This window comes from Acetobacter ascendens, assembly GCF_001766235.1.
GTDB classification, from domain to species: Bacteria; Pseudomonadota; Alphaproteobacteria; order Acetobacterales; family Acetobacteraceae; genus Acetobacter; species Acetobacter ascendens.
Genome location: NZ_CP015165.1, coordinates 1 through 49380, shown reverse-complemented (window position 1 = coordinate 49380; position 49380 = coordinate 1). Strand labels below are relative to the sequence as shown.

The following is a 49380-nucleotide window of genomic DNA, read 5'->3' as shown; positions in this document are numbered from 1 at the left end:
TTTGCCGCAAGCGGCTGGTCTGGATCAAACGTAAGTTTAACGGGAATACGCTGCACCACCTTGGTGAAGTTACCCGTCGCGTTATCTGGCTGAATAGGTGCAAAAGCTACACCAGTGGCTGGTGCCAATGAATCCACATGCGCTTTGAGGGGATGACCGGGGAATGTATCTACCCAGATAGTCGCGCTCTGGCCGGTTTGCACTTTTGTAAGCTGTGTTTCCTGAAAATTGGCCAGCACATAAGCTTCATGAACAGGTACAACAGCCAAAATACCCGTGCCGGGGTGCACATAATTCCCTACACGCACACCACGCTCACCCACCACACCATCCATTGGGGCTGGAATGGTGCAGTAAGATAAGTTCAGTTCTGCCTGTTTTTCATCACCCTGCATGCGCAGCAAAACACCACGGGCACGCTGAAGTTGAGCTTTTAAAACAGCAACTTGCCGAATAGCCGCATCCACCCCAGCCTGATCTCGGGCTATAGCTGCAGCAGCTTCTTTTTCCTGTGCTTCAGAAGATTGCTTTTGCTCAATTGTGCCCGCACCGCCAGAAGAAAGATTGCGATACCGAGTGGCGTTCTGCCGGGCAAACATTAGTGCCGCCTGATCTGCCAATACAGCTGCACGTGCTTGCGCAATAACGGCATCCTGCCGACCAAGTTCGGCTTCCAGATTGGCAACATCGCCTTGGGCGGCCAGCACATTGCCTTTTGCTACATCCAAGGCTGCACGGTAATCATCATCTTCAATATGCGCCAGTTCCTCACCAGCATGAACAAGCTGGTTATCCTGCGCAATAACCCGATCAATACGGCCTGAAACCTTGGGGGCAACTGTGGGGAAATCTGCCGTTACGTACGCATCATTGGTATATTGGTTGATACCATCACCATTGATCAGCCGCGCACCACCCCATGCAACAAGGGCAAGCACAGCAGCGACACAGCCAGCGTAAAGCAGCGGTTTTTTGTAGATCATAATCTGTATTCCGGATTAGCGGGCTGGAGTATTGGGGGAAGGCGGCGCGGCGGATACACACGGCGCGGCAGAATAAGATTCATGCAGGCATAACCAAGGCAAACCCAAATCAGCACATAATAGATATCGTTCAGTGCCAGAACGAGTGCCTGCTCATGCACATAAGTATGGAAAACCTGCAGTGAATTACGAGCAACATGCACACTATCGGGCGATGTAACAGAAAGCTGCTGCGTAATAGGGTTGCCCATACCCTGTAGGGCCAAACCATGCGTGCCATGATGATCGAGCAACATTGTGGAATGATATTGTTCCCGACGGCGGGTTAATGCCGCAAACAGTGCATACGCAACTGCATTGGCCAACCCTTTAAGCATATTGACCATACCAGAAATAAACGGGCCATCGGCTGGCCCCATGGCAAGGGTTGCCAGCATAAGGGTGGGAATAACCGTCATGGGTTGGCCAAAAACCTGAAGAATTTGCAGCGGATAAAAATTATCCCGCACCCAATCCACAGTCAGCCATGTACCCAACCATGCAGAAGCAGCCAGACACAACATGCCACCCGCCAGCACAAAGCGGCAATCCACCTTACGACTGTTACAAAAAGCAGCAATCAACGGCAGCATGATAAGCTGCGGCAACGCCACAACCAAAGATACCGGAGCTGTTTGAATAGGCCGATACCCACGCACAGCAGACAGATAGGTGGCAGGAATATCCCCCATAATCGCACAAATGGCGAGAATACCCACCAAGGAAAGCAGAGCCGCCTGAATATTACGGGATCGCCAGTACTGAATGCGAAAATAAGGGCTGGGATGAAATGCCTCATTAATCACAAAGACAATAAATGCTGCCCCACCCCAGAATGTCAGATCCGTAATTACGGGGGAGCGGAACCAGTCCAACCTATCTCCCTGATACAGTACAACCACTAAGGAACAGATGGCCGGCAGCCCTACCAACAAGCCAAGCCAGTTAAACTTTTCAAATCTTTCAAAGTGCATTGGGTCTTTCGGCAACCCATAAGCCATCATTGCAATAGCCAATGCTGCTGTTGGAATAATTTCCCAATACAGCCAATGCCAACCCATGCACTCGAACCAGAATGCTTCCAACGGTAAACCCAGATTAGACCCAAAGGTAGCACTCATGGCATATCCACCAATACCAAATACCCGTATTTCTGGAGGAAGGTATTTCAGCATCACAGTCATCAGCACAGGCGGCAGACAACCTGCTGTTAACCCCTGAAAGGCACGCAGAATACAAAGTGAAGTCACATCTGGCATAAAGGGCGCGGGAATAGAAAGCAGCGCCATGATGGCCGTCATGAAAATAGAAAAGCGATAGATTGAGAACGTCATATAAAACCACGGCGTAAACGCCATGGCTGCAATATTGAATGCCTCATAAATCGCAATCACCCACGTGCCTTCATCGTGGCCAATGTGCATGGCACCCCGAATATCGGAGAGACCGATCTCGGTCACATGCTCATTAAACCCTGCAACATGCACAGCAAGCAGCATGCCCAAACAGCCAATAACAGTACGCAGGCCAAAGGGTGGAATGTAGGAAGGGCGTGGTGGTGCGGCGTGAATAACTGGTGCACCAACCCCTTGTGCAGAAGCAGCGTTGTTCATACACGCACTTCAAGCGGTCTGCTGCATCTCCGACAACCCCCATTTCTGATAAGTGACGAATTCGATTTTCGGAATAGAAAATTCTGGTCATTCCATAAATCAACATCTATTTCTGGAGGGATGAAAGGTTATGATCTCGACCTGCTACGCTACCTTCAGGTGCTTATCGAAGAAGAAAGCGTCTCTCTCGCTGCACGCCGGCTAAAAGTCAGTGAACCGGCCATGAGCCGCCAGCTTGCCAAATTACGCAAAGCGTTTGCTGACCCCATTCTTGTGCAATCTGGCCGACGCATGACCCCATCGGCCTTTGCGGCTGGCATACTCAACCGTGTGCAGGATGTTGTTGTAGCCGCAGACAGCCTGATAGAAACACGCGAGCTCGCCAATCTGGCAAACATGGCGCCTACTTTTACCCTTCGGGCGAATGATCTGGTTGTGGCAGCCCTGGCGCTTCCACTTTTAGAAGCATTGAAAACGGATTGCCCACGCTGTGAAGTTATCTGGGCGCCCGAACTTGATGCTGCTGCATCTGATCCACTGCGTGATGGCAGTGTAGATTTGTACATCGGCGCAACAGAAATGATGAAGCCCGAAATACGCCGCCAAACTATTTTCCGAGACTATATGCGGGGCCTTGTGCGTAAAGGGCACCCTATTCTGGCAGAACCCATCACACCTCAAAGCATGGTACGCTACGATTATATCAGTGTTTCACGCAGGGGCCGGGCACAAGGCCCTATTGATTGGATGCTGCGTAATCAACATGGACTCACACGCAAGATTGCGATGGTGGTGCCCAATTATCATGCAATGATAGAAAGCATGAAAAATACAGATCTCATTCTGCCATTACCGGGCATTGTGATTGATCATATCTCTCAAGATGCCCTTGGGCTAACATCTTTTGAATTTCCGCTCTCACTTCCATCTGTAGAAGCTTTTCAGGCGTGGCATCCTCGCCGTGACATGGACCCAGTACATCGCTGGCTAAGAGAAACGCTTTTCCGTGTTTCCCGACAGGTATTAGGAAAATTTCCTCCTTGATGTGATTAGAGGATGAGAAACTCTGGAAAGCATACCCAGCTTTCCAGAACATTCCCTATACCCATGCAAACTCTCATAAATATAGAATATTACTTTCTATACCTATGCAGTTCAGGAAGATTAAGGCCGGGGTTAATTTCAAAGTTAACCATTAAGCCAACCTGCGCAGCATATTTAACATTAGGCAGCACTCTGGAAGATGCAAGCTGATCGGGGTTCCAAATATATTCAAAATAAGGCGTTGCCATAACACCTGGCGCAACATTCAAGCCATAGTTCAGTTCCATCATTGTTTCCGAACTATTCCATTGATTGCGATAACCTTCGTCTTGCAAAGAAGCATTCATGGAATGCACGACTTTACGATTCCACAAATAACTCTGGAACACGAGGCCTACATAATCCCTCGGTCGTGAACGGAAAGGTCCCCAGTCAAACAGACCTGCCACAAAGCCATTTCTTACGGTGCCATCTCCCGATGTCAGAAAGTTTGCAGACCCAAAAACAATAAGCCCTCGTGTATCATTCGGGTCGGGCTTCCAGATCATCTGCTGGGCTTGCGCGTATACAGTTGTACGCCCACGGCGTGGTTGTGCCTTGCCGCCCGCTAATGCGTAAACTTGATGCTCGGTGTTATAAAGTGGATCACTGTAAATAGAGGTATCATACGTAAAGCCAAGGCTGTAAGCGCGAGGATACTTATCTGTTGTAAAGTCTGTATGATATCCGGCTTCAACGGGTATGAATTCGCCCTCTGCTTTATCAAATCCCCAGTCTGGTCCAGGCCAACCATTATGGTTTTTGGCGCGCACCCAAGGTTCTACTTCCCAGATACCGCCTTTAATATACGTAGAAGCTGTGGGCTTGATCAGCACACGTGCACTCCATGATGAAACCGTAAATGATGGTGATGAGCCATCAATTGTAAATGTTGTTGGTGATGAACACAGGAAGGTTGCAAACTGACAATACAGTTCCGAGCCTTCAAACTCACCACCTTTCGGGTTTGACGCGGATTTCTCACACTTGAGGCAATTTCGGGTCATTTTGTAGAATTCAGTCATCCCACAGGAGCCCGATCTGGAATATTGACGATATTCTGCTTCTGGCGGCGGGTTCTGAACGCAGTGAGGGTGTCACGGCCTGAGAAGGCAGTGTTGGTGGAAGCTATGTGGTCTGTGCACTGTCTGTTTCTTCAGATGGCCTGCCGGAGCCTTCGCAATCGTGCATGAGCGAGGGCGAATTCATGCTGACAGGGGAACATGTCCGGCATGGACAGGACAATCCGACGGACGCTGAGCGTTACACGTGTCGCGATTTTGAGCAGTCGTGCGCGTATGGTGCCACAGGTCGCCGTCTCCAGGCTGGTCTGGCCAAGGGCCAGTCTTTGCAGAGCGGTCAGCAGGACATAGGCTGCGGCCGAGAACCACAGCCGGAGCTGGTTGGCCCGGATGGTGTGGGACGAGGTCCTGTCTGAGAACAGATCCATCTGGCATTCCTTGATGCGGTTTTCCATATCCCCGCGTGCGCAGTAAATCTGTTCGTAGAGATGGCGGGGGTCGGACATTCCCTGCGGTAGCGTGGTGACAATAAAGCGATGATAGCGGTTGCCGTGGCGCCATTCGGCCTTGGCCACGACCCGCCTGCGGCGCGTCCAGCTGTCCTTTGTGATCCAGTCAAAGGAGGCGAAACCGCGCGCAGCTCTGCCTGTCGTGGCGGCTTCGTCACGAACCTCAGCGGACAAAGAGGCAATCCGGTCATACAGGCGGGTGTTGCCTGCAAGCCCGAACAGGAAGTCAACGTGGTTGTCTTCGCACCATGTCATCAGACTGTCCCGGGCGAAACCGCTGTCCCCACGCACCAGGATACGCACCCGGGGCCAGCGGCTCCTGATCTGCTCCACGATCCGGCGGATGTCTGCCAGTGCTTCCTTCCCCGGGTCCCTGTCTGCCGTGCGCAGGGTAGCGCTGAGGAGATGGTCCCCGCAGAAGATGTATAACGGCAGATAGCAGTTATGGCCGTAATATCCATGAAAGGCCCGGCCTTCCTGATGGCCATGGATACGGTCATCGGTGGCATCCACATCCAGAACGATCCGGGCGGGTGCGCGCTCATGCTGGTCCATGAAAAGCGTCACGAACAGGGTAGCCAGGGCCTCATGATCAGCAATGATGCGGCAGTAACGATCTGCCTGCTGCCCACTGCGCTCTAGCCGGTTCAGCGTGGATTTTCCTGCCAGTGCCGCACAGTTGGCCCGGCTTCCTGACAGACGTCCCGATACCAGACCCATGACAGGATCATGACGTAAAGCGTCATGGTCATTAAGGTCTTCATAGCCCAGTGCCAGGCCCATGATCCGCTGACGGACAAGGTCTTCAACCCGGTATTCCACAAAGCCGGGATGCCGCTTATCGCGAAAACAGGCAGCAAAGCGGCGGCTGAGACCCAGAATGTCATCAGCCTGCTTCACCAGAATGACGCCCCCATCCGAACTCATGCGACCCCCGTCAAAACGGGCCACAACACGCCGTCCACAGGAGGCTGGAAACTCATACGCGCCTGCGCTACACTCTGTCTGCATCGGGTTTTCTTATAGCTTACGAAAATTTCTTTTACACAAAATAGACTTTTTCATAATCTAACCCGATGTACAACCCTTCCGTGAGATTTCCGCGACGACAGCGTTACAGCGCGCTATTGCCTTGCGTCAGCCACCACCAGGCTGCGTCCATCATGCGGATCGTGGCAGTCAGTATTGTTCAGAGGATTACCGCAAACTCCTTTCTACCCATGGTTTTATCGTGTCCATGAGCAGAAAGGGAAACTGCTGGGACAATGCGGTCACGGAAAGCTTCTTCAAGACCGTGAAAGCTGAACTTCTGTGGCGGCACGCATGGATGACGCGTCAGGAGGTCGAGCAGGCTATGACATCCTACATCAATGATTTCTATAATCCTCAGAGGCTGCATTCCGCAATTCAATGGAAAAGCCCTCTGGATTATGAGCGCAACGCCGCTTAACAGATAACCCAAGGTCCAGAACTAAACCGGGACACGTCCAGTTGATACGTCAGACAGGTCAAGCCGTGTCAGTTATCTGCTGATGTCTGTCATTGCTCAAAATGAGCGTGAGACGATTAATGAGCGCATCAGGAGTGGCATAGACCATGCCCAGAAATATGGAACGAAAACAGGTCGTCCCATAGGCAGACCCAAAGCCAGTTCTGCAAAGGTGCAACATGCCCCTGACCTTTTAGCCTCTGGAAAAAGCTACAGACATGCCTCTTCCATTGCTGGTGTGTCTTTAGCCACATTGGTCAGACGTGTTCAGGCCGAGACAACGAACCTTTAGAAAAGTCCGATTACTGATTGTATGCTCGCATTGATACCCGCTTAGACTTATGTTGCAAGGAAATTTAACGAATATCGACACGCATATTTATTTCTCGTACATCGCAAATGCAATCGAAAAAAATACACATTTTTTGATTTCATGAAACTTTAACTTAAGTGTCACGAAACTCTCGCACGCAATTTTTTTATATCTCCTATTAGGACTGAGCGTCACTTTCTGAAGCTTAGAGGTTGAAATGTTGTTCCGTCCTTCTCGTTCAACGATCGGACTTTTTCTGTCTACATCTGTATTTTCTTACTCAATGGTTGGGTTAGATTCTGCCTCGGCTGCATCAGCGCAAATTGATATGATGGAAAAGCAAATTAAATTGATGCAAGGGCAGCTGCAGCAGATGAAGGCGCATCAGATGCAACGCGACCAAGAAATTACGAAATTAAAGAAACTGTCTGCCGAACATATGCATCGTGTTGGTCAGAAAGCTATGGATGGCTCTGTTCGTTTTGGAGAGGGCGAGGAATTATCTAAGAGACCTTTTCTGACTGTAGGGCCGTCAGATGCTAAAAACGCTCCAACAACATATGCAAAACTTACTGGTATCCCTGTGCCGATGTCGCTAGATGCACCTTCAAGAGGATTTCGTAAAGGACAATTTAATGTAAGTCGTATCTCGATCACATTGGGTGGTTTTGTGGAAATGGCCGGAATGTTCCGTTCTCGCAACGAAACAGCTGACATCAGTTCAAATTTTGGTGCTATCCCGTGGGGCAATAGTCCTAATGCTCATATAAATGAGTTTCATCAGTCTGAGCGTCAGAGTCGTTTTGCAGCATTAGTTGGTGCAGATATTACATCGAATCTTAGTGTTTCTGGATACACAGAGTTAGATTTTCAGGGAGCAGGTTCCTCTTCGAATTCAAGGCAGAGTAACAGTTATGTATTGCGTTCACGTCTCATGTATGGTGAATTAGAGGATCATGCACATGATTTCTACGTCATGGGTGGGCAAGCATGGTCTATGGCGACTATGTTCAAAAAAGGTATGTCTATGCGTAGTGAAGATATACCACTTGTCATAGATGCTCAGTACGTGCCTGGTTTCACGTGGACCCGCAATACTGGCGTGCGATTTGTTAAAGGATTTCATAATCACGAATATCATATAGGGCTTTCTATTGAAAATCCCCAATCTATATGGGGTGGGAATTTTTATACTGCTAACGGTGAAAAGCTTACTTATAACAATTCCGGTGGACAGGTTGAAAATAGTACAACTACATATTCAACAGATGTAGCTCCAGATATCATTTTAAAAGGCACAGCCGACCCGAGTTTTGGTCATTTTGAAGCGTATGGCTTAATGCGTTTCATGCATGATCGCTTGAGTTACAATGGAGGCGGAAAAAGCCATACTGCCGTTGCTGGTGGAGGTGGCGGTGGAATGATCATTCCAATTGTCAAGAAGAAATTTGATTTCGAAGCTTCGGGGATGATGGGCTACGGTATCGGGCGCTATGGTACGTCCAATTTGCCTGACACGACAACTAATAGGAACGGTTCTCCAGCCCCTCTTCCGGAAGCGCAAACGCTAGTGGGCCTTATCTGGCATCCGAGCAAAGTGATTGATATATATGCCTATGGTGGCATGGAAGAGATACTGAAGCGTAGTTCGTATAGTGTAGGTGGAACTCCTTATGGTTACGGAAACTCTCAATATAACGTTGCCGGTTGCAATATAGAATATAGTTCCTTGGGTTGTAATGCAAATATTAAGCGCGTAGCTCAAGGCACTATTGGTATGTGGTGGCGTTATTCGCAGGGTGATTATGGGACACTTGCACTGGGTGCTCAGTTCTCTCATACGGATGTTATTGGCTTCTCTGGAGTGGGCGGTCCAAAACCGCATACTGATGATAATATGGCTTTCATTTCAATTCGCTATATGCCATTCCAGTAATAGTTGTTACGATAAATGAGTTTGCCCCGATGAAGCTTCGTATTACTATTGATCCTGAACACATAGCTCGTCAGGTAGCTGAACAATGTATTCATCAAAATGATACTTTGGAAGCAATGGGTAATTATCTCATCGGAGCAGCCTATGCCGTTAGTTTTTCTATCAGCCGTACACGGAAGTGGGAAGAAGGCGATTTTGTAAAAATTGGTAAGCATATGATTGAAGTTGGTACAGCGCATTATTTAACTTTAAAAGAGCAATAGGCCCTCAAAGTTGTGATAGCCTTATGATAAACAAAGAAAAGCAAAAAAAGCTTTATAAATCTTTGAAGATGGGGAGTTTCAATGAAGGAGATTTGGCTATAGAGGTCATGGGAAAAGTATCTGATAAATGGATGCTTTTGATTTCTGAAATGATTTTCTCACAATCACCAATACGATATATGCAAATTAGCAGAGGTATACCATCGATCAACTTGAGGATGCTAGGGCCAGTTAGTGCTTGATCCAGTCTGCTGCGGCAGCGATGTGGATGACCGCGAGGAACGACGTTGCTGTTTTTTTCGTATCTGGTTGCGACAGCGCGCCACTCCTTGAGGCGAGCCCAGAGGTTCTCGACAAGATGTCGACACCGATAGGCCCATTTTGGGCAGGCGACCGGCCCATCGCGTCGTTTCGCAGGAATGGCGGGCTGGGCTCCCATGCCCCATATCCGTTCACGAAGGGCATTCGACGCATTGAATTGCCCCGGGTTTTGTGGAGACGTTTTTTATCTGATTTAAGCGGCTAATGCATGTGATTTCTGTTGTGCATAAAAGCGTGCCTCAGCTTCTGCTGGGGGATGTTTCCAATGGAGGACAGGATCCGTCGATGATTGAACCAGTCGACCCATTTAAGTGTTGCTAGTTCAACAGCTTCCCTGTTTTTCCATGGTCCCTGCCGATAGATGAGTTCGGTTTTATAAAGTCCGTTGATGGTCTCCGCCAGGGCGTTATCATAGGAATCTCCAACGCTTCCGACAGAAGCAACAAGGCCCTCTTCAGCCAGTCTTTGCGTGTAGCGAATGGACACATACTGACAGCCGCGGACGCCCTTCTGTTTGTCAAGTAGCAAAACGTGTGGCGTTGATGTCCCGATGTCGGCGTATGATGATCCCGTAGACCTCACGGGCGATATAGCGCTTGAGGATACGGATAACCTCAAGTTTGGAATGTCCTTCTGCCACACGCCTGGCAACATAGGCGCGTGTTTTTTCATCTGTTCGCAGGCGTCCAATCGCGATGATATGCAGGGCGCTGTTAGCCGCCCGATCACCACCTCGGTTCAGACGATGACGAATTGTTTTTCCAGAGGACGCCGGAACAGGCGTGACACCGCAAAGGGCAGCGAAGCTGGCCTCTGATTTCAGGCGGTCTGGATTGTCGCCGGCCGTCAGAAGAAGTTGCGCTGCTCCATTATAGCCTATGGAATTTCTGGCAATGAGGTCAGGTGCCAGTTCCTCAACAATAGCCTTGATCATCAGATCCAGTTCACCAATTTCGTCATGCAGTTCAAGGTAGCGACGCGCAAGAGATTTCAGGCTGATCCGATAAGCTGCCTCGATATCGCGATAAGCCGTGAGATCCGGTCGGGAGGCAGCAAGAGTGCGGATCAACTGCATGCGGGTCATGGAGCGAAGATGCTCACGCAGGGTATCTGGGGCCGCAATGATGGTGTTCTGGATCATCTGCAGGGAAATCCGTCGTGCACTTACGGCAGTTTTGCGGCACGCTCTCAAGACCCGGAGTGCTTCCACCATGCCGTCCCTGCGTCGTGGTGTAACGGTGCGTTGGCCTGCAAAGGCGGCGTGCGCTGCGTTCTGGGCGTCCAGATCATCATTCTTTCCACGCCGACGCCGATCATGTCGATCCGGCGCCGTGACTTCCAGAACTTCAACCTCAGCAGCCTGAAGATAACGCAACAGGCCAGCACCATAGCTGCCGGTTGATTCAACACCCACACGCACGAGATCACCTGCGGCTCGCATCCAGGCCAGCATCTGCCGATACCCCTGTCTTGTCGTGGGGAAACTCTGTGTGCCGATCACATGGTCCTGCTCGTCAACAATGGCTGCAACATGCAGATCCTTGTGGGTGTCGACACCGCCAACAACCTGACGCAGTCTTTCTTCGTTTTTGTCCATGACGGTTCCTCGCGCTTCTCTGTCGTGATGGCTAGGCCAAGGTCCGCTGCATGGACAGGACAGTCATGAGACCTCATCAGGTCAGGCCCTTCTCGGGTCACAGGCAATGGCCAAGGCATAGCCTTTCCGCGAGGTGCTTCCGGACAGTCGACAGGTCCGTGGAAAGACACAACGGTCGATCGGAATACGGGTCAAACCGTTCCGGGCACCTCACAGTGCCAGTCTACCGTGGTCGATCGGAGTGTGAGACAAACCGTCCGGAAGCTAGCGACCATCTTCTGACTATCGGACTGTCGCTCTCGAAAGCATCCCGCTCCCAGGCCAGAGCCGCGTTCACCAGCGCCATGAGCCGGGCCTCCCTGCTCATCGGTTGGCCATCATCATGGGGCACGGTAGACAGGAACGGACCCGCCCAGAAAACTGGGCGCGCACAGGATGAAGAAAACCATGACCACGAAGGCCAGCGCACCGAAGCACAGGGAAAGGAAATCACGCAGGGCGCGCACAAAAGCGCTGTGGGACGTCATCATGAGCCATGTCCTTGTCGGATGGAGGAATGGGAAGGAAGGACGCTCCCGGGGGAGCGTCGGGTTCATGCGGAGATGGCGCTGTCAGTTTCTGACACCGTCAGCCGCACGACGGCCTGACCGGGCTGGGCATAACAGACCCGTCCGGCGAGGCTGTATCGGCGTCGACGGATTTTCACGCAGACCGAAGCGCACGGACTGCTCGCGAAATGAAACCGCTCTCCAATGTCGAGATCAGCAAAAATCAGGGTTCCGGGGCCGTATGTTCGCACCGCTGCCGCGCGCGCGTCCCATGAGAGCCCCTTCTCCGCCTCTCCTTCCGTTTTTCTTTTGTTCAGGACCGTCTGGTCTGGATGCTCGTCCGCGTGGGCTGGTCAGTCCTCATCGAACCAGGGCAGGGCGTCATCCACGGGACCATCCGCATCGATCAGAACATGATCGCAGCCAAGGGCACGGGCGTGGGCAAGAATGGCCGTCAGCGCAGGCGTTCCATCCCACGTGCCTACGGCAGTATCCTCGGGCACGTGCACGAACCAGCCGTACGGGCCGGCCATACAGTTAAAACAAGTCTATCTCTCGTAAATATTTAATATATAATCCATTTATTATTGATGATTTTTCGTAATTTCTTAAAATATTTTTTATATATAGGGAAATTTTATCTATTTTATGAGTCTATAGTTTATATTTGAATGCTTCTACAGATCATCAAAATAAGTAAAGACTGATATTTGATTATCCATCTTTCAGTTTAATAAACATGCTTCATAAGCTAAAAAACAAAAATTTCGCAGGCATCTGGTAAAGAAAAAGGCTCAAGGTAGATATAGGCGGCTTTCAGAGAAAGCTTCAGTTCAACCGAGATCCGTATTGCTGACGCCAAAGGATAGCCGTGCGGATCCGCACGTCATTCACCTCGATATCCCGCCAAGTAAAGCCCGGCAATAAATCGGGAAATTTCCTGATTGCGGTCATGTTTTTACCTGCATTGGTCCAGTGGACACACGGCAAAAAAGCAGAATATCAGGAAACCATTGTTTCCGTGATGAAGACCTGTTGATTATCTCCCTGCCGCGACTGACAACGGCGTCACTGGGTAGATCAGTTGGGACACTCATCAACACGGGCTTCTATCGTGGCTCTTTGGGAAAAAGGGCCGCAGACGCTCCATTTGTTCGTTCGTCAGCCAAAACAGGTCGCTCATCTCCAGTCACTTCACTGAGCCTGAATCAGATTTCCGCAATCAAATCATTAGATCCTGAGCCGAAGCATGACCATCTTGACAAAGTAAGGGAATTTCCTTACTTATAAAGAAAGTTAAAACTGGAGTTAAGCCATGGTCGACTTGCTGAAAGCAGAAAGCACTATCACCGCTAAGGGCCAGACGACTATTCCCAAGAGCGTCCGGAAGGCTTTAGGTGTAGACTATGGTGGGCGTATTGCGTTCGTCGTGGACGATCAGCGCCGTGTTCATGTCGAGAAGGCTACAGAAGAGACAAGCGATCCAGTCGTTGAGCGCTTCCTCGAATTTCTGGAGAAGGACATGCTCGACCATTCCCGTTCACGCCTTGTCAACTTACCTGCCAGTCTGCCTGATCGCGTAGCCGCGCTTGTCGGGAATATGGACGTTGATCTCGATGATGAGATTGAAGGTGATGTGGCGCTCTGACCATGCTGACGATTAATGGCTGGACCATCCTAGCGCATCCGCTCTTTCTCGATCAGTTGGAAAAGCTCATCGGCGCTGTTGAAGAGTTGAAGGAAAAAAAGCCCCACGAATATCAAAAGAAACCGAGCACGAAGTTATTGGCCGCTTTGAACAAGCTGATCTTCCAGTCAATCCCTGCCGATCCGACAGCAACCGTCTATAGACAAGGCGGAACGCTTGGTGAAGCGCACAAGCATTGGTTTAGGGCAAAGTTCGGGAATGGTCGCTTTCGCCTGTTCTTCCGCTATAGTTCAGCCGAGAAAATAATCGTCTTCGCTTGGGTGAACGATGAGACGAAATTGCGCACCTATGGTTCAAGGACTGACGCTTACAAAGTTTTCAAGGCGATGCTACAGAAGGGCAACCCGCCAGACGATTGGGACGCTCTTTGTGCGGCTGCGTCTGATCAGGCTACAGTTGACCGGCTGGGTAAGTCCTCTCCTCCAAATTCGTGACGAATGCAGTTTAACGTTACAGCATTGCATATTGTCCTTTGGATCGGACTGTGGGCTGCGCCTGAACCATGCTAAGGATGCGTTTTCGCCATTAGGCTTAAATCCAATAGCGCAATGGCGGTTGGGGACGCACGAAGCCTCGACCGTAAATCACGTTGGCAGCATGCTAAGAGCCCTTTTGGAAATTCGCTATGATAGGTTTTCAAGAGGTTTTGAGCGTGATTCAAAGGTAGGATGTGGACGCCAGCACAACGAGGCCGCATGGCCGGAATTACACGCAAGACGAAACGCTATCCGTCTGATCTGACAGATGAGGAATGGGAGCGCATAGCGCCTCTGATGCCCCCTGCGAACCGGCGTGGTCGGAAACGGACAACCGATTTCCGTGAGATCATCAATGCTCTGCGCTATCTCGTGCGCTCAGGCTGCGGTTGGGAGATGCTTCCGGTTCATTTTGGCCCATGGCAAACGGTTTACTGGTGGTTCCGCAGGCTGATGCGCCGTTTCCTGTTCCAGACCATTCATGATGTCTGTCTGATGCTCGATCGTGAAGCGACAGGACGCGAAACCAGTCCATCGGGTGGTGTCATTGATAGCCAGAGTATCAAGGCACCCCACGCAAAGACACGTGGTTATGACGCAGGCAAGAAGATCGTCGGTCGGAAACGTCACATCGCAGTTGATACGGATGGCCGCCTTCTCCTGGTCCAGCTGACAACAGCCGATATTTCGGACAGTGCAGGAGGACAGATGATCCTTGATGCCATTCGTAAACGCTGGCCTTGGGTGAAGCACCTGTTTGCCGATGGAGCCTATGACCGTCTCCAGTTGATGGATAAGGCCACGTTTCTCGACTTCACAGTCGAGATCATCCGGCGGTCAGAGACAGCAAAAGGGTTTGAAATCCTGCCGCGTCGGTGGGTTGTGGAACGGACCTTCGGTTGGATGATCCGCTGGCGTCGCCTTGTGAAGGACTACGAACAGCGGATCGACGTCGCAGAGGCCATGATCCACATCGCCATGGGAAGCCTCATGCTACGCCGAAACGCTCATCCGTGAATTTCCAAAAGGGCTCTAACTAGTTTTGACGGTTAGGCATCAAGCGCGATGATAGCAGGACTATATCGCGCTGGTTACTTCGGATATCCATCAGTTTAATCACGCCTGAATGTCATCAGGAAATGGCAAAGCCGGCCATTTGGAGAGTTCTAAAAACCCTCTTTTCCGCCTGTATAAAAATCGTAACCCATTGATATCGCTACTACTGGAAAAATCAAAATAGGGGTTTTTAGAACCCTCCATTTACTTTACTTAAACTTACTTGACTTCAAACTCCGCCCTCTTCCCCATACCTACCTGCGATAATATCAATATCCCGCTAAACCATTATGAAGATGTGCTAAACGAACAGGAATAACGGGATATGCATACATTGATGATGCGGTATTAATCTGTCTGTTTTTGTTTGGAAATCTCGCCAAGGTGCTCAAGAATTGCCAGCAAAATGCGCGGTGCACCACGATAACCTTCATCTCCTTCCGTTTCCTTAATGTTAACCATGGCATCAAACAGGCGATAAGCTGGGCCATCCCTATTTGAGATAACTTCTTCAATCGCATCCAAGTCTAATTCGAGAGTTTTTTGTCCAGCGTTCCGTAGGGCAGTATATTTATCAAGCGCATACACGAAATAAGGATCTGATGACCAATGTCTCGACATTCTGATGTGAGCCTTATTGTTCAAGTTTGAAACCATAGTACATATGCTCTTTTATATCAGCCGAAGTAATCTGTTCGTAAAGATGAGGAAGAACTTTCGCGCGGACAGAAATTCATTGCAAATTGACATTCTAGTGGTCGCTATTTCTATAACAGAATAATTATTTCGCATGTAAAATCGAGATGATGTTTTGATATGTAGAAAATATTTTCGCCAGGTGAGCGTAGAAGAATACACTTGCGTTGCCTTCTGAACGTCATCCAGCGCCAGCCGTATCAAGTAGGGCCAAACTTCGATGCGTCATAATCAGCATGCGTTGCAGATTTGAAGGATGTGTTGCAGGTAAACCCGCGTGTATCTTCCGAAGTATAGCAAGACGAGTAAAGGAATGCTGGATTTCGACTTGGAGGGATCGAAGAACCGTTGGTTGATGCGCTTGGCTCGTGATTTCAGGCTTTTGGCGATTTGATTGACGGTTTTTGGGGTAGCTTTTGATCTGCGTTTTGAGCAGATCGGGGACTGCCGTCCCGCTGGATGACTACGCGCTCGCGTTCAACCTTTCGAGGAAGAGGAAGCGGCGCATGTTGTAGACGATATTGGCCAGCCCGATCCTCATGGTGGCCCGGGTGATACCGACAGTTCGGATGAATAACCCCGTCTGTGATTTCTGGTCGGCAAAGACGTGCTCGACGCGTGATCGGATCACGGACTTTCCAGCATTCGATTTCTGGATATGTCGGGGCATAGGCTTGAGATGCGGCTTTTTTCTGTGAACCTTTGAGACAAAACCCTCTTTGTCCATGAAGTCCTCATTGGCTTTTGAGCGATAGGCTGTATCAGCCCAAACGCTTGAGGCCGTATTGGTTTTATCTAACAGCCCCTCTCTCAATCGCGCACCATCACTGGCGGCGGCATCCGTCGTCTTCCATTTTCGGATGAACCGAAACTTCCGGTCGATGGAGACGTGGGATTTGTAGCCAAAGAACGGGATGGCGAGATCGCTCGACGGTATGGTTCCATCGTCCTGCCGCTTCGCCTTCGTGAACTTAAGTGTCCATCGTGCATGACGATCCTTGTGCGACCTCTTTGCGGGCTTGTCCTGCCAGTCTTCTGGAATACGTCCTGCCCGGAGATCCGCTTTCTCAGCGTTCGTATTGCGCTGCTTTGGAGCAGCCACCAGTGTTGCATCCAGGATCTGGCCGGACATCGGGAGATAACCGGCGTTCCGCAGGGTCGCGTCAAATCGGTCAAACAGCCTTTCAATGGCACCCGCCTGCGTCAAACGCTTTTGACACAGCCAGACCGTTTTGGCATCCGGCACGCGGTCCGACAGCCCCAATCCCAGAAAGCGCATGAACGACAGGCGGTCGTTGATCAGATACTCTGTCCGTTCATCAGACAAATTGTTCAACGTCTGGATGACCAGAATTTTGAACATCAGCACCGGATCAAACGGCGGACGTCCGCCTTTACTTCCGTCTGAATAGGCCAGAGCCAGCTCCAGATCAGGGCGGAACACCTCAAAATCCACAGTCCGGGAAAAGGCCTCCAGCTGATCGCCAAGCCCGCTCAGCCGAGCAAGGCGCTCTTCAACATCAAAGAAACCAGGCTGCTTCATCTTCCACCATCCCCAATCAACGCCGAAGAAATGGAATCACACAGAACAGCTCAGAGCCAAGGGTTTTTCGAACCCTCCACTTTGTTGAAGGGTAGGGAATTCGTGTTAATTCTGTTATCAGCTTCTCATGAGACGACTAGCCTTGATATTTCTCTGCGTCTTTTACGCAGGCTCCCTTCATGCAGAAGAAGATAACTGCAACGATTTTGGGGCGAATAGCCATTTACCAAAGATTATAAATTCCAAGCTAAGCCCAGGCACTCAATTATTGTGCAACAAAGGCTATGCGGCCTTAGCTTCCTCTATTTCGCATGGCCCTCTCTGGTCTGCCGAACATCTCTGGTCGGATGATGTGGAGGCAGCAGAAAGGCTAAAAAGGGCAGGCCATTTTTATGCAGACACTCGGTTTGCGGGCAGCGCGGATTTACAGGACTATTATAACTCCATTTATGATCGTGGACATATGGCACCGAGTGGTGACCAACCTACAGAAGCATCCCAGGCAGAGACTTACGCACTCTCAAATGTGGTGCCTCAGACAGCCAGTCTGAATGAAGGCATCTGGTCACGTGTGGAACGACGTGTGCGTGATATGGCAGATGATGAAGGAGAGCTGTATGTGGTGACAGGCCCTGCTTTTCACTTGCGCCCTATTCAGACTATGGGGCATGACCGCGTGTACGTGCCGTCCTCAACGTGGAAAGCAGTCTATTCTCCCAGCAAGAACAAAGCATCTGCATATGTGTGTAAAAACGCGCAACAGCATCCACACTGCACGCAGGTTACAGTAGCAACGCTCATACGGAATGTCGGGATTGACCCGTTTCCAGGAGTGTCAGCGCAGATTAAGGCGCAAGCATGGAAGTTGCCCGCACCTTAATCGGATTTAAAGCTGCTGGATTTCGTTATGGAATCAACCGTTTCAATCAATGATATTCCAAAGGATCTGAAAATTATGGTACATAATAAACACGAAGATAATTATTTGCATCATTTGACATGTGATATTGTCGTTGCTTATTTGTCTGGAAATACCATACCATTTTCCGATGTACCTTTACTGATACAACAGATCTATCGTGCTCTTGCGGGCGTTGAAATGGACGTAAGTGATGATAAAGAGTTAGTTCCTGCTGTGCCCATTAAGAAATCGGTGTTTCCTGATTATATTATCTGTTTAGAAGATGGGAAAAAGGTGAAAATGCTCAAACGCCATCTGATGTCAGCATTTGGCCTCACCCCTTCAGCTTATCGTAAAAAATGGGGATTGCCGGCTAATTACCCGATGGTCGCGCCAGCTTATTCAGAACAACGATCACGTTTAGCGCGCTCCTCAGGATTGGGGAATAACAAGTCACAAGAGATTACCGAACTACAGCAAGAAAAATCAGAAGAAGATGCCATTGTGACGCGCTTACCTGAGGTCAAAAGGGGACGTAAAAAGAAACTCGGTTGATTAAGGCTTTTTTCCTGCCCCATGACGATCTCGCGTTGCTTCGTCAACTGTCAGTAGATCTTCATGAGGTTGGTGATTGATCGGTTTTCATTGTCTTGACTTAAAAAACGTGACGGTTGAATCTGGCCGGACTGACACTGAGATGGGCCTGCTGGAAAGATATAAAGGGCAAATCCCGTAGACCAATCAAATTCTTATTTTACGATTATATTTCCATAAGTTGATGGGATGAACTGCGGGACTCGAACCCGCTCGCTTTAGTCGCAACCAATCAGGCAACCCATTGAAATATAACGATAATTTCAGACGAAATCATCCTTCGCATGGTGACTGCGGGTTCACTGTGGGAGCAAACCCGTGGGGCAGTCAAGGCAGTGGCGCGGAATTCAATTCAGCGGACTTGGGTTGCTGCATACTGTTTCTGAGAGTGAGTGGGGTTCGCATTCAGGTTCAGGCACCAGAGGTGGTCGAGGTTATGGTGACACTTGCTTCAGGTGGCATGGAAGAGGAAGCATTTGCTGTCTGGTTATGGCAGCATGCTATTATTATGAAAGTTTTCTCTGCACGTTGGGGCCGCAATATTTAGGAAGCCAGCCGTGCAAACCAGCGGACACGTTGTGTCGCGATGGTTTACAAACTGGTCAGGGGGAGAGCATTGCTCTCCCCCGTGAACCCCTTCTTGACGCCAGAATTGGGGGGTTAAACAAAATGTCCGGTGTCGGACGCAAAAGAGAGAAACCGGACATAGTGAATTTAAAAAATAAAGAGATAAAAATTGTGATTGTCCGACCACATACTTAAGCCGCCAAACTTGGTGAAGCAGCGAATTCGATGAAGTCCTGCAGATATCGGATCTCTTCATCGGTTTCGCGGCAACCAAGAAATATCTGCTTTGCAATGCCCTTCTTGCCAAGCTTGACCGGGTAAAGATCAAAGCGGTAGGCATACTCTTCCACAAGCCAGCGTGGAAGTGCTGCAACGCCCCTTCCATGCGCCACCATCACCAGCATGATATCCGTGGTTTCAATCTGTTTCTGCTGTCGTGGGCCAATACCAGCAGGCTGTAGAAACTGCGTATAGATATCCAGCCGCTCGGACGGAACAGGGTAGGTGATCAATGTTTCGCCAGCAAGCTGTTCCGGCAAGATGAACTTCTCATTCCGAAGAGGATGTTCAGGGCCAACGGCCAGAACGAGTTCATAATCGAAGACCGGTGTGAATTTCAGGCCGGGTTTGTAAAGCGGATCAGGGGTGACCACGATGTCAATCTCATTGTTGAACAACGCGCCAATACCGCCAAACTGGAACTTCTGCCGTACATCCACGTCAACTTTGGGCCATCGCTCCAGATACGGGGAGACGACTTTCAGAAGCCACTGATAGCAGGGATGACACTCCATGCCGATGCGGAGTGTACCACGCCCGCCATTTGCGAACTGTTCAAGGCGGCTTTCCGCCAGCTCAAATTGAGGAAGCAGGCGGTTCGCCAAAGCAAGCAGCCATTCGCCTGCCTGATTGAGCACAAGGGAGCGTCCCTCCCGCCGCCATATCTTTACTCCAAGCTGCTGTTCAATCTTGCGGATGGCGTGACTGAGCGCCGACTGGGTTAGGTTCAGACGCATCCCTGCAGCCGTCAATGAGCCTTCTCGCGCGACTTCCCGAATAATTGTCAGATGATTGCGCTCCAGGACACCCATGGCTTACCTCTCGAATGCACAAAATTTATATAATCATAAAAACATATCATTTCAGTTCACTTTCATAAACTTTTATCATGATGGTTTAGGTGATTCATTCGGATAGCTTTCCATGACCCCGACCGATAATCGTGCTCATGTTGCATGGTGCCCTGGTTTCGTTGAGTCGGACGAAATGCGGCTCAGGCTTTGACGCACACCATGCAACAGACCCTTGCCGCAGACATCGTGCTCTATCTTCAGAGGCTCGATCGCCCGGTGCTGTCGAAAGGAGAGCATATTTCCCGTTTTGTGAATTTTCTGTCGGAAAATCACAGAATAATCGACTGGCGACGGGAAGAATGCCGAAAACGACTGCGCCGGTTCGGTCATGTCCTCAGTGCTGCCTGACCCATGACAGGTATGGCAAGAGATGTCGAACACCTGATTACAGCGATGGAGGACATCTGCACACGCCCCCTCACGCCTGCCAAGCTTCAGAATGCGCTGCGCATTTCCAGTCGGGAACGCATCCAATGGACCCGCGAGGGGAAACTCCGACCGATCGCAACCAGGGTCATAAAAGACCTGGGGCACTTCTCGCTGGCGTTGTATAGCGCGGACGATGTTGCGAGACTGTTGATGTCCCCGGAAATTCTGGCGTCATGGAGGACATGAAGCGCCTCTGCGTTTCTCCCTTTCTTGAGGCCAGCTACCGCCGCTTCTCAGGTCGAGAGTTCTCTGCGAACGATTTCCGCCCCCGCGCCTAGAGCATTGAGCTTGCCTCGTGCCACGTGACGCGACAAAGGGGCCATACCGCAGTTGGTGCAGGGATAAAGCTTGTCGGCGTCGACAAACTGAAGCGTCTTTCGCAGAATATCAGCAACTTTTTCAGGCGTCTCAACGGTGTTGGTGGCCACGTCAATGGCGCCGACCATCACCTTTTTCCCACGAATCAACTCGATCAGATCCATCGGCACGCGAGAGTTCTGACACTCCAGGGAAATCAGGTCGATATTGGATTTCTGGAGCCTGGGGAAAATCTCTTCATACTGCCGCCACTCTTCCCCAAGAGCATTTTTCCAGTCGATATTAGCTTTGATGCCATAGCCGTAGCAGATATGGACGGCGGTTTCACACTTAAGGCCTTCGATGGCCTTTTCCAGTGTGGCGATGCCCCAGTCATTCACCTCATCGAAGAAAACATTGAAGGCGGGTTCGTCAAACTGAATGATATCGACGCCAGCGGCTTCAAGCTCCCTCGCTTCCTGATTAAGGATTTTGGCGAATTCCCACGCCAACTTTTCGCGGCTTTTGTAGTGACCATCGTAGAGCGTGTCGATCATGGTCATGGGGCCAGGGAGCGCCCACTTGATCGGCTTCTTCGTCAGTGAGCGTAAAAACTTCGCATCCTCGACAAAGACGGGCTTCTCACGCGTCACGGCGCCGACGACGGACGGCACGCTCGCATCGTAGCGGTTGCGAATTCTAACCGTCTGACGGTTTTCAAAGTCGACACCGCTGAGGTGTTCGATGAACGTCGTGACGAAATGTTGGCGCGTCTGTTCGCCGTCGCTGACGATGTCAATACCGGCCTGGTCCTGATCGTCCAGGTTCAGACGCAACGCATCCTGTTTACCTTCGACGAGTTCTTCGCCCTGCAATTTCCAGGGCGACCAGAGCGTCTCGGGCTTGGCGAGCCAGGACGGTTTTGGCAGGCTACCAGCTGTCGAGGTGGGGAGCAGTGTTTTCATAAAAGATGGCCCTCTATTTCTGATTGATCAGGCGGCGTAACTGACAGACCACTTCTCAAGAACATCGTGGTACGGTTCGATGAATTTCTCTTCCGTATACTTGCCCTGTGCGGTTGCTAACTGGCTCCGCTCTTCGCGGTCATAGACAATGCGGGTATTTGAATAATCCTGATGCTTCAGGCTGGGCTTGTAACAGTCGGCTGCCGCAGCATTGGCGTTGTAGATCTCAGGACGGTAGACCTTCTGGAAGGACTCCATCACACTGATGGTGCTGATAAGTTCAAGCGTGGAGTAATCAAACAGCAGGTCACCGAAGAAATAGAAAGCCAGAGGTGCCTTACTGTTGACAGGCATGAAGTAACGAACCTGCATCCCCATTTTTTTGAAATATTGATCGGTCAGCGAAAATTCGCGCTGTTCAAATTCAACACCCAGAACAGGATGCTGTTTTTCTGTTCGATGATAGGTTCGGTTGGTTGAGACACTGAGGCAGATAACCGGAAGTTTTTTGAAGTTCTTCTTATACACGGTCGAATTCACAACACTCTTGAAGAGATTGCCGTGCAAATCCCCGTAATTGTGGGGAACGCTGAATTCTGCCTTGTCTTTGTTGTAGTTCGGCAGCAACACGCTGAAATCATAATCCCGGACATATGACGAGAAACTGTTTCCGGCGAGGCCTTCTATGCGCTTGTTGTCGTGTTTATCGATAATCGTTGTGTACAGAACTTCAATCAGCGAAAAACTGTCTTTCTTTCCGGCAAAGCCAAGATCCATTTCAACGGAAATGATTTCAAGCTCGACGCGGAAATCTCACAGAAGGGTTGTACATCGGGTTAGATTATGAAAAAGTCTATTTTGTGTAAAAGAAATTTTCGTAAGCTATAAGAAAACCCGATGCAGACAGAGTGTAGCGCAGGCGCGTATGAGTTTCCAGCCTCCTGTGGACGGCGTGTTGTGGCCCGTTTTGACGGGGGTCGCATGAGTTCGGATGGCGGTGTCATCCTGGTAAAGCAGGTCGATGATAGTCTGGGGCTCAGCCGCCGTTTTGCTGCATGTTTTCGCGATGAGCGGCATCCTGCCTTTGTGGAATACCGGGTTGAAGACCTTGTCCGTCAGCGGATCATGGGCCTGGCACTGGGCTATGAAGACCTTAATGACCATGACGCTTTACGTCATGATCCTGTCATGGGTCTGGTATCGGGACGTCTGTCAGGAAGCCGGGCCAACTGTGCGGCACTGGCAGGAAAATCCACGCTGAACCGGCTAGAGCGCAGTGGGCAGCAGGCAGATCGTTACTGCCGCATCATTGCTGATCATGAGGCCCTGGCTACCCTGTTCGTGACGCTTTTCATGGACCAGCATGAGCGCGCACCCGCCCGGATCGTTCTGGATGTGGATGCCACCGATGACCGTATCCATGGCCATCAGGAAGGCCGGGCCTTTCATGGATATTACGGCCATAACTGCTATCTGCCGTTATACATCTTCTGCGGGGACCATCTCCTCAGCGCTACCCTGCGCACGGCAGACAGGGACCCGGGGAAGGAAGCACTGGCAGACATCCGCCGGATCGTGGAGCAGATCAGGAGCCGCTGGCCCCGGGTGCGTATCCTGGTGCGTGGGGACAGCGGTTTCGCCCGGGACAGTCTGATGACATGGTGCGAAGACAACCACGTTGACTTCCTGTTTGGGCTTGCAGGCAACACCCGCCTGTATGACCGGATTGCCTCTTTGTCCGCTGAGGTTCGTGACGAAGCCGCCACGACAGGCAAAGCGGCGCGCGGCTTTGCCTCCTTTGACTGGATCACAAAGGACAGCTGGACGCACCGCAGGCGGGTCGTGGCCAAGGCCGAATGGCGCCACGGCAACCGCTATCATCGCTTTATTGTCACCACGCTACCGCAGGGAATGTCCGACCCCCGCCATCTCTACGAACAGATTTACTGTGCACGCGGGGATATGGAAAACCGCATCAAGGAATGCCAGATGGATCTGTTCTCAGACAGGACCTCGTCCCACACCATCCGGGCCAACCAGCTCCGGCTGTGGTTCTCGGCCGCAGCCTATGTCCTGCTGACCGCTCTGCAAAGACTGGCCCTTGGCCAGACCAGCCTGGAGACGGCGACCTGTGGCACCATACGCGCACGACTGCTCAAAATCGCGACACGTGTAACGCTCAGCGTCCGTCGGATTGTCCTGTCCATGCCGGACATGTTCCCCTGTCAGCATGAATTCGCCCTCGCTCATGCACGATTGCGAAGGCTCCGGCAGGCCATCTGAAGAAACAGACAGTGCACAGACCACATAGCTTCCACCAACACTGCCTTCTCAGGCCGTGACACCCTCACTGCGTTCAGAACCCGCCGCCAGAAGCAGAATATCGTCAATATTCCAGATCGGGCTCCTGTGGGATGACTGAATTCTACAAAATGACCCGAAATTGCCTCAAGTGTGAGAAATCCGCGTCGACGGAATAACGGTCGCCAGTGGCATTGTCCCAATGCGCTAGCTCATTGAAGCGATTGTCAATCATCTGCAGGACGTTGCGTAGGTTTTCCTGACGACTCTCGCCTCTCGCGAGATTGGCGAAATTGGTCGTAAGGCGCGTCCGGTCAGACGGATGATAGGTCTCATCGAAGCGAAGTCGATGAATGCCGAAAGTAGAGTCTGTGATCATTATGGGCCTGCATCCCTTTTACCGCTATACAGTAGAGGTCGGCTAATCGGGCTTCAAAAAAGAGCCCCGATCGCCGGATTTTCCTCTCCGAAGACGGTCTGTCGTCGTAACTTTTGCCGTTAAAAGCAGTGGTCAGATTATGGCCGAGTAACACCGTGAACAAAAATGATTTGATTTCATGAAATCATAAAAATGATTCATGGTAATCTATCAGCAAACATTACGACGCGCCCGTCTGCAGCCAGGACACTTTCAGGTTAAGCTGGCAACGAGAGTCGGCTGGTCATGTCCGCTATCGGGAAACGCCTTAACCACGCGCTATGACTGGCATGAAGGCGTAAGCGGTCATTAAATGGAACCGTATTTTTCTGCTCTTTAGGGGGTCAACGGGGGAAGTATTCCCCCTTGCCAGATGTTGAATGGGTAGCCATTGAGCACTGCTGGCTCCCTTTTAAATCGTCACGTTTGCAAAGGCTGTTTGCGGGTAGCTTATGGTCTCTATGGTTTGACTGAGATTGGCGGTGGTGATGCCAGTCAGATAGGTGGTTGTCCCTTGGCTCTTGTGCGTTGCTTCATGGCCCAGAAGACGGTCAATCCAGACTTCCCGGATATTGGCATCCGCATTTCTGAGCTGGGTCGATACCGTGTGCCGGAAGGAATGGAAGGTGATTTCTGCTGGCAGACCAATGCGGGTCTTGAGCAATGAAAAAGCTCGTCCCAGTGCTGCGCCCCTGACTCCCTGTTTTGAAGTCTCCAGGCCGGGAACGAGGTAAGGGCCGTCGACGCGGAAATCTCACAGAAGGGTTGTACATCGGGTTAGATTATGAAAAAGTCTGTTTTGTACAAAATAATTTTTCATAAGCAATAAACGAACCCGATGCAGACAGAGTGTAGCGCAGGCGCGTATGAGTTTCCAGCCTCCTGTGGACGGCGTGTTGTGGCCCGTTTTGACGGGGGTCGCATGAGTTCGGATGGGGGCGTCATTCTGGTGAAGCAGGCTGATGACATTCTGGGGCTCAGCCGCCGCTTTGCTGCCTGTTTTCGCGATGAACGGCATCCCGGCTTTGTGGAATACCGGGTTGAAGACCTTGTCCGTCAGCGGATCATGGGCCTGGCACTGGGCTATGAAGACCTTAATGACCATGACGCTTTACGTCATGATCCTGTCATGGGTCTGGTATCGGGACGTCTGTCAGGAAGCCGGGCCAACTGTGCGGCACTGGCAGGCAAATCCACGCTGAACCGGTTGGAGCGCAGTGGGCAGCAGGCAGATCGTTACTGCCGCATCATTGCTGATCATGAGGCCCTGGCTACCCTGTTCGTGACGCTTTTCATGGACCAGCATGAGCGCGCACCCGCCCGGATCGTTCTGGATGTGGATGCCACCGATGACCGTATCCATGGCCATCAGGAAGGCCGCGCCTTTCATGGATATTACGGCCATAACTGCTATCTTCCCCTGTATGTCTTCTGCGGGGACCATCTCCTCAGCGCTACCCTGCGCACGGCAGACAGGGACCCGGGGAAGGAAGCACTGGCAGACATCCGCCGGATCGTGGAGCAGATCAGGAGCCGTTGGCCCCGGGTGCGTATCCTGGTGCGTGGGGACAGCGGTTTCGCCCGGGACAGTCTGATGACATGGTGCGAAGACAACCACGTTGACTTCCTGTTCGGGCTTGCAGGCAACACCCGCCTGTATGACCGGATTGCCTCTTTGTCCGCTGAGGTTCGTGACGAAGCCGCCACGACAGGCAGAGCTGCGCGCGGCTTTGCCTCCTTTGACTGGATCACAAAGGACAGCTGGACGCGCCGCAGGCGGGTCGTGGCCAAGGCCGAATGGCGCCATGGCAACCGCTATCATCGCTTTATTGTCACCACGCTACCGCAGGGAATGTCCGACCCCCGCCATCTCTACGAACAGATTTACTGCGCACGCGGGGATATGGAAAACCGCATCAAGGAATGCCAGATGGATCTGTTCTCAGACAGGACCTCGTCCCACACCATCCGGGCCAACCAGCTCCGGCTGTGGTTCTCGGCCGCAGCCTATGTCCTGCTGACCGCTCTGCAAAGACTGGCCCTTGGCCAGACCAGCCTGGAGACGGCGACCTGTGGCACCATACGCGCACGACTGCTCAAAATCGCGACACGTGTAACGCTCAGCGTCCGTCGGATTGTCCTGTCCATGCCGGACATGTTCCCCTGTCAGCATGAATTCGCCCTCGCTCATGCACGATTGCGAAGGCTCCGGCAGGCCATCTGAAGAAACAGACAGTGCACAGACCACATAGCTTCCACCAACACTGCCTTCTCAGGCCGTGACACCCTCACTGCGTTCAGAACCCGCCGCCAGAAGCAGAATATCGTCAATATTCCAGATCGGGCTCCTGTGGGATGACTGAACTCTACAAAATGACCTGAAATTGCCTCAAGTGTGAGAAATCCGCGTCGATGGTATCCTTAAGGGTTAGAATACCGGCTTCAATCAGTTTCGAATGGACTGGCACAATGCGGGTGCCTGCTTCTGTTTTCGGTGCCCAGCCGGTTTCGGTATGGGGGCGGATAAGAAAGCAGGGGATACTATCAACGTTTTGGAGGTCTTCTTTGCGCAAGGCGCAAATCTCGCCCAATCGCATTCCGCTATAAGCAGCAATCAGTGTGATCAGCCTAAAGGTGTGCTCTGGCACCGAAGTGCTGTGCCATGACGCAGAGGCCAAGAGGGCTAATTCGTTAGCTGTCCAGCTTCTCCTGACTGTCTTTTGTCCATTCTTAAAATTCCAGCCAGTCCACGGGTTACGTGTGACCAGTTCCCGCTGGTGTAACTGGTTCCAGAGGGCGGAGAGACGCATCATATGGTTTTTGACGCTTTTCCCACTCAGGGCTGGTAAACCTTCTTCTCTGGCTCTCTGTGCCTCTTCCTCAAGGGTAAGACTGCTTTTGCGTTTACCTAGTGATGCGGGGAGGGAAAACAGGAGGTCACGGAATGCTCCAGCCTTCTCGCCACCGATAATGGACACAGGTGCATCGCCAAAGGCTTGTAGAAAGAGGCCTACTGCTCGCTGGGTTGCTTTCTTGGTATCAGCGCTGGCATGGGGATTATCCAGTACAAAGCGTTTCAGAGCACCAGAAAGCATCAAGGGTTGGGCTTTGGGCGTTTTGGCTGTTTTCTTCACTGTCCGGGGTTTTGGCATCAATGCTGAAACTGGCACGGACCTCGTTTCCTGAGCAGATGAAGGCAGGTTCACGCTCTACAAATCCCGCAGTGAACCCCGCAGTCCTTCAAGCCTGTTTAAGGCGTCTGGTTCAGAGAGGGCCAGATGGGTCTGAGAGAAGAGTTCTGTGGTTCTGGCATGAAGCAGAGACGCGCGTTTGCGGGCTTCATTCTGGTAGCCGGTTTTCAGAGAAACCCAGATTTCCCGCCGGTTTAAGGCTGCTCGCAGGGCAGGGGGAACGATACGGCGGAAGTGGTAGGTGGTGCCTCGGACGCGGAGCATAAAATCTTCCCTCAGTGGGGAAGGACGATGGAGCAAAGACAGCCTTTGCCCCTCATTCAGCCGAAAAATCGTGCTATTTCAGGTGTCTGTGGTGCGAACTGCGGGACTCGAAACTACACAAGTCCACACAACAGCACCTTAAAGCGTTGAAAAACATAAAGATTTTTCAAGCGGTGTAGCGTATGAGTGTAGCAAAATCTGCTACACTTTCAAGTGTCCTGAGGGAGGAAGGGAACAAAGCTCAAAGTCGGATTTTCTTTCACAAATTTTTCAATATGAGATGAGAGAGCAGTATCATGTTTGGCATCTTGGAAAATTGCGTCTAACGCAGTTTGCATGTCATCAAGCATAGTACTGTAATCAAGCTGGCAAACCTCTACCAAGGAACCATTATGGGGGGTTTTACCCATTTTCAGATGGTTTCCTCTATGGGTTAATACTAGTGAAACTTCTCGCCAGTGCCTTTTGTATATGTCTTTATCTTTAACTTTTTTATCTGGGATTAAGCTTAAGGAATGTATTAATCCACATCGCATAACCATATATATTTGTTCGGGGACATCGTTTATTTTTTCAGGGGTATTATAAAACGGCGCTCTATATTTTGGCAATCTTTCATCAAATAGTTTTGATACTTTTTCAAAGGTATTTATTGAATCAACGCAATTAAGTTTTGCTACCAGTTCTACTAAACAACCCATTAAAACGAAATCCCATATGCTACCATTTAGCCTATCGTCTTTCGACTTAATATGTTGAGCAGTTTTTAATTCTAAAATTCTATCATTTAGATAATTTTGATATCGATCAATTAGCATGAGTGAATATCCTAATTTATGATTATTTTAATACATTAGTGATCGACTCATCTAGAAGCAAGCCGAAAAGAGAGGTGGCCCCGTCCGTTCGGACAGTTTTGTGGGCTTGATAAGCTATACCCGGTTGTTGTTATGCCGCCCTTCTGACGGCGTTGCTGTTGGCCATCTGGTCCGGGGTTAACCCCGGACCAGATGGCGTCGGCACGTCATGATACGCCTCATCGGGCGTACGTCCAGCCAGCGCCGTATGCGGACGCCTTTCGTTATAATGGGCGATCCATCTGCCAAGCCCGGCCCGTAGCTCCGATCCGGTTTCGAACGCGTGCAAATAGACGCATTCGTATTTCAGCGACCGCCACAGACGCTCGATGAACACGTTGTCCAGCCAGCGACCGCGCCCATCCATGCTGATGCGAACCTGGCGTCGTTCCAGAACCTCGGTGAACCGGGGCGTCGTGAATTGTGAACCCTGGTCCGTGTTGAAAATCTCCGGGGAGCCGTAGCGCACCAGCGCATCCCGGAGTGCCTCGACGCAGAACTCCGCATCCATTGTGTTCGACAGACGCCAGGACAGGACCTTGCGCGTGAACCAGTCCATGATCGCCACGAGATAGAGAAATCCCCGTTTCATGGGAATATATGTGATATCGGAACACCAGACCTGGTCAGGCCGATTGATGACCAGATCCCGTAGCAGATATGGATATTTCCGATGCTCCGGATGGGGCACGGTCGTGCGCGGCTTCTGGTAGATCGCCCGCAGGCCCATGATCGCCATGAGCCGCCGGACCCGCTTGCGGCCCACTTCATGTCCCTGGCGGCGCAGATGCCATGTCATCTGCCGTGAGCCATAATACGGCGTTTCCAGGAACTGGGCGTCGATCAGCCGCATCAGCTCCAGATTGGCTTCGCTCTGTGGCACAGGCCGATAGTAGACGCCCGACCGGTTGAGTTGCAGCAGCGTGCATTGCCGGATTATCGGCAGGCATGCTCTCTTCGGGTCAATCATCTGCCGCCTCTGATCACGCCCAACCGAGCAGAGGCATCCCGCAAAAAATCCCGTTCCACCAGCAACTGGCCGATCTTGGCGTGCAGTTTCTCTACATCAGCAGGGCTGACCGGGGGCTCAGACACCGTCTTCCCGGAAAAGGTCGCCGCCATCCCCTCGATCGCCTGCCGTTTCCACTGGGCGATCATCGTCTGATGCACCCCATGTTTCGAAGCCAGTTCCGCCAGCGTCAGTTCCCCACGGATCGCCTCCAGGGCAACCCGTGATTTGAACTCCGCCGCATACCGTTTCCGCGTAACCTTGCCCATAAAACCCGTCCTCGTTCAGGCCAGATGATAGCTTATCGCCCTGTCCGAAAAATGGGGACCACCTCTATCAGCTCGTTCGGCATCGCGTTTGATGCCGTTGAGTCTGCGATTGATTTCATCATTCGTTTTTTCGAAGGTCATTGAATGATATATCCCAGGTAGCGTAAGGGAAATAAAATATCCTGAGTCATATGGGGAAGGTGTTAATCCTGCTAATCGTGCGGATGCTTCCAGGCATTCAGAGATAGCCCAGTCTCTTGCTTTATTGTTTTTCTTTTTCCGATTAATGGAATCCTGAACACTAAATCCATCATATTTTATAGACTTATATCGACTGGCCTTATCATCATTAAACTGCTGTTGAACTTCATCATCATCTTTAGAAATGTCTAAAATTTTACGTATGTTGATACGAGCTTTATTGGCTTTGGCTGATAACTTTTGCCCTGTGATTCCGTAGAGTTCTCTAATTTCTTCATGGGAAAAAGATACTAATTCGAACGTATCAACGACGGATTTTTTCAGCCTTGGAAGCATTCTGATGACATTAAGAGCCCATTCACAAGCATCGCAATCATCTGATAAACGGCTGTTTTCTTTGATTTTCTGATATAGCTTATAGCGATAGAATGGATGAAGAGCGTTTAACGTGTCATATGTATCGACACTGTTTTCATGTATGTGTTGCTCTAATTTTTCATAGCTCAAAATACTCCTTACGCCAAAAACTTTTCCAAAACGTCAGGAGTATGTGTTATTATAAAGTCATACACATTCCTGATGTTTATTTTGATTGGTCTTAAAGTAGTATATCATGGATTTGTAGGGGATAGAGAAATCTATCCCTTTTTTTGTTCGTATAAGATTTTTTCAATTAATTCATCTGTACCCTTTATGCTTGCAGTTCTAGCCATTTCTAAATTTTGTTTATTAAGTTTCCGTCCAAAAAGTTCATGACACGAAGATATAATTTCTTCTGTTTTTAGGTAAAGGTTATCGAATTCGTCGATTGAGTGGTTAATTTGGAATTGGTCTAACCTACGTCCGTCCTTTAATTCGATGATTTCTTTTTCGTCACCAATATTTTTGTGTGATAAAAAATTATTTCTTATGTATTTTATATTACCCACAATACGTATGTTGTGATTGTATATAGTTCTTATAATTTTCTTTGATTTATAAAATAATCTCTCATCTGAATTTATATGTGTATCGTATTTTAATTTTGATGCTGCATTATAAAAAGAGCACATATTCATATTATTATATCCTTTACTCTTTTTGTCCCATATACGCATCATGCAAGCCCATGAATCTCTTACGAGGGCTCCTGTGATGATATCAATCGAGAAGTCTGAATGAAGACTTTCGTATTTATGTGTTAGATAATACTTTTCGTGGAAAACTTTATAAGATTCCCATGAGCAGGAAAGTCCCGCATATTCTTCTTCCAGAGAGTACAACGAGTGCTGAAGAAGATATATCTCTTGGTCTTCCAGTGTCATTGTATGAGTTTCCTGACATTCCAAAAATCTGGATATACGACGCTATCAGCGACGGTTTTAAGGTTTTCAACATCGACTTCATCCAGATAAACAGTATTCCCTACAGAGCGATTATTTCCTTCGTGTCCCAGAAAATTATCAATCCAAACCTCACGCAATCCACCTTCACCATGTTCGTGAATGTTCCGCAATTTTGTTGAGACATAATGGCGGAAGGAATGGAAAACAGTAGTGGCAGGGATGCCCAACCTGGATTTATGCGTTGAGAAATTTCTCTGGATTAAGCCTGAGCGTTTTTTATCTTTTCCTGAAAATTTTAATTCTGAAAACACATAACGGCTTTTCATCCGTTTAGCTTTTTCAATGAAATCCAAGAAGCCAGCTTCAATAAGTTTTTGAGCTATAGGAACAACTCTGGCACCAGCTTCGCTCTTCGGGTTCCATGCTGTCCAAGGTTTCCCTTTTTCTGGCTGATGCTCCTGGATGATAATGCAAGGGATACCCTTAATGTCCTGAATATCTTCAATGCGGATGCGACAGATTTCTTCAAGACGCATACCCGTATAAGAGCCAACTCCAACAACGTAGGCATATGTCTCTTTTGATATGGTTGTGGAGATATCGAACGATGCGTTGATAAGTTTTTCAAGATATTCATCTGACCATCTGACACGCTTTACCTTCTGTTTCGTGTCAAAGTTCCAGCCGATAAAAATATTCTTATCTACTAAATCACGGAGAATATAATATCTCCATATAGAAGACATTTTGGAGAAGTGATTCTTAACAGATTTTCCTGATACCCGCTTTAATTTTTTCTTATTGGCTTCCTTAACTAACTGCGGAACAGTCCGTGTATCTTTAGTATTACGACCGTAATTTTCTGGAAGCTGTTCCATCAGTTCCTTAGAGCCCTTTTGGAAATTCACGGATGAGCGTTTCGGCGTAGCATGAGGCTTCCCATGGCGATGTGGATCATGGCCTCTGCGACGTCGATCCGCTGTTCGTAGTCCTTCACAAGGCGACGCCAGCGGATCATCCAACCGAAGGTCCGTTCCACAACCCACCGACGCGGCAGGATTTCAAACCCTTTTGCTGTCTCTGACTGCCGGATGATCTCGACTGTGAAGTCGAGAAAAGTGGCCTTATCCATCAACTGGAGGCGGTCATAGGCTCCATCGGCAAACAGGTGCTTCACCCAAGGCCAGCGTTTACGAATGGCATCAAGGATCATCTGTCCTCCTGCACTGTCCGAAATATCGGCTGTTGTCAGCTGGACCAGGAGAAGGCGGCCATCCGTATCAACTGCGATGTGACGTTTCCGACCGACGATCTTCTTGCCTGCGTCATAACCACGTGTCTTTGCGTGGGGTGCCTTGATACTCTGGCTATCAATGACACCACCCGATGGACTGGTTTCGCGTCCTGTCGCTTCACGATCGAGCATCAGACAGACATCATGAATGGTCTGGAACAGGAAACGGCGCATCAGCCTGCGGAACCACCAGTAAACCGTTTGCCATGGGCCAAAATGAACCGGAAGCATCTCCCAACCGCAGCCTGAGCGCACGAGATAGCGCAGAGCATTGATGATCTCACGGAAATCGGTTGTCCGTTTCCGACCACGCCGGTTCGCAGGGGGCATCAGAGGCGCTATGCGCTCCCATTCCTCATCTGTCAGATCAGACGGATAGCGTTTCGTCTTGCGTGTAATTCCGGCCATGCGGCCTCGTTGTGCTGGCGTCCACATCCTGCCTTTGAATCACGCTCAAAACCTCTTGAAAACCTATCATAGCGAATTTCCAAAAGGGCTCTTAAATCGTCCAGCATCTGCACCCGTATAAAGCCGTATCTCTTTATCTCCGCAACATTCCAAAAATCTTTTAATAGAACTGCGATATGCTCTGAAGTCTGAATCTTTCCATCCTTTGGATGATGCTAGGATAAAGGCTTCAGATGCGTCAGAGAATAATGGAGATTTCTGCGGTTCCTTGGGCTTTGTCCATGATTCAATATTATTAAAATGACCAACGATATCGGTCATTTTCTTCCTGATATCCAAATCAGGGATATCCTTCATCAATCCCTGAATTTTACTAACTCCATCAGTGGCATCTTTTGCAAATTTCTTAAACTCATCATCTTGCTCAATCCGTGCGAATAGGTGTTCGGCATTCATAAGCTGATATTGGGATTTCAGGTTTGATAGCTCAGTCTCATATCTTGCTATCACTTCATCGAACAACGGCTTGAACCGTGCATCAATGATATCTCTTATGATGTCGTTCTCATCTTGAGATAACTCTTTAGACACGATTTTCAATTCCGAAAATAATTTATTTGTCAATATATAAATCGCAGAAGCTCGATTTTTTGCAAGAGCTTTATCGTTCGTATCCAGAGCTATCCATAGCTCACGTTTTCCCAGAAAAGCCCGAATCGGAAGAGGGACTTTTTGGCGATATGAGTATCCTGATGGTCTGCGAATCAGCATTATGAGCCACTGGTGTAGCAACCCGGTGTAGCAAACACTGGGTCTCAGGTTGGGGGAAACCTGAAAAACCCAGTATTTTCAATGCTTTAGTGTGGTGCGAACTGCGGGACTCGAACCTGCATCAACCCGCAGTGACACTTTCTTAACCCATTGAAACAGCAAAAAGAATGCGACGCGCTGTCTTCTGGTTGGTATTTTTGTTCCCTGCGTTGGTTAAACAATCTGGGAACGTGGCGAAATCAATTTAATCCTAATCTATGGCTTTCTGAAAGGGGTTAATGATTGTCACCATATCAAAAATCTTCTGACCATTCTGCATGTCTTCGGACAATAGGGTTTCGATACCGTTTTCTATGGCGCAGGCCAGAATCATGGCGTCGTAAGTCTGGAGTCCATAGCGTTCAATGATGGCCCAGCCCCGACTGTAAACGGTTTCTGTGATGGGGTGGATTGTGACCAGTCCCCGGAAATCCGAGATAAGGGTTTTGATGTCGTCTAGCGGAAGTTTAGTTTTGCGTCTTAGCGTATTGGTTGCTTCGTTGAGTGTCTGCACCGAGATATGGCAGTCCTGATGCAGAAGGATACTGTCAGCAATACCAGCCTTTTCTGTTCCTTCTTCCATCATGGCATAGAGAAGGATGTTCGTATCCAGAAAGAGTGACATCAGTCTTTTGAGCGTTCAAACCGAAAGCCGGAAGGCAGTTTCTTTCCGATTTCTTTCAAGGAACGAAGAGCTTCTTCTTTGGATTTGAGGCGTGTAAAAAGAGCTTCCACATTGTCACCTTCCTGAAGACCCAGTTGTTTGACAATATGCGAGGGAATTCGGACAGCCAGACTGTTACCCCACTTGGACACTTGCATAAGAATCTCCTCCACAACAGATAAACAATTTATATTTATGTATATCAAAAAACAAGAGGATTATAGTTAAATGAGCGCGAACGACAGTGATGGTCTTCCTGTATCTCAGGAAGACGATTTTACAAAAACAAAATGGGTTCGGGTTATGGGGGAATATAGTTGTGAAGGTATCTGGGAGCGGAACGGATGCCCTGCCGATCCTGATGAGTTACCCATTACAGACACGCTCCGTCAGCGCCTCTTGGCATGGGCAGATCGTTACAATGACTATGATTTCCCACCTAATGAAGAGAGTCCACCCTTTGATCTGGAAGCATTTTCAGAGGAAGGGTTAACAATAGCCCGTGCCATTAAGGCCGAATTGCCAGAGTGGACTGTTATCTACTTTGATGAGTTCTTGTGTGATTACAAAGCCAGATTTCAACCGCGCTCCGAATATGAATACGAGGTGGAATGTCCTCCTACATGATGGTCACAGCCGACTGCTATTTCTGTCCAGCCCATACCGGCGCAAACTGCTCCGCCTGACGCAGGATGTGCTGCACCGCTTCCGCCTCCATATCTGGCGGGTATCCATACTGCCGGAGTAGGCGTTTGACTGAAGTCCGCATTTTTGCGCGTGCCTGCGCCATGACGGTCCAGTCCACTGTGGCATTCTCCCGAATGGTCTTCACCAGTGCTGTGGCGATAACCCGTAGGCTGGGGTCGCCCATAGCTTCCTTGGCGCTCTGGTTCTGGGCCAGCGCGTCATAGAACGCGATTTCTTCCTGTGTCAGGCCCAGTTCTTCGCCCCGGTCGCGGGCGGAGGCCATGTCACGTGCCATGCGGATGAGTTCATCCAGAATTTGAGCGGACGTCAGGGCGTTGGCATGGTAGCGGGCGACAGCCTGTTCCAGCCGTTGTGAGAAGGCTTCGGCTTCCGTGATGTTGGAGCGGGTTCGGCTGCGTATCTGGCCTTCCAGCAGTTTTTTGAGCGCTTCAATGGCCAGATTGCGCTGGGGCATTTCCAGCACTTCTTGCAAGAAGGCGTCCGAGAGGATGGAAATATCAGGCTTTCCAATGCCTGCGGCTTCCATGATGTCGATGATGTCAGTGGAAATGACCGCTTTGCTGACCAGTTGCCTGATGGCCAGTTCGCGCTCCTGCGCACTCCGTCCATCGGTGCCATTGCTCACACTCTTGACCAGTGCTGCCCTGACAGCTTCAAAAAACCCGATTTCATCACGTAGCTTTGCGGCCTCATCACTGGCAGAAGCCAACGCAAAAGCTACAGAGAGTGCCTTGACGGCATCCGGGTAGCGTTTCTGGGCGGCCTTACGCTCTTCGTCATTTTTCGCGGATGCCATGGCGCGTTGCTGCTGGCCCAGAATATGGTCAAGCGCTCCCGCCATGATGGACAGCTTGGCCTTGGGTGTCGCGCCGTCCTGCAAGGCGGGGCGGTAGTCAAACCCACCCGCCTGACCGGGATTGAACATGGCCCGCACGACTTCGTAGCGTTCCTGCAAGGCGCGGATGGCCTCACCTTCATCAATGCCGACCTGTTCGCGGTCTCCGGCGGAGTATTCGCCCAAAGCTGCCTTCAGGTTCTGGGCAAGACCGATATAGTCCACCACTAGACCACCGGGTTTACCCTTGAACACGCGGTTGACGCGGGCAATGGCTTGCATCAGCCCATGCCCGCGCATGGGTTTGTCGACATACATGGTGTGCATGGAAGGCACGTCAAAACCCGTCAGCCACATGTCGCGCACAATGACAAGCCGGAGCGGGTCGTTATTGTCCTTCATGCGCTTTGCCAGCAGTTCACGCCGGGCTTTGGATTTCTTGCCAATATGGGGCTGGAACCCGGCAGGGTCGGATGAACTGCCGGTCATCACCACCTTGATGGCTCCTTCATTATCGTCATCACTGTGCCATGCGGGGCGTAAGCGGATGATCTCGTTATAGAGCGCCACACAGATGGCCCGGCTCATGCCCACGATCATGCCCTTGCCTTCAAGGGCAGTCAGGCGGTTTTCAAAATGGGTCACAAGGTCTTCGGCTATCCGGCGCAGGCGGGGTTCCGAGCCGACCAGTGCTTCCACGCGAGAGTATTTCTGGCTGAGCTTGTGTTCCTCGTTTTCAGAAAGCCCTTCGACAATATCGGCCAGTTCATCGTCCAGCTCTTCCTTGAGGTCTTCATCCAGTTCGATACGCACAAGGCGGCTTTCGTAATAGATGGGCACGGTTGCACCATCTTCGACAGCCTGTGCGATGTCGTAAATGTCGATGTAGTCGCCAAAGATGCTGCGAGTGTTCACATCGGCATTTTCAATGGGGGTGCCGGTAAAACCGATAAAGGACGCATTGGGCAGGGCATCGCGCAGGTATTTGGCAAAGCCGTAGGAGACCTTGCCCGTCTGGCGGTCGAATTTGGCTTCCAGCCCATACTGACTGCGGTGCGCTTCGTCCGCCATGACCACCACATTGCGCCGATCGGTCAGCATGGGCAGGCTGGTTTCGCCCTCTTTGGGCTGGAATTTCTGCAAGGTGGTGAAGATCACACCACCCGAGCTGCGCCGAAGCAGTTTTTGTAAATCTTCCCGGCTGTCCGCCTGCTCCGGTGTCTGGCGCAAAAGGGCCTGTGCGCCGGAGAAGGTGGCGAAGAGTTGGTCGTCCAGATCATTGCGGTCTGTCAGGACAATGATGGTAGGATTTTCCATCTCCGGGTGGCGGGCAATCACACCAGCATAGAAAGTCATGAGCAGGCTTTTGCCTGACCCCTGCGTATGCCACACCACGCCAACCTTGCGATCTCCGCCTGGGGCAGAAGCCCGCACGGTCTGCGCCACGGCTTTTCGACAGGCATGGAACTGGTGGTAGCCTGCCAGAATTTTGATGGGGCTGCCGTTTTTCTCGCCAAACAGCACGAAGTCATGGATCAGGTTGAGAAACCAGCGAGGCGTAAACACACCGCGCAGCATGGTTTCCATTTCCTCATGATTCTTTGCAACCAGTTCTTCCCCATCCACAGTGCGCCATGGCATGAAGCGGTCACGGTCGGCGGTCAGTGAGCCAATGCGGGCCTCGGCGCCATCCGAAATCATCAACGCTTCATTGAAACGGAACAGAGAGGGAATAAGGCTGCGATAGGTCTGGAACTGGTTCCAGGCTGAATCCAGCGTAGCGTTCTCGGAACTGGGGCTTTTGAGTTCAATCACCCCAAGCGGCATACCGTTGACGAACAGAACAAGGTCTGGCCTGCGGTTGGCTTCGTCCTTTTCAATGACGAACTGGCGCACGACCAGAAAGTCATTATTCTCCGGGTTCTCAAAATCCAGCAGGCGCACCCGGTCGCCAGACTGGGTGCCATCCTCGCGCACCACATCCACCGGCACGCCATTGACCAGATAGTCATGCAGGCGGCGGTTTTCGTCCACATGGTCGGGTGTGTCTTCGCGGATCAGGGCCAGCAGGGCTTCATCGCGCGAGGCTTGGGGAAGGGGTGGATTTAGCCTGTCTATGGCTGCCCGCAGGCGTTTTTCCAGAATGACGTCCGATAACGATGCACGCTCGGGCTTTTTGCCACCGGGGGCAATATCTGGCCCCCAGATAATGGTGTAGCCACATTCGCGCAGAATATCGCAGGCCCAGTCTTCAATCTCGTTTTCGGACAGAAAGCTCATGCCGCGTTGTCCACCATCTTTTCGGCATCCCGGATGCTGATTTCGCCTGACATGAGCTTGGGAAGGAGGAGGTCTCGAAGTCGGGCGAGATTACGAGCTTCTGCTTCATTGGTAAGTATTTTATTAAAAAATGATTCCACTGCTTTTTGGAAGTGAGAGTTTATATTTTCTGATGAAAAAATGAATGGGATAGAATTCATATTCTTCTGAGATACCTTTGGTTGCACCGCTCCTGTGATATAAGGCTCTATCAATACATACGAGAAATGAAGAAGGAGATGTTCTGTCGAAACACCATTATCGCCTTGAAGGACATGGGCGTGGTTATTAACCCATATTTTTCCATGTACGTACTGAGTTACAGGGTTTCCTGATTTTGTTTGCACTGTTCCGTCTTCGCCGACGAGAAGATATGTCCCATTGAAAATATAATCGTCAATGTAATCGACTATAGAGGCGGCTCCATAATATGGGTATTTGCCTTGTCGTATTCTTCGTTGTGCAGATGAAAGTGGAACGCGGCGGGAATCTAGATTTTTAATATAATCTCCAGTGGGTCGGACTTCCCATCCCTCTGGTTTCCCTTCATCATCCAGCATATCAGGAAAGAGTTCCCACACTTCTGGGGCGAGGTAAGGGGCTTCTCCGGCCATTTTTGCCCGTGTCGGGCCAAAATCGACAAACCAGTCCCGAAACAACGCCCGCGCCATGGCTTCCAGCGTTTCGTTCGTCCGGCGGTTGAGGTCGATTTTGTCGTCAAGATATGAAAGCACATAGTTAATAGCGCACATTTCCTCCCTATTTTTCGGATATTTTATTGGTATATTTCGTAATTCAGTGAGTGATATATATTTCTGCGTACTTCCAGCCAATCTGTTTTCTATGTAATTTTTAGCTAGCTGTGATTTGAGGTAATAGTAGAGATATACTCCCTCTTCTTTTCCTTTGCTTTTGAATAAGCCAATATTTTTTATTGAAAAATCGGGTTTTTCTTTTATTAGGCACACCTCACCAACAGTTCCAATCATGCTGATTAAGACATCCCATTGCTCAACGAGGCTTCGCTTATCGACTTTTTCTGCATCTTCTATAGAAATTCTGTAAGAATTTTCTAAACTTATATGGCTGCCAATAATATTTTTAGAAGTTATGAGTTTTTTTCCATATGCAGTTGGCTTGGGAGAGTCATGGGTTCCATCTCGAACGCTCAAGCAAAAATCTTCAGCACGCTTTTCTGACCAGTGAGATGCTCTCATTGCAATTCTCTTAATTTAATTTTGTAAAAATTTGAATGTGATGGAGGAAGTCATTATCCGCTAGAGCCCAATCCAACACATCCACTTTCCACGGCAGTTCTGACTCTGAGAAAGCGTCTTCCAACCGTGCCCGCGTTTCCAAGGGTAAAGGTTCATCACCCATAATCGCCAGATCAAGGTCAGAAAACGGTTTGGCCTTACCCGTGACACGCGATCCAAAAGCCCGCACTTCACGATCGGGCACAATCTCGTTGAGTATCCGCAGCGCAATGGCCCGTTCTTCGGGTGTGATGTCGATCTGCCCTGTCACGCCGTGCGCTCTTTCAGCGTGGCCAGCAGAAACTCGGCTTCTGCGATAAAATCTGGAATGGTGGCCACAACCTGTTTGGCTGTGGCCTCATTGTAGGTGTGGCTGGTTAGGTTACGCATTTTGCGGAATACGCTCCACTGGGGCCACGCGCTTTTGAGCAGTCCAGCCTCATTGGCGGAGCGGATCATGTCCGGAAAGCCCATGCGGTCATATTCCTCGGGCGAGGCAGAATTGGCTTCCAGAAAGCGCTTCAGGGTCTTGTGGCTGAGTTCATAGGTAAACTCGAAGCGCTGGATCAGGCCGTCCCGTAATTGCTCATCGTCTGGGTGGGCAAGGTGGCGGGTCCAGCCCTCCTTCAGCCGGTTCAAAGCGCGTTCCAGTGGGGTGAGATACAGCATCACGCACTTTCCTTCTGCACGATCAGCTTCAGGGAGGCGGTAATTTTCGCATTCAGGGTTTCTCCCTGCGCAAACTGCTCTTTCAGGGTCTTTTCAAGGGCTGCGAAGCGTTCAGTAAATGGCACACTGTCTTCCTCGGCTTCCTCTGCTCCCACATAGCGGCCGGGGGTCAGCACAAAGCCGTGCTGCTCCACCTCGTCGAGCGTGACGGACTTGCAGAAGCCGGGAACGTCCTCGTAGGGGGCCGCGTCCTGCTCGCCGCGCCAGGCATGGTAGGTGTCGGCGATGCGGGCGACGTCCTCGTCCGTCAGTTCGCGGCGGGTGCGATCGACCATCGTGCCGAGCTTGCGGGCGTCGATAAACAGCATTTCCCCGCGACGGTCCCGCCAGCCCTTCGGGTTTTTGGTGCGGGTGAGGAACCACAGGCAGGCCGGAATCTGGGTGGAATAGAAAAGCTGGCCGGGGAGGGCCACCATGCAGTCCACGACATCGGCTTCCACCATGCGGCGGCGGATATCGCCTTCGCTGTTCTGGTTGGAGGACATGGAGCCATTGGCCAGCACCACGCCAGCGGTGCCATCTGGGGCCAGATGCCACAGAATATGTTGGAGCCACGCATAGTTGGCATTGCCCGCAGGCGGCTTGCCATATTGCCAGCGCGGGTCTTCCTCCAAGGAAGCATTCCACCAGTCCGACACGTTAAAGGGCGGGTTGGCCAGAATATAGTCAAAGCGCAGGTCTTTCAGCTCGTCACGCAGAAAGCTGCCTTCATTGTTCCAGCGAATGTCCGCGCCAATACCCCGCACCGCAAGGTTCATGCGGGCCAGACGCCATGTAGTGTGGTTGCTCTCCTGCCCGTAAATGGCAATATCACCCAGCTTACCGCCATGGGTTTCCACAAAGCGTTCGGACTGCACGAACATGCCACCAGACCCACAGCAGGGGTCATATACCCGGCCCTTATAGGGTTCGAGCATGGAAACCAGCGTGCGCACCACGCTGGAAGGCGTGTAGAACTCACCCCCACGCTTCCCTTCGGCTCCGGCAAAACCACCGAGGAAGTATTCATACACCCGGCCCAGCACGTCCCGCGCCTTATCGTCCGTATCGCCCATGCCGATATCGGAGATCAGGTCGATCAGCTCACCCAGCATGACGGTATCAAGGGCCGGGCGTCCGTAATCCTTTGGTAGCACGCCCTTGAGCTGTTCCGGGTTGGCTTTCTCGATGGCCAGCATGGCCTCATCAATCATCTTGCCGATATTGGGCGAGCGGGCATTGTCCTTGAGATGAGACCACCGAGCCGTCTCCGGCACCCAGAAGATATTCTCGGCCAGATATTCGTCAGGATCTTCCGCTGCTGCCGGGTCTTCCAGCATCAGTTCAGCATGCCGGGCTTCAAATGCAGTGGAGATGTAGCGCAGGAAGATCAGGCCAAGGGCCACATGCTTGTAATCTGAGGGTTCAAGGTTCTTGCGCAGCTTGTCAGCCGCCAGAAACATCTGCTGCTCAAAGCCCAGTGTTGCGGTCGCGGCCTTGGCCTTGCTCACCTTGGTGGTTTTCTTGGGAGCAGGGGCAGCATCAGGGTTTTTACGTGGACGACCGCGTGGCATGAACACAAAGCCTTAATATGACAACAAAATAGAGCTGCATTTTGGCCTATTCTAGGCGTCTGGTCGAGTAGGAAGGGCGGGATTGTGGGTTTCCGTTACAAGGTAACCGTCAAAGTCCACGTACTGATCGTATTGGTATCAAGCTTATCGGCGAACATGGAACAGATCCTGCAAATGCTCTCAAATCCTATTGCTCGTGAAATCAACTTGCGGAGAAAAGCTGAACTCCATTGATACGATAAATGACACAGATAAGCGGTCTCGTAATGGTGCAATATTCAACGGTGAGCTTCTATTTGATTTACTCTATAAGGCCATTAACTTCAAACTCCATCTTTTTTCGAAAATCCGCCCCCCTTCCCCCCACCTACTTGCGATAATTCCACTTATCGCAAGTAGGCGGGCGCACGGAAAAGAAAGGTTTTTTCGGAAACCAGAAGATAATGATAATCCGCCGCTGACTGCCGTTTTTGTCGCCGAAAAAACCATTTAATCGCGATAAAAATGCAGAAGTTAATGATAAAAATCCATTGATTGACGATAAATTAGACATGAGACGCTACACACCAAACGGTGCACTTATGAGGCATCGTCCCCATGATCTTACTTTCGGATGTAGCCACATCACATAAGTCTCTGGCGTGAGTGGTTCACACGCAATCTGACATTCTGAAGGATCCCAGAAAACCCGGTCCTCAAAAAACTGATGATCAGACAATACTACTGAAACCAGCATGATGATGCCGACTGCCAGCGGAACTGGCAGCATGGCTGGCGTATAATGGAAAGCGGCTTTCCAGTCTGACTGCTTCAGCATCCAATAGAGCGGCGGTTGAGGCCTCGGGAGATAATCGACGCGGAAATCTCACGGAAGGGTTGTACATCGGGTTAGATTATGAAAAAGTCTATTTTGTGTAAAAGAAATTTTCGTAAGCTATAAGAAAACCCGATGCAGACAGAGTGTAGCGCAGGCGCGTATGAATTTCCAGCCTCCTATGGACGGCGTGTTGTAGCCCGTTTTGACGGGGGTCGCATGAGTTCGGATGGGGGCGTCATTCTGGTAAAGCAGGTCGATGATAGTCTGGGGTTCAGCCGCCGCTTTGCTGCATGTTTTCGCGATGAGCGGCATCCTGCCTTTGTGGAATACCGGGTTGAAGACCTTGTCCGTCAGCGGATCATGGGCCTGGCACTGGGCTATGAAGACCTTAATGACCATGACGCTTTACGTCATGATCCTGTCATGGGTCTGGTATCGGGACGTCTGTCAGGAAGCCGGGCCAACTGTGCGGCACTGGCAGGCAAATCCACGCTGAACCGGTTGGAGCGCAGTGGGCAGCAGGCAGATCGTTACTGCCGCATCATTGCTGATCATGAGGCCCTGGCTACCCTGTTCGTGACGCTTTTCATGGACCAGCATGAGCGCGCACCCGCCCGGATCGTTCTGGATGTGGATGCCACCGATGACCGTATCCATGGCCATCAGGAAGGCCGCGCCTTTCATGGATATTACGGCCATAACTGCTATCTTCCCCTGTATGTCTTCTGCGGGGACCATCTCCTCAGCGCTACCCTGCGCACGGCAGACAGGGACCCGGGGAAGGAAGCACTGGCAGACATCCGCCGGATCGTGGAGCAGATCAGGAGCCGTTGGCCCCGGGTGCGTATCCTGGTGCGTGGGGACAGCGGTTTCGCCCGGGACAGTCTGATGACATGGTGCGAAGACAACCACGTTGACTTCCTGTTCGGGCTTGCAGGCAACACCCGCCTGTATGACCGGATTGCCTCTTTGTCCGCTGAGGTTCGTGACGAAGCCGCCACGACAGGCAGAGCTGCGCGCGGTTTCGCCTCCTTTGACTGGATCACAAAGGACAGCTGGACGCGCCGCAGGCGGGTCGTGGCCAAGGCCGAATGGCGCCACGGCAACCGCTATCATCGCTTTATTGTCACCACGCTACCGCAGGGAATGTCCGACCCCCGCCATCTCTACGAACAGATTTACTGCGCACGCGGGGATATGGAAAACCGCATCAAGGAATGCCAGATGGATCTGTTCTCAGACAGGACCTCGTCCCACACCATCCGGGCCAACCAGCTCCGGCTGTGGTTCTCGGCCGCTGCCTATGTCCTGCTGACCGCTCTGCAAAGACTGGCCCTTGGCCAGACCAGCCTGGAGACGGCGACCTGTGGCACCATACGCGCACGACTGCTCAAAATCGCGACACGTGTAACGCTCAGCGTCCGTCGGATTGTCCTGTCCATGCCGGACATGTTCCCCTGTCAGCATGAATTCGCCCTCGCTCATGCACGATTGCGAAGGCTCCGGCAGGCCATCTGAAGAAACAGACAGCGCACAGACCACATAGCTTCCACCAACACTGCCTTCTCAGGCCGTGACACCCTCACTGCGTTCAGAACCCGCCGCCAGAAGCAGAATATCGTCAATATTCCAGATCGGGCTCCTGTGGGATGACTGAATTCTACAAAATAACCCAAAATTTCCTCAAGTGTGAGAAATTCGCGTCAACCACCATACGTTGCGTGTTCCTGTCACGATCGGCGTTCTGGTCTTCTCATTGCTGACCTCGCTTCTGGTCATGATCCTGAACCCTCTGATCCCGGCCTATGACCTTCAGGCTCTCCCACGGTCTGTACTCGGCGCGATCAATCTGCCTGCGGCACTTCTGAACGGTGCCCTGTCGCTGCTGCTTTTTGCGGGAGCCATGCAGGTGGATGCCGGGCATCTGCGAGCAAAGCTGATGTCTGTGACCGCTCTCTCCATTCTGGGAACCGTTCTGGCCGTGGCGTTTCTGGCGGTCGCGGCGTGGTGTGTTTTCCCGCTGCTGGGCCACGCCGTTCCCTTTACATGGTGCATCGTACTTGGCGCCATTCTCGCTCCGACAGACCCGGTTTCGGTCGTGGGAATGCTGAAACGTCTGGGACTGCCAGGACCGCTACAGGCCGTCTTTGCGGGCGAGAGCCTGTTCAATGACGGCGTGGGCGTCGTCATTTTCGGTGTGACGATCGGGCTGGCGACTGGAGACAGTCAAGGGGTGGGCGCTTCTGAGATTGCCATGAGCTTCTGCCGCGAAGCGCTCGGTGGTGGTCTTCTTGGAGCGATAACCGGGTGGATTGCTCTTCGTGTGCTCAAGGGACAGCGTGACCCGCATATTGATCTGCTGACCTCGCTGGCTCTGGCGACCGGAACCTTCAGCATCGCCAATCAGTTGGGGATGTCCGGTGCGATTGCTGTCGTCGTGGCCGGTCTCTGCTTCGGAACCAGCTACAGCCATTCCATTTTCGATGAAGTATCGCGCAAGGAACTCGACATTGCATGGACGCTGATTGACGAAGTGCTGAACGTCCTGCTGTTCATGCTCATCGGCTTTGAAATACTGGAGATCACGCCGCATCTGTTCACGGTTCTGGCGACGCTTGCCGTGATCCCGCTGTCCATTGCCGTGCGGGCATTGAGTGTGCTGTTCTCCACCCTGCCGGTTCATCTCCGGCAGTGGGAGCGGGGCCGTGTCCTCGGCATCCTGACATGGGGCGGCCTGCGTGGCGGCATCTCGGTTTCTCTGGCGCTTGGCCTACCACCCGGAGACCTGCGCGACCTGCTACTGCCTGTTTGCTATGGTGTCGTGGTGTTCACCATCATCGTGCAGGGTCTGACCATGGAGCGGGTCGCCCGCAGGCTCTATCCGTCAATCGCTTCCCGGTCGCAATAATGCCCTCCTCCCTTCTCCCGGTCTCGATTTCCGCCCGGCGGGTTCTCATTCTCGGGCTTGTCGCAGGCTATGTGGATGCCCTGAGTTTCGTCGATCTGAGCGGTGTCTTTGCCGGCGCGATGACCGGCAATACCACGCATATGGGTGCCTCGTTTATCAGTGGGAACTGGCAGCACAGCCTGCTTCTGATGGGTGTGCTGGGCGTATTTTTTTCTTGCCGCTATTCTGGCCAGCCTGATGCGGCTGTTATGGTCGCCAGCTTGCGGGGTCATGGTCATGACGATCTTCATGGTTCTGGCGCAGGCGGTTCAGGGATCGTCCCTGCGTTACTGGGGAGAATTTCTCGTGCTTCCGGCGCTTCTGGCCGTGCAGGGCGAAACGATCGCGAAATTCTCCGGCACGCCCATGCCCACGATCGTCGTGACAACAAACCTGGAGGGATCGAAGAACCCTTGATTGATGTGCTTGGCCGGTAATTTCTGGGTTTTGGCGATTTGATTGACGGTTTTTGCGATGGCGTCCAGTCTGCGTTTTGAGCGGATTGGGAGTTGCCTCTCGCTGGATGGCTATGCGCTCGCGTTCAATCTTTCGAGGAAGAGGAGGCGGCGCATATTGTAGACGATATTGGCGAGCCCGATCCTCATGGTGGCTCGACTGATACCGACAGTCCGGACAAACAGCCCCGTCTGTGACTTCTGATCGGCAAAGACATGCTCGACACGCGAGCGGATGACCGACTTTCCAGCATTTGATTTCTGGATATGCCGGGGCATAGGCTTGAGATGCGGCTTTTTGCGATGAACCTTGGAGACAAAGCCCTGCTTTTCCATGAAGTCTTCGTTGGCTTTTGAGCGATAGGCCGTGTCGGCCCAGACACTTGAGGCCGTATTGGTTTTATCCAGAAGCCCCTCTCTCAATCGCGCGCCATCACTGGCAGCGGCATGCGTTGTTTTCCATTTGCGGATGAACCGGTATTTCCGATCGATGGAAACATGCGATTTATAGCCAAAGAACGGGATGGCGAGATCGCTGGATGGCATGGTTCCATCATCCTGCCGCTTCGCCTTCGTGAACTTCAGTGTCCAGCGCGCATGACGATCCTTATGCGACCTCTTTGCGGGTTTGTCCTGCCAGTCTTCAGGAATACGGCCTGCTCGCAGATCCGCTTTCTCTGCATTGGTGTTCCGCTGCTTCGGAGCCGCTACCAGCGTGGCATCCAGGATCTGGCCTGACATCGGCAAATACCCGGCGTTACGCAGGGTCGCATCAAAGCGGATGAACAGCCCATCGATCGCACCCGCCTGGGTCAGACGCTTTTGATACAGCCAGACCGTTTTGGCATCCGGCACCCGATCTGAAAGTCCCAGCCCAAGGAAACGCATAAAGGAGAGGCGATCGTTGATCAGATATTACGTCCGCTCATCAGACAAATTGTTGAGCGTCTGGATCACCAGGATCTTGAACATCAGCACAGGATCAAATGGCGGTCGTCCGCCCTTGCTTCCATCGGAATACGCCAGGGCCTTGTCCAGATCAGGACGGAACGCTTCAAAATCCACAGTCCGGGAAAACGCTTCGAGCTGATCGCCAAGCCCACTCAGCCGGGCAAGGCGCTCTTCAACATCAAAGAAACCAGGCTGCTTCATATCGCCATTCCCTCAATCAACGCAGAAGAAATAGAATCATACAGAAGACCTCAAAACCAGGGGGTTTTTAGAACCCTCCAGGTGTTGTTGTTCCTGACAAAACATTCGTGCCTGTCATCGCAAACAAAATTGCGAATTAAACAAAAAACACCCGGCGCTTTTTTGTGCCGGGTGCCCTGACTGTAATTAAGTAATCCTATTAAGCTGTAAAAATTTTTCTTATTTTTTATATGCCATAAATTTTTGAAAAACTTCAGAAACGGTAGTCGAAATAATAACACCTATACATATTACGCTAATAGTTTTTATATCTGAATGAAATCCGCCCAAGCTCAGCAATAATGTTGTTGCTGCTGCGGGAGGATGATTTGCTTTACAAAGGCCCTGCCCCAAGACTGTCAGGGATATCGCCAGGACACTCGCAGCCATACGGTTCCAAGTAATGTGGTCAATACTCATAGCAGCGGGGGCTGCCAAAGCGTCAAATATCCACAAAGAGAACACCGCAGCAATGATCCCGATTGCATGCCCTGCCAGTGTGTTCCAAACTCTTGAAGCGTCCTGTTGTGGCGTAACAATATGAATAAAAATAGTTGGCCCCAAGCTACGGCGTGTCGTCAGTTAAGCAGGATGATGATTGAGGCGAACTGCACGGCTGCGAGGAAGGTCGATTTCAGTTTATCGTAGCGGGTTGCGATAGCGCGAAACTGCTTGAGTTTATTGAAGAACCTCTCAACAAGGTTCCGTTCGCGGTAGAGAGAAAAATCGGTTTTCCGTCGTGTCGTTCTGTTGCGTTTTGGCGGGATGACCGGGGTAATCCCGCGCTGTATCAGCCGATCGATCAACCTGTCCGCGTCATACGCCTTGTCAGCAAGGAAAGCATCCGGTTCGATGTTTTCCAGAAGTGGTTCTGCCTGGGTGATATCGGCATCCTGTCCCGGTGTGATGCCGAGTTCCACTGGATTGCCCAGAGCGTCGCAGATGGCATGGATCTTTGTAGTTAGCCCGCCTCGTGATCGTCCGATGGCCTGATCCGTGCCCCTTTTTTGAGAGCTCCGGCACTATGCTGATGCGCTCGGACAATTGTGCTGTCGATCATCATGTATTCGTTGTCGTAATCAGCGGCCAGATAACGAAATATCCGTTCGATGACGCCGCTTTCACACCAGCGGCGCAGACGCCGGTGCACGTTTTTCCAGTCACCGAAACGGGCAGGAAGGTCGCGCCATGGAATACCCGCGCGATAGCGATACAGCACCGCCTCCACGAACAGACGGTTGTTCACCGCAGTGCCGCCGACATAGCCTTCTCGACCAGGAAGAAGATCCTTTATCCGCTCCCACTGGTCATCGCGTAAACTATAGCGCCGCATCTGTCTGTCTCCCCAAAAAAACGGGAAAACAGTCAGCACACGCAGACACAAAGTACAACCCTCACGTGCCACTCTCAGGGCTTAACTGACGACACGCCGTAGGAAAAAGCAATGGGTAATGCGTAAAATATGCTAATGCCCCTGA

The 49380-nt window shown here is 51.1% G+C and carries 40 protein-coding genes and 11 pseudogenes; 18 read left to right on the top strand and 33 right to left on the bottom strand.

Going from position 1 to position 49380, the window contains the following annotated elements:
• Positions 1-2: 2 nt before the first annotated feature.
• A pseudogene (locus A4S02_RS14185) lies at positions 3-983 on the bottom strand (HlyD family secretion protein); the annotation flags it as partial.
• 15 nt (positions 984-998) lie between these two features.
• Positions 999-2635, bottom strand: a pseudogene (locus A4S02_RS14180) (MFS transporter).
• A gap of 120 nt (positions 2636-2755) precedes the next feature.
• On the opposite strand from A4S02_RS14180, the gene A4S02_RS14175 reads away from it, so the two are divergent.
• Positions 2756-3679, top strand: coding sequence for a LysR family transcriptional regulator (locus tag A4S02_RS14175; RefSeq protein WP_070324318.1), 924 nt, complete (start codon positions 2756-2758; stop codon positions 3677-3679).
• 89 nt (positions 3680-3768) lie between these two features.
• Here A4S02_RS14175 and A4S02_RS14170 read toward each other — a convergent pair whose 3' ends face one another.
• Together A4S02_RS14170 and A4S02_RS14165 are read right to left on the bottom strand one after the other, a co-directional pair.
• Positions 3769-4725, bottom strand: a complete 957-nt coding sequence (locus A4S02_RS14170; RefSeq protein ID WP_228142406.1) for a carbohydrate porin — start codon at positions 4723-4725, stop codon at positions 3769-3771.
• A gap of 149 nt (positions 4726-4874) precedes the next feature.
• Complete coding sequence (locus tag A4S02_RS14165; protein WP_070324115.1) at positions 4875-6260, bottom strand: IS1380 family transposase; 1386 nt, start codon at positions 6258-6260, stop codon at positions 4875-4877.
• A gap of 91 nt (positions 6261-6351) precedes the next feature.
• Between A4S02_RS14165 and A4S02_RS15445 the strand changes: the two are divergent.
• The 3 genes and pseudogenes from A4S02_RS15445 to A4S02_RS14150 all read left to right on the top strand — a co-directional run.
• Positions 6352-6699 (top strand): annotated as a pseudogene (locus A4S02_RS15445) (integrase core domain-containing protein); the annotation flags it as partial.
• 569 nt (positions 6700-7268) lie between these two features.
• Positions 7269-8987, top strand: coding sequence for a hypothetical protein (locus tag A4S02_RS14155; RefSeq protein WP_228142405.1), 1719 nt, complete (start codon positions 7269-7271; stop codon positions 8985-8987).
• 29 nt (positions 8988-9016) lie between these two features.
• Entirely contained in the window at positions 9017-9250 is a 234-nt protein-coding gene (locus tag A4S02_RS14150; protein ID WP_019089587.1) for a hypothetical protein, read from the top strand.
• Between the two features lie 231 nt (positions 9251-9481).
• Here A4S02_RS14150 and A4S02_RS14140 read toward each other — a convergent pair.
• The 4 genes and pseudogenes from A4S02_RS14140 to A4S02_RS15755 form a co-directional block, all read right to left on the bottom strand.
• Positions 9482-9722, bottom strand: a pseudogene (locus tag A4S02_RS14140) (transposase); the annotation flags it as partial.
• 42 nt (positions 9723-9764) lie between these two features.
• A pseudogene (locus tag A4S02_RS14135) lies at positions 9765-10072 on the bottom strand (integrase core domain-containing protein); the annotation flags it as partial.
• A 16-nt stretch (positions 10073-10088) separates the two neighbouring features.
• Positions 10089-11168 (bottom strand): IS110 family RNA-guided transposase, encoded by a 1080-nt coding sequence (locus A4S02_RS14130; RefSeq protein ID WP_019088945.1) that lies wholly within the window; start codon positions 11166-11168, stop codon positions 10089-10091.
• 380 nt (positions 11169-11548) lie between these two features.
• Positions 11549-11698, bottom strand: coding sequence for a hypothetical protein (locus A4S02_RS15755; RefSeq protein WP_157885566.1), 150 nt, complete (start codon positions 11696-11698; stop codon positions 11549-11551).
• 350 nt (positions 11699-12048) lie between these two features.
• Here A4S02_RS15755 and A4S02_RS15750 point away from each other — a divergent pair, with 350 nt between their 5' ends.
• The 4 genes from A4S02_RS15750 (at position 12049) to A4S02_RS14110 (ending at position 14917) form a co-directional block, all read left to right on the top strand.
• Entirely contained in the window at positions 12049-12285 is a 237-nt protein-coding gene (locus tag A4S02_RS15750) for a hypothetical protein (RefSeq protein ID WP_157885565.1), read from the top strand.
• 746 nt (positions 12286-13031) lie between these two features.
• Positions 13032-13364 (top strand): type II toxin-antitoxin system PrlF family antitoxin, encoded by a 333-nt coding sequence (locus A4S02_RS14120; RefSeq protein WP_012813160.1) that lies wholly within the window; start codon positions 13032-13034, stop codon positions 13362-13364.
• 2 nt (positions 13365-13366) lie between these two features.
• Entirely contained in the window at positions 13367-13858 is a 492-nt protein-coding gene (locus A4S02_RS14115; RefSeq protein WP_070324315.1) for a type II toxin-antitoxin system YhaV family toxin, read from the top strand.
• Between the two features lie 234 nt (positions 13859-14092).
• A complete protein-coding gene (locus tag A4S02_RS14110) occupies positions 14093-14917 on the top strand; it encodes an IS5-like element IS12528 family transposase (protein ID WP_082246712.1) in 825 nt (274 codons plus the stop codon).
• A gap of 387 nt (positions 14918-15304) precedes the next feature.
• Here A4S02_RS14110 and A4S02_RS14105 read toward each other — a convergent pair whose 3' ends face one another.
• Together A4S02_RS14105 and A4S02_RS14100 are read right to left on the bottom strand one after the other, a co-directional pair.
• Positions 15305-15613, bottom strand: a complete 309-nt coding sequence (locus A4S02_RS14105; RefSeq protein ID WP_228142520.1) for a hypothetical protein — start codon at positions 15611-15613, stop codon at positions 15305-15307.
• 502 nt (positions 15614-16115) lie between these two features.
• Positions 16116-17195, bottom strand: coding sequence for an IS5 family transposase (locus A4S02_RS14100; RefSeq protein ID WP_070324313.1), 1080 nt, complete (start codon positions 17193-17195; stop codon positions 16116-16118).
• A 127-nt stretch (positions 17196-17322) separates the two neighbouring features.
• Between A4S02_RS14100 and A4S02_RS14095 the strand changes: the two genes are divergently transcribed.
• Together A4S02_RS14095 and A4S02_RS14090 are read left to right on the top strand one after the other, a co-directional pair.
• Positions 17323-18075 (top strand): DNA/RNA non-specific endonuclease, encoded by a 753-nt coding sequence (locus tag A4S02_RS14095; protein ID WP_061498587.1) that lies wholly within the window; start codon positions 17323-17325, stop codon positions 18073-18075.
• Positions 18076-18150: 75 nt separating this feature from the next.
• Positions 18151-18651: a MucR family transcriptional regulator gene (locus tag A4S02_RS14090; protein WP_070324321.1), complete on the top strand. Its 501-nt coding sequence runs from the start codon at positions 18151-18153 to the stop codon at positions 18649-18651.
• A 797-nt stretch (positions 18652-19448) separates the two neighbouring features.
• Here the strand turns inward: A4S02_RS14090 and A4S02_RS14085 are convergent.
• Positions 19449-20348, bottom strand: a complete 900-nt coding sequence (locus tag A4S02_RS14085) for a LysR family transcriptional regulator (protein WP_070324312.1) — start codon at positions 20346-20348, stop codon at positions 19449-19451.
• Between the two features lie 201 nt (positions 20349-20549).
• Here A4S02_RS14085 and A4S02_RS15740 point away from each other — a divergent pair, with 201 nt between their 5' ends.
• Positions 20550-20738 carry a hypothetical protein gene (locus tag A4S02_RS15740; RefSeq protein WP_157885564.1) on the top strand — a complete coding sequence of 63 codons (189 nt, stop codon included), beginning with the start codon at positions 20550-20552 and terminating at the stop codon, positions 20736-20738.
• Positions 20739-21052: 314 nt separating this feature from the next.
• Here A4S02_RS15740 and A4S02_RS14075 read toward each other — a convergent pair whose 3' ends face one another.
• Together A4S02_RS14075 and A4S02_RS14070 are read right to left on the bottom strand one after the other, a co-directional pair.
• A complete protein-coding gene (locus A4S02_RS14075; protein ID WP_070324310.1) occupies positions 21053-22081 on the bottom strand; it encodes a methionine synthase in 1029 nt (342 codons plus the stop codon).
• Positions 22082-22108: 27 nt separating this feature from the next.
• Positions 22109-22891, bottom strand: a pseudogene (locus A4S02_RS14070) (putative oxygenase MesX); the annotation flags it as partial.
• An 87-nt stretch (positions 22892-22978) separates the two neighbouring features.
• Here A4S02_RS14070 and A4S02_RS14065 point away from each other — a divergent pair.
• Positions 22979-24364, top strand: a complete 1386-nt coding sequence (locus tag A4S02_RS14065) for an IS1380 family transposase (protein WP_070324309.1) — start codon at positions 22979-22981, stop codon at positions 24362-24364.
• A gap of 178 nt (positions 24365-24542) precedes the next feature.
• On the opposite strand, the pseudogene A4S02_RS14060 reads toward A4S02_RS14065, so the two are convergent.
• Positions 24543-24761, bottom strand: a pseudogene (locus A4S02_RS14060) (putative oxygenase MesX); the annotation flags it as partial.
• Between the two features lie 451 nt (positions 24762-25212).
• Positions 25213-25542, bottom strand: a pseudogene (locus A4S02_RS15435) (tyrosine-type recombinase/integrase); the annotation flags it as partial.
• A gap of 96 nt (positions 25543-25638) precedes the next feature.
• Between A4S02_RS15435 and A4S02_RS14050 the strand changes: the two are divergent.
• Positions 25639-27024, top strand: a complete 1386-nt coding sequence (locus tag A4S02_RS14050; RefSeq protein WP_070323251.1) for an IS1380 family transposase — start codon at positions 25639-25641, stop codon at positions 27022-27024.
• A 175-nt stretch (positions 27025-27199) separates the two neighbouring features.
• On the opposite strand, the pseudogene A4S02_RS14045 reads toward A4S02_RS14050, so the two are convergent.
• From A4S02_RS14045 to A4S02_RS13995, 10 genes and pseudogenes are all read right to left on the bottom strand, one after another.
• Positions 27200-28255 (bottom strand): annotated as a pseudogene (locus A4S02_RS14045) (DUF6538 domain-containing protein); the annotation flags it as partial.
• Between the two features lie 209 nt (positions 28256-28464).
• On the bottom strand, positions 28465-29073 hold the full coding sequence (locus A4S02_RS14040) for a hypothetical protein (RefSeq protein ID WP_070324306.1): 609 nt from the start codon (positions 29071-29073) through the stop codon (positions 28465-28467).
• Positions 29074-29203: 130 nt separating this feature from the next.
• Positions 29204-30390 (bottom strand): IS3 family transposase gene (locus A4S02_RS14035; protein WP_099046905.1). Its coding sequence is split into 2 segments (ribosomal slippage): positions 29204-30120 and positions 30120-30390, totalling 1188 coding nucleotides; the frame shifts between segments, so codons are not numbered across the junction.
• Positions 30391-30405: 15 nt separating this feature from the next.
• The gene (locus A4S02_RS14025) at positions 30406-31098 is read right to left on the bottom strand and encodes a hypothetical protein (RefSeq protein WP_070324303.1); all 693 of its coding nucleotides are present in this window, start codon (positions 31096-31098) and stop codon (positions 30406-30408) included.
• Positions 31099-31229: 131 nt separating this feature from the next.
• Positions 31230-31895: a hypothetical protein gene (locus tag A4S02_RS14020; protein ID WP_070324302.1), complete on the bottom strand. Its 666-nt coding sequence runs from the start codon at positions 31893-31895 to the stop codon at positions 31230-31232.
• Positions 31892-32794 (bottom strand): tyrosine-type recombinase/integrase, encoded by a 903-nt coding sequence (locus A4S02_RS14015; RefSeq protein ID WP_070324301.1) that lies wholly within the window; start codon positions 32792-32794, stop codon positions 31892-31894. The genes A4S02_RS14020 and A4S02_RS14015 overlap by 4 nt, the downstream gene beginning before the upstream one ends.
• A 26-nt stretch (positions 32795-32820) precedes the next feature.
• Positions 32821-33645, bottom strand: coding sequence for an IS5-like element IS12528 family transposase (locus A4S02_RS14010; RefSeq protein WP_082246882.1), 825 nt, complete (start codon positions 33643-33645; stop codon positions 32821-32823).
• A gap of 39 nt (positions 33646-33684) precedes the next feature.
• Positions 33685-34389 (bottom strand): DUF6538 domain-containing protein, encoded by a 705-nt coding sequence (locus tag A4S02_RS14005; RefSeq protein ID WP_070324299.1) that lies wholly within the window; start codon positions 34387-34389, stop codon positions 33685-33687.
• Between the two features lie 250 nt (positions 34390-34639).
• On the bottom strand, positions 34640-35053 hold the full coding sequence (locus A4S02_RS14000) for a PIN domain-containing protein (RefSeq protein ID WP_070324298.1): 414 nt from the start codon (positions 35051-35053) through the stop codon (positions 34640-34642).
• Positions 35053-35250 carry an AbrB/MazE/SpoVT family DNA-binding domain-containing protein gene (locus A4S02_RS13995; RefSeq protein ID WP_070324297.1) on the bottom strand — a complete coding sequence of 66 codons (198 nt, stop codon included), beginning with the start codon at positions 35248-35250 and terminating at the stop codon, positions 35053-35055. The genes A4S02_RS14000 and A4S02_RS13995 overlap by 1 nt, the downstream gene beginning before the upstream one ends.
• A 70-nt stretch (positions 35251-35320) precedes the next feature.
• Here A4S02_RS13995 and A4S02_RS13990 point away from each other — a divergent pair, with 70 nt between their 5' ends.
• Entirely contained in the window at positions 35321-35719 is a 399-nt protein-coding gene (locus tag A4S02_RS13990; protein ID WP_070324296.1) for a hypothetical protein, read from the top strand.
• Between the two features lie 16 nt (positions 35720-35735).
• Here the strand turns inward: A4S02_RS13990 and A4S02_RS13985 are convergent, their stop codons facing one another.
• The 5 genes from A4S02_RS13985 to A4S02_RS13965 are packed head-to-tail and all read right to left on the bottom strand — an operon-like array spanning position 35736 to position 42492.
• The gene (locus A4S02_RS13985; RefSeq protein ID WP_070324295.1) at positions 35736-38915 is read right to left on the bottom strand and encodes a type I restriction endonuclease subunit R; all 3180 of its coding nucleotides are present in this window, start codon (positions 38913-38915) and stop codon (positions 35736-35738) included.
• Positions 38912-40171, bottom strand: a complete 1260-nt coding sequence (locus A4S02_RS13980; RefSeq protein WP_082246881.1) for a restriction endonuclease subunit S — start codon at positions 40169-40171, stop codon at positions 38912-38914. Before A4S02_RS13980 ends, A4S02_RS13985 begins: the two co-directional genes overlap by 4 nt.
• 10 nt (positions 40172-40181) lie before the next feature.
• Complete coding sequence (locus A4S02_RS13975) at positions 40182-40481, bottom strand: nucleotidyltransferase family protein (RefSeq protein WP_070324294.1); 300 nt, start codon at positions 40479-40481, stop codon at positions 40182-40184.
• A complete protein-coding gene (locus tag A4S02_RS13970; protein ID WP_070324293.1) occupies positions 40478-40879 on the bottom strand; it encodes a nucleotidyltransferase substrate binding protein in 402 nt (133 codons plus the stop codon). Before A4S02_RS13970 ends, A4S02_RS13975 begins: the two co-directional genes overlap by 4 nt.
• Positions 40879-42492 (bottom strand): class I SAM-dependent DNA methyltransferase, encoded by a 1614-nt coding sequence (locus A4S02_RS13965; RefSeq protein ID WP_070324292.1) that lies wholly within the window; start codon positions 42490-42492, stop codon positions 40879-40881. The genes A4S02_RS13970 and A4S02_RS13965 overlap by 1 nt, the downstream gene beginning before the upstream one ends.
• A gap of 949 nt (positions 42493-43441) precedes the next feature.
• Between A4S02_RS13965 and A4S02_RS13955 the strand changes: the two genes are divergently transcribed.
• The 4 genes and pseudogenes from A4S02_RS13955 (at position 43442) to A4S02_RS16210 (ending at position 46673) form a co-directional block, all read left to right on the top strand.
• Entirely contained in the window at positions 43442-44827 is a 1386-nt protein-coding gene (locus A4S02_RS13955) for an IS1380 family transposase (protein WP_070324290.1), read from the top strand.
• A 178-nt stretch (positions 44828-45005) separates the two neighbouring features.
• The gene (locus A4S02_RS13950) at positions 45006-46217 is read left to right on the top strand and encodes a cation:proton antiporter (protein ID WP_070324289.1); all 1212 of its coding nucleotides are present in this window, start codon (positions 45006-45008) and stop codon (positions 46215-46217) included.
• Positions 46217-46369 (top strand): annotated as a pseudogene (locus A4S02_RS16215) (DUF1275 family protein); the annotation flags it as partial. The gene A4S02_RS13950 and the pseudogene A4S02_RS16215, both read left to right, overlap by 1 nt.
• A 124-nt stretch (positions 46370-46493) precedes the next feature.
• Entirely contained in the window at positions 46494-46673 is a 180-nt protein-coding gene (locus tag A4S02_RS16210) for a hypothetical protein (protein ID WP_228142523.1), read from the top strand.
• A gap of 110 nt (positions 46674-46783) precedes the next feature.
• Here the strand turns inward: A4S02_RS16210 and A4S02_RS13940 are convergent.
• The 3 genes and pseudogenes from A4S02_RS13940 to A4S02_RS15415 form a co-directional block, all read right to left on the bottom strand.
• A pseudogene (locus A4S02_RS13940) lies at positions 46784-47863 on the bottom strand (IS5 family transposase).
• Between the two features lie 219 nt (positions 47864-48082).
• Positions 48083-48466, bottom strand: a complete 384-nt coding sequence (locus A4S02_RS15420) for an HPP family protein (RefSeq protein WP_157885563.1) — start codon at positions 48464-48466, stop codon at positions 48083-48085.
• Positions 48467-48480: 14 nt separating this feature from the next.
• Positions 48481-49235, bottom strand: a protein-coding gene (locus tag A4S02_RS15415; RefSeq protein WP_087651418.1) for an IS5 family transposase whose coding sequence is annotated in 2 segments (ribosomal slippage) — positions 48481-48896 and positions 48896-49235 — 756 coding nt in all. Because the reading frame shifts where the segments join, the coding sequence is not laid out codon by codon here.
• Between the last annotated feature and the right edge of the window lie 145 nt (positions 49236-49380).

Coding starts and splice junctions, on each gene's coding strand:
- A4S02_RS14110 (WP_082246712.1), top strand. CDS start 14,093: ATGTGGACGCCAGCACAACGAGGCCGCATGGCCGGAATTACACGCAAG.
- A4S02_RS14175 (WP_070324318.1), top strand. CDS start 2,756: ATGAAAGGTTATGATCTCGACCTGCTACGCTACCTTCAGGTGCTTATC.
- A4S02_RS15750 (WP_157885565.1), top strand. CDS start 12,049: ATGCTCGTCCGCGTGGGCTGGTCAGTCCTCATCGAACCAGGGCAGGGC.
- A4S02_RS14010 (WP_082246882.1), bottom strand. CDS start 33,645: ATGTGGACGCCAGCACAACGAGGCCGCATGGCCGGAATTACACGCAAG.
- A4S02_RS14150 (WP_019089587.1), top strand. CDS start 9,017: ATGAAGCTTCGTATTACTATTGATCCTGAACACATAGCTCGTCAGGTA.
- A4S02_RS14115 (WP_070324315.1), top strand. CDS start 13,367: ATGCTGACGATTAATGGCTGGACCATCCTAGCGCATCCGCTCTTTCTC.
- A4S02_RS14165 (WP_070324115.1), bottom strand. CDS start 6,260: ATGCAGACAGAGTGTAGCGCAGGCGCGTATGAGTTTCCAGCCTCCTGT.
- A4S02_RS14065 (WP_070324309.1), top strand. CDS start 22,979: ATGCAGACAGAGTGTAGCGCAGGCGCGTATGAGTTTCCAGCCTCCTGT.
- A4S02_RS13990 (WP_070324296.1), top strand. CDS start 35,321: ATGAGCGCGAACGACAGTGATGGTCTTCCTGTATCTCAGGAAGACGAT.
- A4S02_RS14005 (WP_070324299.1), bottom strand. CDS start 34,389: ATGCTGATTCGCAGACCATCAGGATACTCATATCGCCAAAAAGTCCCT.
- A4S02_RS14050 (WP_070323251.1), top strand. CDS start 25,639: ATGCAGACAGAGTGTAGCGCAGGCGCGTATGAGTTTCCAGCCTCCTGT.
- A4S02_RS14000 (WP_070324298.1), bottom strand. CDS start 35,053: ATGTCACTCTTTCTGGATACGAACATCCTTCTCTATGCCATGATGGAA.
- A4S02_RS13965 (WP_070324292.1), bottom strand. CDS start 42,492: ATGCCACGCGGTCGTCCACGTAAAAACCCTGATGCTGCCCCTGCTCCC.
- A4S02_RS14095 (WP_061498587.1), top strand. CDS start 17,323: ATGAGACGACTAGCCTTGATATTTCTCTGCGTCTTTTACGCAGGCTCC.
- A4S02_RS14105 (WP_228142520.1), bottom strand. CDS start 15,613: ATGGTTTCAAACTTGAACAATAAGGCTCACATCAGAATGTCGAGACAT.
- A4S02_RS14170 (WP_228142406.1), bottom strand. CDS start 4,725: ATGACCCGAAATTGCCTCAAGTGTGAGAAATCCGCGTCAAACCCGAAA.
- A4S02_RS13955 (WP_070324290.1), top strand. CDS start 43,442: ATGCAGACAGAGTGTAGCGCAGGCGCGTATGAATTTCCAGCCTCCTAT.
- A4S02_RS14075 (WP_070324310.1), bottom strand. CDS start 22,081: ATGAAAACACTGCTCCCCACCTCGACAGCTGGTAGCCTGCCAAAACCG.
- A4S02_RS16210 (WP_228142523.1), top strand. CDS start 46,494: ATGACGATCTTCATGGTTCTGGCGCAGGCGGTTCAGGGATCGTCCCTG.
- A4S02_RS14120 (WP_012813160.1), top strand. CDS start 13,032: ATGGTCGACTTGCTGAAAGCAGAAAGCACTATCACCGCTAAGGGCCAG.
- A4S02_RS13985 (WP_070324295.1), bottom strand. CDS start 38,915: ATGAGCTTTCTGTCCGAAAACGAGATTGAAGACTGGGCCTGCGATATT.
- A4S02_RS14020 (WP_070324302.1), bottom strand. CDS start 31,895: ATGACACTGGAAGACCAAGAGATATATCTTCTTCAGCACTCGTTGTAC.
- A4S02_RS14085 (WP_070324312.1), bottom strand. CDS start 20,348: ATGGGTGTCCTGGAGCGCAATCATCTGACAATTATTCGGGAAGTCGCG.
- A4S02_RS15740 (WP_157885564.1), top strand. CDS start 20,550: ATGCAACAGACCCTTGCCGCAGACATCGTGCTCTATCTTCAGAGGCTC.
- A4S02_RS14090 (WP_070324321.1), top strand. CDS start 18,151: ATGGTACATAATAAACACGAAGATAATTATTTGCATCATTTGACATGT.
- A4S02_RS14015 (WP_070324301.1), bottom strand. CDS start 32,794: ATGGAACAGCTTCCAGAAAATTACGGTCGTAATACTAAAGATACACGG.
- A4S02_RS14040 (WP_070324306.1), bottom strand. CDS start 29,073: ATGCTAATTGATCGATATCAAAATTATCTAAATGATAGAATTTTAGAA.
- A4S02_RS13995 (WP_070324297.1), bottom strand. CDS start 35,250: ATGCAAGTGTCCAAGTGGGGTAACAGTCTGGCTGTCCGAATTCCCTCG.
- A4S02_RS13970 (WP_070324293.1), bottom strand. CDS start 40,879: ATGCTGTATCTCACCCCACTGGAACGCGCTTTGAACCGGCTGAAGGAG.
- A4S02_RS14100 (WP_070324313.1), bottom strand. CDS start 17,195: ATGAAGCAGCCTGGTTTCTTTGATGTTGAAGAGCGCCTTGCTCGGCTG.
- A4S02_RS14130 (WP_019088945.1), bottom strand. CDS start 11,168: ATGGACAAAAACGAAGAAAGACTGCGTCAGGTTGTTGGCGGTGTCGAC.
- A4S02_RS13980 (WP_082246881.1), bottom strand. CDS start 40,171: ATGAGAGCATCTCACTGGTCAGAAAAGCGTGCTGAAGATTTTTGCTTG.
- A4S02_RS15755 (WP_157885566.1), bottom strand. CDS start 11,698: ATGATGACGTCCCACAGCGCTTTTGTGCGCGCCCTGCGTGATTTCCTT.
- A4S02_RS14155 (WP_228142405.1), top strand. CDS start 7,269: ATGTTGTTCCGTCCTTCTCGTTCAACGATCGGACTTTTTCTGTCTACA.